Annotated in this window: 58 protein-coding genes (2 of these 58 cut by a window edge); 28 read left to right on the top strand and 30 right to left on the bottom strand. The window is 72.1% G+C overall.

Going from position 1 to position 54,822, the window contains the following annotated elements; genetic code table 11:
- Window positions 1-820, bottom strand: the 5' portion of a protein-coding gene (locus IO40_RS0106035) for a M4 family metallopeptidase (protein ID WP_016468900.1). Its footprint begins 290 nt before the window's first position; the window shows 820 of its 1,110 coding nt (coding positions 1-820); the start codon lies at window positions 818-820; its stop codon lies beyond the left edge, outside the window.
- Between the two features lie 351 nt (window positions 821-1,171).
- Here IO40_RS0106035 and leuA point away from each other — a divergent pair, with 351 nt between their 5' ends.
- The 4 genes from leuA to IO40_RS0106015 all read left to right on the top strand — a co-directional run bounded on the left by leuA (window position 1,172) and on the right by IO40_RS0106015 (window position 6,740).
- Complete coding sequence (gene leuA, locus IO40_RS0106030; RefSeq protein ID WP_016468899.1) at window positions 1,172-2,968, top strand: 2-isopropylmalate synthase; 1,797 nt, start codon at window positions 1,172-1,174, stop codon at window positions 2,966-2,968.
- Window positions 2,969-3,145: 177 nt separating this feature from the next.
- Window positions 3,146-3,814, top strand: a complete 669-nt coding sequence (locus IO40_RS0106025; RefSeq protein WP_016468898.1) for a TerB family tellurite resistance protein — start codon at window positions 3,146-3,148, stop codon at window positions 3,812-3,814.
- 98 nt (window positions 3,815-3,912) lie between these two features.
- Window positions 3,913-5,283: a GH1 family beta-glucosidase gene (locus IO40_RS0106020; protein WP_016468897.1), complete on the top strand. Its 1,371-nt coding sequence runs from the start codon at window positions 3,913-3,915 to the stop codon at window positions 5,281-5,283.
- A gap of 194 nt (window positions 5,284-5,477) precedes the next feature.
- Complete coding sequence (locus tag IO40_RS0106015; protein ID WP_031174989.1) at window positions 5,478-6,740, top strand: MFS transporter; 1,263 nt, start codon at window positions 5,478-5,480, stop codon at window positions 6,738-6,740.
- 20 nt (window positions 6,741-6,760) lie between these two features.
- On the opposite strand, the gene IO40_RS33185 is transcribed toward IO40_RS0106015, so the two are convergent.
- The 6 genes from IO40_RS33185 to IO40_RS0105985 form a co-directional block, all read right to left on the bottom strand.
- Window positions 6,761-7,021 carry a ferredoxin gene (locus IO40_RS33185; protein WP_016468895.1) on the bottom strand — a complete coding sequence of 87 codons (261 nt, stop codon included), beginning with the start codon at window positions 7,019-7,021 and terminating at the stop codon, window positions 6,761-6,763.
- The gene (locus tag IO40_RS0106005) at window positions 7,018-8,265 is read right to left on the bottom strand and encodes a cytochrome P450 (protein ID WP_031174988.1); all 1,248 of its coding nucleotides are present in this window, start codon (window positions 8,263-8,265) and stop codon (window positions 7,018-7,020) included. The genes IO40_RS33185 and IO40_RS0106005 overlap by 4 nt, the downstream gene beginning before the upstream one ends.
- Before the next feature lie 119 nt (window positions 8,266-8,384).
- Window positions 8,385-9,176, bottom strand: a complete 792-nt coding sequence (locus IO40_RS0106000) for an ABC transporter permease (protein ID WP_030406518.1) — start codon at window positions 9,174-9,176, stop codon at window positions 8,385-8,387.
- Window positions 9,173-10,207 carry a daunorubicin resistance protein DrrA family ABC transporter ATP-binding protein gene (locus IO40_RS0105995; protein ID WP_031174987.1) on the bottom strand — a complete coding sequence of 345 codons (1,035 nt, stop codon included), beginning with the start codon at window positions 10,205-10,207 and terminating at the stop codon, window positions 9,173-9,175. Before IO40_RS0105995 ends, IO40_RS0106000 begins: the two co-directional genes overlap by 4 nt.
- Before the next feature lie 48 nt (window positions 10,208-10,255).
- Window positions 10,256-11,146: a DUF4097 family beta strand repeat-containing protein gene (locus IO40_RS0105990; protein ID WP_016468891.1), complete on the bottom strand. Its 891-nt coding sequence runs from the start codon at window positions 11,144-11,146 to the stop codon at window positions 10,256-10,258.
- 98 nt (window positions 11,147-11,244) lie between these two features.
- Window positions 11,245-11,775 (bottom strand): toxin-antitoxin system HicB family antitoxin, encoded by a 531-nt coding sequence (locus IO40_RS0105985; RefSeq protein ID WP_031174986.1) that lies wholly within the window; start codon window positions 11,773-11,775, stop codon window positions 11,245-11,247.
- Between the two features lie 573 nt (window positions 11,776-12,348).
- Between IO40_RS0105985 and recO the strand changes: the two genes are divergently transcribed.
- Both recO and IO40_RS0105975 read left to right on the top strand, forming a co-directional pair.
- Window positions 12,349-13,107 carry a DNA repair protein RecO gene (gene recO, locus IO40_RS0105980; protein WP_016468889.1) on the top strand — a complete coding sequence of 253 codons (759 nt, stop codon included), beginning with the start codon at window positions 12,349-12,351 and terminating at the stop codon, window positions 13,105-13,107.
- 51 nt (window positions 13,108-13,158) lie between these two features.
- Window positions 13,159-13,989 carry an isoprenyl transferase gene (locus IO40_RS0105975; protein ID WP_016468888.1) on the top strand — a complete coding sequence of 277 codons (831 nt, stop codon included), beginning with the start codon at window positions 13,159-13,161 and terminating at the stop codon, window positions 13,987-13,989.
- Here the strand turns inward: IO40_RS0105975 and IO40_RS0105970 are convergent.
- Window positions 13,986-14,315: a hypothetical protein gene (locus IO40_RS0105970; RefSeq protein WP_016468887.1), complete on the bottom strand. Its 330-nt coding sequence runs from the start codon at window positions 14,313-14,315 to the stop codon at window positions 13,986-13,988. The two genes, IO40_RS0105975 and IO40_RS0105970, sit on opposite strands and share 4 nt — an antisense overlap.
- A gap of 19 nt (window positions 14,316-14,334) precedes the next feature.
- Window positions 14,335-14,496, bottom strand: a complete 162-nt coding sequence (locus IO40_RS37920) for a hypothetical protein (protein ID WP_016468886.1) — start codon at window positions 14,494-14,496, stop codon at window positions 14,335-14,337.
- Between the two features lie 163 nt (window positions 14,497-14,659).
- Between IO40_RS37920 and IO40_RS0105960 the strand changes: the two genes are divergently transcribed.
- On the top strand, window positions 14,660-15,310 hold the full coding sequence (locus IO40_RS0105960; protein ID WP_016468885.1) for a TetR family transcriptional regulator: 651 nt from the start codon (window positions 14,660-14,662) through the stop codon (window positions 15,308-15,310).
- Window positions 15,311-15,425: 115 nt separating this feature from the next.
- On the opposite strand, the gene IO40_RS0105955 is transcribed toward IO40_RS0105960, so the two are convergent.
- Entirely contained in the window at window positions 15,426-16,172 is a 747-nt protein-coding gene (locus IO40_RS0105955) for an ABC transporter permease (protein ID WP_016468884.1), read from the bottom strand.
- Complete coding sequence (locus tag IO40_RS0105950; protein ID WP_016468883.1) at window positions 16,165-17,106, bottom strand: daunorubicin resistance protein DrrA family ABC transporter ATP-binding protein; 942 nt, start codon at window positions 17,104-17,106, stop codon at window positions 16,165-16,167. The genes IO40_RS0105955 and IO40_RS0105950 overlap by 8 nt, the downstream gene beginning before the upstream one ends.
- A gap of 130 nt (window positions 17,107-17,236) precedes the next feature.
- On the opposite strand from IO40_RS0105950, the gene IO40_RS0105945 reads away from it, so the two are divergent.
- Window positions 17,237-18,010 (top strand): TetR/AcrR family transcriptional regulator, encoded by a 774-nt coding sequence (locus IO40_RS0105945; RefSeq protein WP_016468882.1) that lies wholly within the window; start codon window positions 17,237-17,239, stop codon window positions 18,008-18,010.
- A gap of 279 nt (window positions 18,011-18,289) precedes the next feature.
- Here the strand turns inward: IO40_RS0105945 and IO40_RS0105940 are convergent, their stop codons facing one another.
- From IO40_RS0105940 to IO40_RS0105925, 4 genes are all read right to left on the bottom strand, one after another.
- Window positions 18,290-18,712, bottom strand: coding sequence for a Fur family transcriptional regulator (locus tag IO40_RS0105940; RefSeq protein ID WP_016468881.1), 423 nt, complete (start codon window positions 18,710-18,712; stop codon window positions 18,290-18,292).
- 106 nt (window positions 18,713-18,818) lie between these two features.
- Entirely contained in the window at window positions 18,819-19,757 is a 939-nt protein-coding gene (locus tag IO40_RS0105935; protein WP_016468880.1) for a metal ABC transporter permease, read from the bottom strand.
- Window positions 19,754-20,557 carry a metal ABC transporter ATP-binding protein gene (locus tag IO40_RS0105930; protein ID WP_016468879.1) on the bottom strand — a complete coding sequence of 268 codons (804 nt, stop codon included), beginning with the start codon at window positions 20,555-20,557 and terminating at the stop codon, window positions 19,754-19,756. Before IO40_RS0105930 ends, IO40_RS0105935 begins: the two co-directional genes overlap by 4 nt.
- Before the next feature lie 11 nt (window positions 20,558-20,568).
- The gene (locus IO40_RS0105925) at window positions 20,569-21,552 is read right to left on the bottom strand and encodes a metal ABC transporter substrate-binding protein (RefSeq protein WP_031174984.1); all 984 of its coding nucleotides are present in this window, start codon (window positions 21,550-21,552) and stop codon (window positions 20,569-20,571) included.
- A gap of 194 nt (window positions 21,553-21,746) precedes the next feature.
- Between IO40_RS0105925 and IO40_RS0105920 the strand changes: the two genes are divergently transcribed.
- On the top strand, window positions 21,747-23,129 hold the full coding sequence (locus IO40_RS0105920) for a glycine--tRNA ligase (protein ID WP_030406526.1): 1,383 nt from the start codon (window positions 21,747-21,749) through the stop codon (window positions 23,127-23,129).
- Window positions 23,130-23,204: 75 nt separating this feature from the next.
- Here IO40_RS0105920 and IO40_RS0105915 read toward each other — a convergent pair whose 3' ends face one another.
- Window positions 23,205-23,942 carry an SAM-dependent methyltransferase gene (locus tag IO40_RS0105915; RefSeq protein WP_031174983.1) on the bottom strand — a complete coding sequence of 246 codons (738 nt, stop codon included), beginning with the start codon at window positions 23,940-23,942 and terminating at the stop codon, window positions 23,205-23,207.
- An 82-nt stretch (window positions 23,943-24,024) separates the two neighbouring features.
- Entirely contained in the window at window positions 24,025-24,366 is a 342-nt protein-coding gene (locus IO40_RS0105910; protein ID WP_030406528.1) for an ArsR/SmtB family transcription factor, read from the bottom strand.
- A gap of 98 nt (window positions 24,367-24,464) precedes the next feature.
- On the opposite strand from IO40_RS0105910, the gene IO40_RS0105905 reads away from it, so the two are divergent.
- From IO40_RS0105905 to IO40_RS0105895, 3 genes are all read left to right on the top strand, one after another.
- Window positions 24,465-25,565 carry an NADH:flavin oxidoreductase/NADH oxidase gene (locus IO40_RS0105905; protein WP_016468874.1) on the top strand — a complete coding sequence of 367 codons (1,101 nt, stop codon included), beginning with the start codon at window positions 24,465-24,467 and terminating at the stop codon, window positions 25,563-25,565.
- Window positions 25,566-25,661: 96 nt separating this feature from the next.
- Window positions 25,662-25,856, top strand: coding sequence for a GNAT family N-acetyltransferase (locus IO40_RS0105900; RefSeq protein ID WP_031174982.1), 195 nt, complete (start codon window positions 25,662-25,664; stop codon window positions 25,854-25,856).
- A 58-nt stretch (window positions 25,857-25,914) separates the two neighbouring features.
- Window positions 25,915-26,607 carry an MOSC domain-containing protein gene (locus IO40_RS0105895; protein WP_033228928.1) on the top strand — a complete coding sequence of 231 codons (693 nt, stop codon included), beginning with the start codon at window positions 25,915-25,917 and terminating at the stop codon, window positions 26,605-26,607.
- A gap of 30 nt (window positions 26,608-26,637) precedes the next feature.
- On the opposite strand, the gene IO40_RS0105890 is transcribed toward IO40_RS0105895, so the two are convergent.
- Complete coding sequence (locus tag IO40_RS0105890; RefSeq protein ID WP_031174980.1) at window positions 26,638-27,585, bottom strand: alpha/beta fold hydrolase; 948 nt, start codon at window positions 27,583-27,585, stop codon at window positions 26,638-26,640.
- A gap of 185 nt (window positions 27,586-27,770) precedes the next feature.
- Here IO40_RS0105890 and IO40_RS0105885 point away from each other — a divergent pair, with 185 nt between their 5' ends.
- Window positions 27,771-28,355, top strand: a complete 585-nt coding sequence (locus IO40_RS0105885; RefSeq protein ID WP_031174979.1) for a TetR/AcrR family transcriptional regulator — start codon at window positions 27,771-27,773, stop codon at window positions 28,353-28,355.
- A 94-nt stretch (window positions 28,356-28,449) separates the two neighbouring features.
- Here the strand turns inward: IO40_RS0105885 and IO40_RS35565 are convergent, their stop codons facing one another.
- Window positions 28,450-28,680, bottom strand: a complete 231-nt coding sequence (locus IO40_RS35565) for a DUF397 domain-containing protein (RefSeq protein WP_078659718.1) — start codon at window positions 28,678-28,680, stop codon at window positions 28,450-28,452.
- On the bottom strand, window positions 28,677-29,546 hold the full coding sequence (locus tag IO40_RS0105880) for a helix-turn-helix domain-containing protein (RefSeq protein WP_031174978.1): 870 nt from the start codon (window positions 29,544-29,546) through the stop codon (window positions 28,677-28,679). The genes IO40_RS35565 and IO40_RS0105880 overlap by 4 nt, the downstream gene beginning before the upstream one ends.
- Window positions 29,547-29,747: 201 nt before the next feature.
- On the opposite strand from IO40_RS0105880, the gene IO40_RS33180 reads away from it, so the two are divergent.
- Window positions 29,748-30,158, top strand: coding sequence for an ATP-binding protein (locus tag IO40_RS33180; RefSeq protein ID WP_031174977.1), 411 nt, complete (start codon window positions 29,748-29,750; stop codon window positions 30,156-30,158).
- A gap of 125 nt (window positions 30,159-30,283) precedes the next feature.
- Window positions 30,284-31,450, top strand: coding sequence for a tRNA dihydrouridine synthase DusB (gene dusB / locus IO40_RS0105870; protein ID WP_016468865.1), 1,167 nt, complete (start codon window positions 30,284-30,286; stop codon window positions 31,448-31,450).
- A gap of 42 nt (window positions 31,451-31,492) precedes the next feature.
- Here the strand turns inward: dusB and IO40_RS0105865 are convergent, their stop codons facing one another.
- Complete coding sequence (locus IO40_RS0105865) at window positions 31,493-31,969, bottom strand: gamma-glutamylcyclotransferase family protein (protein WP_031174976.1); 477 nt, start codon at window positions 31,967-31,969, stop codon at window positions 31,493-31,495.
- A 402-nt stretch (window positions 31,970-32,371) separates the two neighbouring features.
- On the opposite strand from IO40_RS0105865, the gene ppdK reads away from it, so the two are divergent.
- Entirely contained in the window at window positions 32,372-35,113 is a 2,742-nt protein-coding gene (ppdK, locus tag IO40_RS0105860; protein WP_016468863.1) for a pyruvate, phosphate dikinase, read from the top strand.
- Between the two features lie 187 nt (window positions 35,114-35,300).
- Here the strand turns inward: ppdK and trxA are convergent, their stop codons facing one another.
- The 4 genes from trxA to IO40_RS0105840 form a co-directional block, all read right to left on the bottom strand.
- Window positions 35,301-35,651 (bottom strand): thioredoxin, encoded by a 351-nt coding sequence (gene trxA, locus IO40_RS0105855; RefSeq protein ID WP_031174975.1) that lies wholly within the window; start codon window positions 35,649-35,651, stop codon window positions 35,301-35,303.
- Window positions 35,648-36,091, bottom strand: coding sequence for a MerR family transcriptional regulator (locus IO40_RS0105850; protein ID WP_041968628.1), 444 nt, complete (start codon window positions 36,089-36,091; stop codon window positions 35,648-35,650). The genes trxA and IO40_RS0105850 overlap by 4 nt, the downstream gene beginning before the upstream one ends.
- Before the next feature lie 152 nt (window positions 36,092-36,243).
- The gene (locus IO40_RS0105845; protein WP_031174974.1) at window positions 36,244-36,972 is read right to left on the bottom strand and encodes a response regulator; all 729 of its coding nucleotides are present in this window, start codon (window positions 36,970-36,972) and stop codon (window positions 36,244-36,246) included.
- Window positions 36,969-37,889, bottom strand: coding sequence for an oxidoreductase (locus IO40_RS0105840; RefSeq protein WP_016468859.1), 921 nt, complete (start codon window positions 37,887-37,889; stop codon window positions 36,969-36,971). Before IO40_RS0105840 ends, IO40_RS0105845 begins: the two co-directional genes overlap by 4 nt.
- Before the next feature lie 205 nt (window positions 37,890-38,094).
- Here IO40_RS0105840 and aroQ point away from each other — a divergent pair, with 205 nt between their 5' ends.
- Window positions 38,095-38,607, top strand: a complete 513-nt coding sequence (aroQ, locus tag IO40_RS0105835; protein WP_031174973.1) for a type II 3-dehydroquinate dehydratase — start codon at window positions 38,095-38,097, stop codon at window positions 38,605-38,607.
- A gap of 70 nt (window positions 38,608-38,677) precedes the next feature.
- Here the strand turns inward: aroQ and IO40_RS0105830 are convergent, their stop codons facing one another.
- Complete coding sequence (locus IO40_RS0105830; protein WP_030406541.1) at window positions 38,678-39,001, bottom strand: cupin domain-containing protein; 324 nt, start codon at window positions 38,999-39,001, stop codon at window positions 38,678-38,680.
- Window positions 39,002-39,160: 159 nt separating this feature from the next.
- On the opposite strand from IO40_RS0105830, the gene IO40_RS0105825 reads away from it, so the two are divergent.
- Both IO40_RS0105825 and IO40_RS0105820 read left to right on the top strand, forming a co-directional pair.
- Window positions 39,161-40,141, top strand: a complete 981-nt coding sequence (locus tag IO40_RS0105825; protein WP_016468856.1) for an AraC family transcriptional regulator — start codon at window positions 39,161-39,163, stop codon at window positions 40,139-40,141.
- Between the two features lie 83 nt (window positions 40,142-40,224).
- Window positions 40,225-40,950, top strand: a complete 726-nt coding sequence (locus tag IO40_RS0105820; RefSeq protein WP_234336544.1) for an AraC family transcriptional regulator — start codon at window positions 40,225-40,227, stop codon at window positions 40,948-40,950.
- Here IO40_RS0105820 and IO40_RS0105815 read toward each other — a convergent pair.
- A complete protein-coding gene (locus IO40_RS0105815) occupies window positions 40,947-41,339 on the bottom strand; it encodes a VOC family protein (RefSeq protein ID WP_016468854.1) in 393 nt (130 codons plus the stop codon). The two genes, IO40_RS0105820 and IO40_RS0105815, sit on opposite strands and share 4 nt — an antisense overlap.
- 475 nt (window positions 41,340-41,814) lie before the next feature.
- Between IO40_RS0105815 and cutA the strand changes: the two genes are divergently transcribed.
- The 4 genes from cutA to IO40_RS0105795 all read left to right on the top strand — a co-directional run bounded on the left by cutA (window position 41,815) and on the right by IO40_RS0105795 (window position 46,919).
- Window positions 41,815-42,147, top strand: coding sequence for a divalent-cation tolerance protein CutA (gene cutA, locus IO40_RS0105810; RefSeq protein ID WP_016468852.1), 333 nt, complete (start codon window positions 41,815-41,817; stop codon window positions 42,145-42,147).
- Window positions 42,148-42,176: 29 nt separating this feature from the next.
- Window positions 42,177-43,562 (top strand): deoxyguanosinetriphosphate triphosphohydrolase, encoded by a 1,386-nt coding sequence (locus tag IO40_RS0105805; RefSeq protein ID WP_031174970.1) that lies wholly within the window; start codon window positions 42,177-42,179, stop codon window positions 43,560-43,562.
- A 208-nt stretch (window positions 43,563-43,770) separates the two neighbouring features.
- The gene (locus tag IO40_RS0105800) at window positions 43,771-45,090 is read left to right on the top strand and encodes an NAD(P)/FAD-dependent oxidoreductase (RefSeq protein WP_030406545.1); all 1,320 of its coding nucleotides are present in this window, start codon (window positions 43,771-43,773) and stop codon (window positions 45,088-45,090) included.
- Between the two features lie 86 nt (window positions 45,091-45,176).
- Window positions 45,177-46,919 carry a pyruvate dehydrogenase gene (locus tag IO40_RS0105795; RefSeq protein ID WP_016468849.1) on the top strand — a complete coding sequence of 581 codons (1,743 nt, stop codon included), beginning with the start codon at window positions 45,177-45,179 and terminating at the stop codon, window positions 46,917-46,919.
- Window positions 46,920-46,951: 32 nt separating this feature from the next.
- On the opposite strand, the gene IO40_RS0105790 is transcribed toward IO40_RS0105795, so the two are convergent.
- The 3 genes from IO40_RS0105790 to IO40_RS0105780 form a co-directional block, all read right to left on the bottom strand.
- Window positions 46,952-48,064: a radical SAM protein gene (locus IO40_RS0105790; RefSeq protein ID WP_016468848.1), complete on the bottom strand. Its 1,113-nt coding sequence runs from the start codon at window positions 48,062-48,064 to the stop codon at window positions 46,952-46,954.
- A 61-nt stretch (window positions 48,065-48,125) separates the two neighbouring features.
- The gene (locus IO40_RS0105785; RefSeq protein ID WP_016468847.1) at window positions 48,126-48,659 is read right to left on the bottom strand and encodes a class IV adenylate cyclase; all 534 of its coding nucleotides are present in this window, start codon (window positions 48,657-48,659) and stop codon (window positions 48,126-48,128) included.
- Between the two features lie 86 nt (window positions 48,660-48,745).
- Window positions 48,746-49,177 (bottom strand): ATP-binding protein, encoded by a 432-nt coding sequence (locus IO40_RS0105780; RefSeq protein WP_016468846.1) that lies wholly within the window; start codon window positions 49,175-49,177, stop codon window positions 48,746-48,748.
- 207 nt (window positions 49,178-49,384) lie between these two features.
- Between IO40_RS0105780 and IO40_RS0105775 the strand changes: the two genes are divergently transcribed.
- From IO40_RS0105775 to IO40_RS0105755, 5 genes are all read left to right on the top strand, one after another.
- Entirely contained in the window at window positions 49,385-50,644 is a 1,260-nt protein-coding gene (locus tag IO40_RS0105775; RefSeq protein ID WP_031025720.1) for a helix-turn-helix transcriptional regulator, read from the top strand.
- Between the two features lie 14 nt (window positions 50,645-50,658).
- On the top strand, window positions 50,659-51,030 hold the full coding sequence (locus IO40_RS0105770) for a hypothetical protein (protein ID WP_016468844.1): 372 nt from the start codon (window positions 50,659-50,661) through the stop codon (window positions 51,028-51,030).
- A gap of 301 nt (window positions 51,031-51,331) precedes the next feature.
- Window positions 51,332-53,245 (top strand): DNA primase, encoded by a 1,914-nt coding sequence (dnaG, locus tag IO40_RS0105765; RefSeq protein ID WP_016468843.1) that lies wholly within the window; start codon window positions 51,332-51,334, stop codon window positions 53,243-53,245.
- Window positions 53,246-53,401: 156 nt separating this feature from the next.
- Window positions 53,402-54,376, top strand: coding sequence for an alpha/beta fold hydrolase (locus tag IO40_RS0105760; RefSeq protein ID WP_016468842.1), 975 nt, complete (start codon window positions 53,402-53,404; stop codon window positions 54,374-54,376).
- A gap of 186 nt (window positions 54,377-54,562) precedes the next feature.
- A protein-coding gene (locus IO40_RS0105755) for an RNA polymerase sigma factor (RefSeq protein ID WP_031174969.1) crosses the window boundary here: on the top strand, window positions 54,563-54,822 show its start. The gene runs 994 nt beyond the window's last position; 260 of the gene's 1,254 nt are visible here — the first part of the coding sequence; it begins with the start codon at window positions 54,563-54,565; its stop codon lies beyond the right edge, outside the window.

Raw genomic sequence — 54,822 nt, 5'->3', positions numbered from 1 at the left:
TGGTCGCCGGCTGCGGGTCCTTGCCGAGCACGTCGTCGTCGTAGGCGGTGCCGGGCGCCTTCATGGAGCGCAGCGCCTGGCCCTCCACCCGGTCGGTGAACAGCCCCGCGCCGATCAGCCAGTCGGCCTCCTCGGCGCTCTGGCCCAGGCTGTGCTGTTTGATCAGCGAGCCGAAGACGTCGGAGACGGACTCGTTGAGTGCCCCGGACTGGCCGAAGTACTCCAGATTGGCGGTGTACTGGGTGACGCCGTGGGTCAGTTCGTGCCCGATCACCTCCACCGGAAGGGTGAAGTCGCGGAAGATCTCGCCGTCGCCGTCCCCGAAGACCATCCGCTCGCCGTCCCAGAACGCGTTGCCGTAGTCGTCGCCGTAGTGGACGGTGGCGTCCAGCGGCAGACCGGCTCCGTCGATCGAGTAGCGGTCGTAGACGCTCAGGTACAGCTCGAAGGTGGCGCCGAGGCCGGCGTAGGCGCGGTTGACGGAGGCGTCCTGGCCGGGGTCGCTGCCTTCCTCGCGGACCTTCTGTCCGGGCAGCTCCTCCTTGTTGGCCGCGTCGTAGATGGTGCGCTGCGGTTTGCGGTCGGCCGGGTCGATGTCGGGCGCGGCGGGGGCCGCCGCCAGAACGCCGTAACGCACCGTAGTGATCCGGCGCCGGGTGCGCTGGGTCGCGTCCCGCTCCAGGGTGCGCCGGGCCGGCCGCGAGAGAACGTCGTCGCCGTGCCGAGAGACCTGGTCGAGCAGGTGGGGAGGGACGATCGTGCAGAAAACGGATCGGGCCTTGGATGCCGTCGGATGCGACGCTGAGGGATGTACGTTCATATAGAGCAATGTGGCACTGAGTTACCGTCCTGTCACCGGTTGCCGCGATGATTCCCGCAAAACGGTGGTGAACCCTGTGCCGTGATGTCCGGTTTCGCCGGATCGTGAGTGCGGTGCCCGAGGGAGTGGTGGGGCCGGCGGGTGGGTGCGCCGACCCCGCGTCCCGCATGGTGATACGCCCCGTGGCCGCCACGGGGCCTGAGTTACGATGCGGGCATCATGCGTTTCGGGCTGCTTCTTCTTAGCTGCCGCGGCGAGGGTCTGTAGCCACCAGGCCGACCCCCTCCCCGCGGAGTTCGGTGCTGTCGTCGGCCCTTTTGCACAGCCACTCCTCCAGGAGCCCTGAACGCGATGACTTCCCAGCCCTCCCAGCCTTCCTCCGCCGTGCCCGGCCGCGCCGCGATCGGCCGCACCACCCCGCTGACGGCCACCACCGTCAAGCAGCGCCCCTCCGGGATGCCGGTCCACAAGTACGGCCAGTACGAGGCCGTGGACCTGCCCGACCGCACCTGGCCTGCCAACCGCATCACCAAGGCGCCCCGCTGGCTGTCCACCGACCTGCGCGACGGCAACCAGGCGCTGATCGACCCGATGTCGCCGGCCCGCAAGCGCGAGATGTTCGACCTGCTGGTGCGCATGGGCTACAAGGAGATCGAGGTCGGCTTCCCCTCCTCCGGCCAGACCGACTTCGACTTCGTCCGCTCGATCATCGAGGAGGACGCGATCCCCGAGGACGTGACGATCTCCGTCCTCACCCAGGCCCGTGAGGAGCTGATCGAGCGGACCGTCGAGTCGCTCAAGGGCGCCCACCACGCCACCGTCCACCTCTACAACGCGACCGCGCCCGTCTTCCGCGAGGTCGTCTTCCGCGGCACCCGCGAACAGGTCAAGCAGATCGCCGTGGACGGCACCCGGCTGGTGATGGAGTACGCGGAGAAGCTGCTGGACGACCGCACGGTCTTCGGCTACCAGTACAGCCCCGAGATCTTCACCGACACCGAGCTGGACTTCGCGCTGGAGGTCTGCGAGGGCGTCATGGACGTATGGCAGCCCGAGGACGGCCGCGAGATCATCCTCAATCTGCCGGCCACGGTGGAGCGTTCCACGCCCAGCACCCACGCCGACCGGTTCGAGTGGATGGGCCGCCACCTGTCCCGCCGCGAGCACGTCTGCCTGTCCGTCCACCCGCACAACGACCGCGGCACCGCCGTGGCCGCCGCCGAACTGGCCGTGATGGCGGGCGCCGACCGCGTCGAGGGCTGTCTGTTCGGCCAGGGCGAGCGCACCGGCAACGTCGATCTGGTCACCCTGGGGATGAACCTGTTCAGCCAGGGCGTCGACCCGATGATCGACTTCTCGCGGATCGACGAGATCCGCCGCACCTGGGAGTACTGCAACCAGATGGAGGTCCACCCCCGCCACCCGTACGTGGGGGACCTGGTCTACACCGCCTTCTCCGGCTCCCACCAGGACGCCATCAAGAAGGGCTTCGAGGCCATGGAGGTGCGGGCCGCGAAGGCCGGCAAGACGGTGGACGAGATCGAGTGGGCGGTGCCCTACCTGCCGATCGACCCCAAGGACGTCGGCCGGTCCTACGAGGCGGTCATCCGCGTCAACTCGCAGTCCGGCAAGGGCGGTATCGCCTACGTGCTCAAGGGCGAGCACAACCTGGACCTGCCGCGCCGGATGCAGGTGGAGTTCTCCCGGATCATCCAGGAGAAGACCGACGCCGAGGGCGGCGAGGTCACCCCGGCCGACATCTGGGCCGTCTTCCAGGACGAGTACCTGCCCACCCCGGACAAGAGCTGGGGCCGTATCGCGCTGCGCGGCGCACAGACCTCCGCGACCAGCGACGGCGCCGACGCGCTGACGGTCGAGGCCGTTGTGGACGGCGAGCCGGTCACCCTCAGCGGTACCGGTAACGGCCCGCTGGCCGCCTTCTTCGACGCGCTGCACGCCATCGACGTGGACGTGCGGCTGCTCGACTACGTGGAGCACACCATGAGCGAGGGCGTCGGGGCGCAGGCCGCCGCCTACATCGAATGTGCCATCGACGGGCGCGTCCTGTGGGGCGTGGGCATCGACGCCAACATCGTGCGCGCCTCCATCAAGGCGGCCGTCTCGGCGGTGAACCGCGCCTACCGCTGAACCGGAGCGAGGCCGCGGGCCGAGTGACGCCTGTGGCCGGGCCGTCTCACCCGGGCGCCGGGGACAGCCGCCGACCGAGGGGCCGAAAAGGTCTCGGGGGGCTGTCTCCGGCGCCGCGCTGTGGTTAATATCACGTCACCCGGCGACGTTGCCGAATCGTGATGGAGGTGCGAGGCCATGCGCCAACGACCCTTCCGTGTACGTCTCGCAGGGGTCCGCACGAGCTGGCGCACCCTGGACGACGGGGATTTCTTCTGCCCCGGCTGCGGCGGCGACCGCCGCTACCGCAGACGCACGGGCCGGCGCCGCTTCGTCCTGCTGGGAGTCCCGCTGGTCCCCCGCGGCGCGGACGGGCCCGTCGTCGAATGCGTCGCCTGCCGCGCGCACTTCACCGCCGACGTGCTCGACCACCCCACCACCGACCGCCTCGCCGCGATGCTGCGCGAAGCCGTCCACAGCGTCGCCCTCGCCGTGCTGGCGGCCGGGGGCTCCGCCGCCCGCGCGGCCCGCGAGACGGCAGCCGGGACGGTACGGGCCGCCGGCTTCACCGACTGCACGGAGGAGGAGCTGACCGCTCTGCTCGCCGCCGTCACCGCCGAGAGCAGACAGCGCGGACGCACCCATGTGACGGCCGAGATCGAGCTCCACGAGGTCCTCGCCCCGCTGGCCCCGCACCTGGCCGTCCCCGGCCGCGAGAGCCTGCTGCTCCAAGGCGCCCGCATCGCCCTGGCCGACGGGCCCTACTGCGCGGCGGAACGCGAGGTGCTCGCCACCGTCGGGCGGGCCCTGGAGCTGGACGCCGACGACGTGGACCGCCTCCTGGTCCAGGCCCGCACCCCCTCCTGACCGGCCGCCGCCCGCGGCCCGTGGTGGCGGGTGGCGGGCCGACGCCGTTGTTACGCACGGGTATTGACTCCGTGCGGGGCCGCTGATGGGCTCCGGACATGACGAGCGATCAGCCGCTGCCGTCCTTCCCCGACGGCTTTCTGTGGGGGGTCTCCACGTCCGCGTTCCAGATCGAGGGCGCGGTGGACGAGGACGGGCGCGGACCCTCGTCCTGGGACGCCTTCGTACGCCGGCCCGGAGCCGTGAAGGACGGCGGGGACGCCACCGTCGCCACCGGCCACTACCACCGCTGGCGCGAGGACGTGGAGCTGCTGCGCGAACTGGGGGTGGACGCCTACCGCTTCTCCGTCTCCTGGCCCCGCGTCCAGCCCTTGGGCACCGGCCCGGTCAATGCCGCCGGGCTCGACTTCTACGACCGGCTGGTGGACGCCCTGTGCGCGGCCGGCATCCGGCCGGTGCCCACGCTCTTCCACTGGGACACCCCGCTGCCGCTGGAGGAGCGCGGCGGCTGGCTGGAGCGGGACACCGCCCGGCGCTTCGCCGACTACACCGAGCACGTCGCCGCCCGCCTCGGCGACCGCGTACCGCACTGGATCACGCTGAACGAACCCGCCGAACTCACCCTGCTCGGCTACGGCATCGGCGAACACGCGCCCGGCCGCGAGCTGCTGTTCGACGCGCTGCCCGCCGCACACCACCAGCTCCTCGGCCACGGGCTCGCCGTCCGGGCGCTGCGGGCCCACGGTGCGCGCTCGGTGGGGATCGCCAACTCGCACGGGCCCGTCCGGCCGCTGTCCGACGGCGAGGCGGACACCGCGGCGGCCGAACTCTACGACGTCCTCACCAACCGGCTGTTCGCCGACCCGCTGCTGACCGGCCGCTACCCCGACGAGAACCTCGCCGCCGCGCTGCCCGGCCCCGTCGCCGACGACCTGAAGGTGATCAGCGAGCCGCTGGACTGGTACGGCGTCAACTACTACCAGCCCACCCTGGTGGCGGCGCCCGGTCCCGACGCCGGGGAGAGCGAGTTCGCCGGTGTCGGCCTGCCCGCACGACTGCCCTTCTCGCTGCGGGAGATACCCGGCAAGGAGCGCACCGGATTCGGCTGGGCCGTCGTCCCCGAAGGGCTGCCCGAGATCCTGCACACCCTCCGCGCACGCTACGGCGACCGGCTGCCGCCCGTCATGATCACCGAGAACGGCTGCTCCTACCCCGACCCCGTGCACGACGTCCGGCGCATCGCCTTCCACGACGCCCACCTGCGCGCCCTGCACTCCGCCTGCGCCGCGGGAGCGGACGTGCGCGGCTACTTCATCTGGTCGCTGCTGGACAACTTCGAATGGGCCGAGGGCTACAGCCAGCGGTTCGGCCTCGTCCACGTCGACTACGCGACCCTGGAACGCACCCCCAAGGACTCCTTCCACTGGCTGCGGGGCGTGCTGCGCGACCGGGCCGGCCGGCAGCCGTGACCCTGCGGCCCGCACCGGACGCGGACGGGCGGGACCCGGCAGCGGACGGGCGGGACCCGGCAGCGGACGGGCGGGCCGCCCAGGGACCGGCCGCCCGCGATCCGGCGGCTCATGATGCGGTCGTCGATGATTCGGCGGCTCATGGCCCGGCTGTCCGTGGTCCGGTGGCTCATGGCCCGGCTGTCCGTGGTCCGGTGGCTCATGGTCCGGCGGAACATGGCCCGGTCGCCGCCCTCGCCGAGCCCGTCACCCGGGTCGGTGCCCGCTGGACGGCCGCCCTCTCCCTGGCCAACGGCTCGGTCTGGGTGGGCTGGTACGGGCCGCTCCAGGTGCTGCTCGCGGTGCAGGCCGCCCAGGTGGCGCCGGCCGGCTGGAGCAAGGAGTCCGTCCTGGCCTGGGTGACCGGCATCGGTGCCGCCGTCTCCCTGGTCGCCAACCCGCTCTTCGGCGCCGTCTCCGACCGCACCACCTCGCGGTGGGGACGGCGCACCCCATGGGTCGCGGCCGGTGTCGCGGGCGGCGCCGCCGGACTCGTGGTGCTCGCCCTGGTCGACGGCATGACGGGCATGGTGCTGGGCTGGTGCCTGGTGCAACTCGCACTCAACGCGACCTACGCCGCACTGGTGGCCGCCGTCCCCGACCGGGTGCCGACCGCGCAGCGCGGCGCGGTCGGGGGCTGGCTCGGCGTCTCGCAGACCCTCGGAGTCGTCCTCGGCACCGGGCTGGCCATGGCCGCCGGCGGCCTGTTCGCCGGCTACCTCGCCTGCGCCCTCTTCACGGTGCTCGCCGTCATCCCCTACGTGCTGTTCGGGCAGGACACCCCGCTGCCGCGCACCCTGCGGCCCCCCTTCACCTGGCGGGGCTTCGCCGCGGGCTTCTGGATCAGCCCCCGCCGCCACCCCGACTTCGGCTGGGCGTGGCTGACCCGCTTCCTGGTCAACCTCGGCAACGCGCTGGCCTTGCTGTACCTGCTCTACTACCTGCGCGACGTGCTCGATGTGCCCGAGCCCGAGGACGGCGTCCTGGCGCTGACCGCGCTCAACGCGGCCCTGTTGCTGGCGACCGTCGTGGCCGGCGGCATCTGGTCCGACCGCGCCGGGCGCCGCAAACCCTTCGTCCTGTGGGCGGGTGTGCTGATGGCCGCGGCCACCGTGCTGATGGCCTGCTGGCAGACGTGGACCGGGGTGCTGTGCGCCGCCGCCCTGCTCGGCGTCGGCTTCGGCGTCTTCACCTCCGTCGACTTCGCCCTCATGGCGGACGTTCTGCCCACCGCCCGCGACCGCGGCAAGGACCTCGGCGTCATCAACATCGCCAACTCCCTTCCCCAGGTCGCGGCCCCCGCCATCGCCGCGCCGCTGGTGCGGTACGCGGGCGGCTATCCCGCCCTCTATCTGACCGCCGCCGCCATCGGCCTGGCCGGCGCCCTCCTCGTCCTGCGCATCCGCAGCGTCCCCTGATGAGGCCGCACGCCGGCGGGCTACGACGGCCCGCGGTCCCGGGTGTTCCCGGTGGCCGGGGAGTCCGCCGGGTCGAGGGTGATGGCACCGGCGGGGCAGAGGCCGGCGGCCGTGCGGGCGGCGGCCCGGTCTGCGGGGGCCGGTACGGGACGCAGAAGCAGCACCCGGCCTTCCCGTTCGTCCTGGTCGAAGACCTGTGGAGCCGTCAGCGCGCACATGCCGGCTCCGGCGCAGCGTTCACGGTCGACGCGCAGCCGCAGCGGCTCTCGCGAAACGCTCATGGCTGCACCTCGTCCCAGGTGACGGGCAGGCTGAGCACGCCGTAGATGTTGCTGCGCTCCCGCATCCGCACCTCGTGCGCCGGCACCGCCAGACGCAGGGTGGGGAAGCGGGCGAGGAGCGCCGGGAACGCGACGGTCATCTCCACACGGGCGAGCTGCTGGCCCAGGCACTGGTGTGCGCCGTGGCCGAAGGCCAGATGGCCGACGGCCTCGCGGCGGAGGTCGAGTCCGTCGGGACGGGCGAACCTGCGCGGGTCACGGTTGGCGGCCTGCACGGACACGGTGACCGTCTCGCCCGCCCTGATGAGACGGCCCTCGATCTCGATGTCCTCCAGCGCGGCCCGGACCAGCGGATCGGCCACGCTGAGGTAGCGCAACAGCTCCTCCACCGCCTGCCCGGCGAGCGCGGGTTCGGCGCGCAGCGCCGCGAGCTGCCCGGGGTTGCTCAGCAGTGCGAAGGTGCCCAGGGCCAGCATGTTCGCGGTGGTGTCGAGGCCGGCGGCGAGCAGCAGGGAGCCTATGCCGGCCAGTTCCTCGTCGTGGAGGTTCGAGGTGGTCAGCTCGCTGAGCAGGTCGTCGGTGGGCTCGGCGCGCTTGGCGAGGACCAGTTCGTTCAGGTACGCGAACAGCTCCCCGAGTGCTCCCTCCCTCGCTTCCGGCGCGGCCGTCTGGTCGAAGAGGGCCGCCACCTGGCCGCGGAAGCGGTCCCGGTCGGCGTACGGCACGCCGAGCAGTTCGCAGATCACGAGCGCGGGCACGGGCTGCGCGAACGCCGTCACCAGGTCGGCGCCCGGCCCGGCCTGTTCCATCTCGTCCAGGCACCGGGCGGTGAAGTGCTCGATCCGCTCGGTGAGCCGGCGCATCCGGCGGACGGTGAACTTGCCGGTGAGCAGCCGCCGGTAGCGGGTGTGCTCGGGGGCGTCCAGACCGGTCATGTCACCGACCGGCGCGGGCGGCAGCTCCTCGGGCATCCCCGGCATCGGCACGGGCGGGTGCAGGAGTTCGTAGCGTGAGCTGATACGCGGGTCGGCCAGTAGCGCGCGGGCCGCGGCGTGGCCGGTGACCAGCCAGCCCACGTGGCCGTCGGCGTAGCGCATGCGGCGCAGCGGCTCGTCACCGGGCGGGACGAGACCGTCGGGCGGGTCGAAGGGGCAGCCGGTGTGCCGGTCGACGGGCAGGGCCTGCGGTTCCTCGGTCCGGGTGCCGTCTACGGGAGTGCGGGAGGGGGCCGGGTCGTACGACATGGGTGCTCCATCGGTCGTCGGGGCGGAAGGGGCCGGCGGATCGAACGGGGCGGGTGGGGCAGGAGTGGCGGCGAGGCGGCGCGGGGAGCCGGGCGAGGCCGCCCGCGCCGTCGTGCGGCTCACTTCGGGTCGCGGTTGAAGACCGCCTTCGTCCACAGGTAGCCGAGGACGCTCAGCCCCACGCACCAGCCGAGTGCCAGCCAGCCGTTGTTGCCGATCTCGCTGCCGAGCAGCAGGCCGCGCAGGGTCTCGATGGCCGGGGTGAAGGGCTGGTACTCGGCGATCGGCCGGAACCAGCCCGGCATCGCGTCGAGGGGGACGAAGGCGCTGGAGATGAGCGGGAGGACGATCAGCGGCAGCGCGTTGTTGCTGGCCGCCTCGGCGTTCGGGCTGACCATGCCCATCCCGACGGCGATCCAGGTGAGCGCCAGGGCGACCAGGGCGACCAGCCCGAGGGCCGCCAGCCACTCCAGGGCTGTGGCGTCCGTGGACCGGAAGCCGATGGCGACGGCGACGGCACCGACGAGGACCACGCTGGCGACCGACTGCAGGACGCTGCCGACGACATGCCCGATGATCACTGAACCGCGGTGGATGGCCATCGTGCGGAAGCGGGCGACGATGCCCTCGGCCATGTCGGTGGAGACGGACACCGCGGCCCCGACGACGGTGCCGCCTATGGTCATCATCAGGATGCCCGGGACCAGATAGGCGAGGTACGCGGAGCGGTCAGCGTGGCCGCCGCCCATGCCCGCGCTCATCACGTCACCGAAGATGTAGACGAAGAGCAGCAGCAGGACGATCGGCGTGAGCAGCAGGTTCAGGGTGAGGGAGGGGTAGCGCCGGGCGTGCAGCAGATTCCGGCGCAGCATCGTGTTCGCGTCGCGCACGGCGAGGGAGAGGGAACTCATCGGGTGGCCTCCTCGGCCTGGTGGGGAACGGCGCCGCCGCCGGTCAGGGCGAAGAACACGTCGTCGAGGTCGGGGGTGTGCACGGTCAGTTCGTCCGCCTCGATGCCGGCCGAGTCCAGCCAGTCGAGGAGGGAACGCAGTTCGCGCTGGCTGCCGTCGCTGGGGATCTGCAACGCCAGCGCCTCGTCGTCGAGCGAGCCGCCCGCCCGGGCGGGATGTGCGGTCCGCGGGAAGGTCGCCTCGCGCAGGGCGACGGCGGCGGACCGGTAGGCGGACGGGTCGGTGAAGCGGAGCCGGATGTGCCCGCCGGGGACGAGCCGCTTCAGCTCGTCGGCGCTGCCCTCGGCGGCGATCCTCCCGTCGCTCAGCACCGCGATGCGGTCGGCGAGCTGGTCGGCCTCCTCCAGGTACTGGGTGGTGAGGAAGACGGTGACGCCGCCGGAGACCAGTTCGCGGATGATGCCCCACATGGTGTGCCGGCTGCGCGGGTCGAGGCCGGTGGTGGGCTCGTCGAGGAAGATGATCCGCGGCCCGCCGACCAGGGTCATGGCGATGTCGAGGCGGCGCTTCATACCGCCCGAGTAGGTGGCGGCGGGCTTCTTCGCGGCGTCCTTCAGATCGAAGCGGTCCAGCAGTTCGGCGGTGATCCGCCGCCCCTCGCGCCGGGACAGATGGTGCAGGTCCGCCATCAGGAGCATGTTCTCCTCGCCGGTGATCAGCCCGTCGACGGCGGAGAACTGTCCGGTCACGCCGATCGCCGCCCGCACGGCCTGCGGATCGGCCGCCAGGTCGTGCCCGGCGACGCGGACGGTGCCCGCGTCGGCGGACACGAGGCTGGAGAGGATCTTGACGACGGTGGTCTTGCCGGCGCCGTTGGGGCCGAGCAGGGAGAAGACGGTGCCCTGCGGCACCGACAGGTCGATGCCGTCGAGCACGAGCTTGTCGCCGTAGGACTTGCGCAGTCCGGTGGCGGCGATCACCGGCGCCGTCGTCCTCGTGGTGCTCGGCGCCGTTGTCCGGGTGGCGGTCATGCCGCTGTCCTTCCGGGGGCGGGGTCAGGGTTGGGGAGGGGGCGCCGGTCAGGCGCGGCGGGTGATGATGTCGCCGACCGAGGTCCGGGCGTGCACCTCGACCGTCTCTTCGCTGTCCGCCGGTCCGGCCGAGGGGCCGAGCGCGTTGCGGACGGTGCCGAACTTGGTGTGCAGGTCGAGCCAGGCGGCGGTGCCGTCGTGGATGCCCACTTCGACGTCGCCGACGGAGGCGCGCAAGGCGACCCGGCCGCGCAGGACGTCGCCGACCCGGATCCGGCCGGTGGAGGTCATCGCCTCGACCCCCGCGCGGGCGACGCCGATCTCGATGCGGCCGTTGGCGGACTTGGCCTCCACCCCGCTGTGCGCGGTGCCCACCGAGATGTCGCCGTTGGCGGCACTGGTCCTCAGACCGCCGGCGACCTCGCCGACCACGGTCGGGCCGTTGCCGTTCTTGACGGTCGCCGCGCCGGTGACCTCGCCCACCTCGACCCGGCCGGAGCCGACGACCTCTGCATCGCCGGTGGCGCGGGCCAGCCGGATGTCGCCGTGGTCCGTGCGCAGCTCGGCCCGGGCGGCCTCGTCCACCTGGAGGTCGCCGAGCGAGGTCTTGAGCACCACGTCGCCGAGGCGGCCGGTGCAGAAGAAGGCGCCCAGGGCCGCGGTGCCCCGCACGTCCGAGCCGGCGGGCAGCTCGACGGTCACCTCCACGGCGCCCGGCTTGGCGAACGGGGAGCGCTTCTTGGGCGTCCGGACGGTCAGCCGGCCGCCCGCGCAGGTGACCTGCGTCTGCTGTGCGGCGCGTACGTCGTTGTCGTCGGCGCCGCTGCGCGGCAGTACCTCCACGACCGTGTCGGTGCGCTTGCCGGCGGTGAGGTGGACGGAGCCCACCTCCAGCTCGAAGGTGGCGGAGAGCGGTTCGGGAGTGTCGAAAGCAGGCATGGCTGTGGCGTCCTCGTGACTCGTGGGTGTTCCCGCCGGTGCGGCGGGTGTCGGATGAAGTCGGATGAAGTGGGGGCCGGCGGCGGGGCCGGCCGGGGCTAGCGGGCCCAGCCGGTGAAGCCCCGGCTGCCGGAGTCCTTGCCGCGGCCCGGCCGGCCGGTGCGCTCCTCGCCGGTGAGGGCGGTGGAGACGGCCCGTACCAGCCAGGCGTTGACCGACAGGCCCTCCGCAGCGGCGGCGGCCTCGGCGCGGGCCTTGAGCGGGGCGGGGAGACGGAAGTTGATCCGCGCCATGGCGCCGTCGTCACCCTCCGCGGGCGGCGGTGGCGCCATGGCCGCGGCGGGGGCAGCGGCGGGCTCGTGCGCTTCCTGGAAGGGCTCGGCGGTGGGCGGCGCCGTCACCACGAACTCCGGGTCGAGCCCGCGCAGCCGCACGTCGACCGAGCCAGGTGCCAGCTCCCGCGTGACCTCGCTCATGGCGGCGGACAGCGCGTTGAGGAGGGTCAGCCGGGCGGCGGTCTCCAGGGGCGAGGCGAGGCGCTCGGCGAGGGCGCGGGCGTCGTCACCGCTGGCGTCCGCGGCGACGGCCAGCTCCTGGCGGAGGTTGTCGACGTAGGGCGTGAGGTCCATGGCGCCATAGTGGCACACTCGTGGCGCCATGGCGAGCCGATTCGGGTGACCAGTCTCGCGGCGCGGCGTTGATTTGCGGAGACTTCCGTAAATTGGTGCGCGGTGGTGGCGCAGCGAGGAGGGGGCGACTCGAAATGGCGCCGGTTCGGCGCCAGCGTGGCGCCAGCGCTTCAGTGTCAGGCCCCACCTGGGTGCTCGCCGGGTGGGCCCCGCCGGGAACGGCATACGGCGACGCGTGCCGGAACTCCGTGGTGGGGGCTCCCTGGCAGCCGCCGAGGGGGAGGGCGCCTGCCCGGGGGCGGCCCGGGTTCATCGGGCGTCCGCTGTGTCGTCCCAGGGGCGCTGGGCGGCAGGTCCACGCGAACGGCACCGGGCTGCCGTCCGGCGAGGCGGAGGCCGGACTCCGTCCGGGGAGCGCGCACCAGGAACCCGGAGGGGCCGCCGGGACCTTCGGCAGCGGTCGGCCGCCTCCGGGGGCGGGACGCGCCCCCGCGGGCCCCGGTCCGGGCCTCCGGGGCCTGGATGCGCCCCCGCGGTCCCCGGTCCGCCCCCGGCGTACGGGACAATGCCCTCATGTCCCTCTTCCGTGACGACGGCATCGTCCTGCGCACCCAGAAGCTCGGAGAGGCGGACCGCATCATCACGCTGCTCACGCGCGGGCACGGACGGGTGCGGGCGGTCGCCCGGGGAGTGCGCCGGACCAAGTCGAAGTTCGGGGCGCGGCTGGAGCCGTTCAGCCACGTGGACGTGCAGTTCTTCGCCCGGGGCAGCGAACTGGTGGGACGCGGGCTGCCGCTGTGCACCCAGACGGAGACGATCGCCCCCTACGGGCAGGGCATCGTGACCGACTACGACCGCTACACGGCCGGCACGGCCATGCTGGAGACCGCCGAGCGGTTCACCGACCACGAGGGCGAGCCCAATGTGCAGCAGTACCTGCTGCTGGTCGGCGGACTGCGCACCCTCGCCTCGGGCGCGCACAGCGCCGGTCTGGTGCTGGACGCCTTCCTGCTGCGCTCGCTGGCGATGGGCGGCTACGCACCGAGCTTCGCCGACTGCGCCAAGTGCGGACTGCCGGGGCCCAACCGCTTCTTCTCCGTCGCCTCGGGCGGGGTGGTGTGCGGCGACTGCCGGGTGCCGGGCAGCGTGGTGCCCTCGCCGGAGGCGCTGCGGCTGCTGGGTGCGCTGCTGACGGGGGACTGGGAGACGGCGGACGCCGCCGAGCCGCGGCACTGCCGGGAGGGCTCCGGCCTGGTCTCCGCCTATCTGCACTGGCACCTGGAGCGGGGGCTGCGCTCCCTGCGGTACGTGCGGCAGGCTTCGAACGGTTAGGCTCGACCGGGTCAGCTGTCCCCCGTTCCGCCCGCTGGAGATGAGAACCGCATGGCACGCCGCGGAATGCTGTCCTGGTCGCAGCAGCGCCAGTACGCGACGCCCGAACCGCACCCCTCGGGGGCCCGGCCGCCCAAGATCCCGGGCGAGCTGATCCCGAACCACGTGGCGGTCGTCATGGACGGCAACGGCCGCTGGGCCAAGCAGCGCGGGCTGCCGCGCACGGAGGGCCACAAGGTGGGCGAGGGCGTCGTGATGGACGTCCTCAAGGGCTGTCTGGAGCTGGGCGTCAAGAACCTGTCGCTGTACGCCTTCTCCACGGAGAACTGGAAGCGGTCGCCCGAGGAGGTGCGCTTCCTGATGAACTTCAACCGCGATGTGATCCGCCGCCGCCGCGACGAGATGGACGAGCTGGGCATCCGCATCCGCTGGGTGGGCCGGATGCCGAAGCTGTGGAAGTCGGTGGTCCAGGAACTCCAGGTCGCCCAGGAGCAGACGAAGGACAACGACGCGATGACGCTGTACTTCTGCGTCAACTACGGCGGCCGGGCGGAGATCGCGGACGCGGCGCGGGCCATCGCCGAGGACGTCGCGGCGGGCCGGCTGGATCCCGCGAAGGTCGGCGAGAAGACGTTCGCGAAGTACCTCTACTACCGGGACATGCCGGATGTGGACCTCTTCCTGCGGCCCTCCGGCGAGCAGCGCACGTCCAACTACCTGATCTGGCAGAGCGCCTACGCGGAGATGGTCTACCAGGACGTGCTGTGGCCGGACTTCGACCGGCGTGACCTGTGGGCGGCCTGTCTGGAGTACGCCCAGCGGGACCGCCGGTTCGGCGGTGCCCTGCCCAACGAGGCGCAGGAGAGCGCCGCGCGGGCCTAGCCCTGGGCGAAGCTCCAGGAGACGGTGCCGTTGGCGGTCATCAAGGTGGCCAGTACCAGCAGGTCGGCGGCGCCCAGTCCCAGTCCGAGCAGGGCCCGGCCGCGCCGGGTCGTGCCGCGGGTCAGTGCCAGGCCGCCCAGCACCAGGGCGCAGGGGCCCAGGACGATGTTGAAGACCAGCAGTCCGACCAGGCCCATCACGAACGAGGCCACGGCCATGTCGTCGGCGTCGCCCACGCGGGTGCGGCCCTTGCGCAGGACGCGGGGGCCGGTGCCGGTCCCCGTATCGGTACGGGTGGGGCGGGTGGGGGTGTCTGTGGTGCTCATGGTCGTCTCCTCGGCCTCCTCAGCCCTGCCGGCGGTGGCGGCGGTTGCGCTCGCGGACGGCGAAGACGAGCAGCCAGGCGGCGATGGCCGCGGCTGCGGTGAGGGTGACGGCGGGCGGCAGCTGGGCGGGCGGGCCCACCAGCACGCCCAGCAGCAGGAATGCGGCGACGAGGAAAAGCATGGTTCCCCCTCTCCCGACTCGTGCGCGGGTCGGCGTTCGGTGTGCTGCGCGCTGTCCGTGCGGTCCGTGTTGCACGTCGTTGGGTGAACAACTGTCGTGACAACTGTTCACTGAATTGAGGGTACCCATTGCGGCGCTCAGCACACAACTGTTTACTGAGCCCATGAGCGCCACCCTCTCGCAACGCGACCAGCAGAAGGCCCGCACCCGCCGCGCCCTGCTGGACGCGGGCCTGGCACTGCTGGAGGAACAGAGCCTGAGCAGCATCGGGCTGCGGGAGATCACCCGCGCCGTCGGCATCTCTCCCGCCGCCTTCTACCGGCACTTCCGCGACGTGGCCGACCTGGGCGTCGCCCTCGTCGAGGAGTCACTGGGCAGCCTGCACGAGGCGATACGGGCCGGACTGTCGGCGCACAGCGAGGACGGCGCCCGCATCGACCACCTCGTGGACGTCATCGCCGCGCACGTGCGCCGGCACCCCGAGCACATCCGCTTCGTCGCCCGGGAGCGGCACGGCGGTGTGGCCGCCGTCCGCACCGCCATCGGCGCCGAACTCGACCGCTTCGCCGAGGAGGTCACCCGCCTGCTGGCCGAGGACGAGATCTCCCGCGGCTGGAGCGCGGAGGACCTGCGGATGCTGGGGGAGACCTACGTCGACCACATGGTGATGACGGCCTTCGCCTTTCTCGACGCCGCCCTGGGCGAGGGCCCGCCCGCGGCGACCGTCGCCCGCACGGCCCGCCGCCAGCTGCGGCTGATCAGCCTGGGCCGCCGGTACTGGACGGCCTCGGACGGGGCGGCCACCACCGGATGACCGCGAACACCCGAGCCCGCCGGGCGGATCGGCTCCGCCCGACGGGCCCGGGTGCTGTACCGGGTGGGTGTGCTGTGCCGGGCCCGTACCCCTGTGGGGCGCGGGCCCGGCCCGCTCAGGCCGTACGCCGGCGGAAGAGCGCCGCGCACACCGGGAGGGTGACCGCGAGCAGCCCCAGGCACCAGACGAGGGCCAGCCAGGGGCTGTTGCCGGTCGGCTGGTCCAGCAGCAGGCCGCGCAGCGACTCGATGACGGGCGTGACCGGCTGGTGGTCGGCGAAGCCGTGCAGCCAGTCGGGCATCGTCTCCACCGGGACGAAGGCGCTGCTGGGGTAGGGCAGGAAGAGCATCACGAAGGTGAACCCGCCCGCGGCCTCGGGGCTCTTGGCCAGCAGGCCCGCCGCCGCGCCCAGCCAGGAGAGCGTGGTGATGTACAGCAGCAGGATGCCGCAGGCCGCCAGCCAGCCGGTCAGCTGCGCCTGGGGCCGGAACCCGATGGCGAAGGCGACGCCCAGCACCGCCGCCGTCGCCGCCGTGTTGCGGGCCACGCTCGCGGCCACATGGCCGGTCAGCACGGCGGTGCCGCTGGTGTCCATGGCGCGGAAACGGTCGATGATGCCGTTCGTCATGTCGACCGAGACGGTGGTCGCCGTCATCGAGGCGCCGTACCCCGCGCAGAGGATGAGCACGCCCGGCGCCACATACGTCACGTATTTCGTGGTGCCGGTCTCGATGGCGCCGCCGAAGAAGTAGACGAACACCAGCATCAGCAGCACCGGCAGCACCAGCGAGGTGATCACCGCGTCGGGGTTGCGCCGGGTCAGCCGGACGGACCGGCCCGCGAGAACCGCGTACTCAGCCATGGGTCAGCTCCAGGAAGACGTCGTCGAGGGTCGGGCTGTGCACGGCGAAGCGCGCCACGTCGGTGCGCTGCGGGTCCACCTCGTCCAGCAGCGCCCGCACGTGGGCGGCGCTGCCGTCGGTCGCCACGCCCAGCACAAGTCCCTCCGGGGTGCGGTGCAGCAGGCGTCCGGCCAGCCGGGCGGCGGCGGCCTCGTAGGCGTCGGGCCCGGCCATCGTCAGGTCCAGCCGCTGGGCCGCGACGGTCTTCTTCAGCTCCTGCGGCGTGCCCTCGGCGATCACCCGGCCGCCGTCCAGCACGGCCACCCGGTCGGCGAGCTGGTCGGCCTCCTCCAGGTACTGCGTGGTGAGGAAGACGGTCACCCCGGCCCGGGCCAGGGTGCCGACCGCCTCCCACATGGTGCGGCGGCTGCGCGGGTCCAGCCCGGTGGTCGGCTCGTCCAGGAACATCACCTGCGGGTCGGTCACCAGCCCGGCGGCGATGTCGAGCCTGCGGCGCATCCCTCCCGAGTAGGTGCCGACGCGGCGGTCGGCCGCCTCGGTGAGGGAGAAACGGTCCAGCAGTTCCGCCGCGCGGCTGCGCGCCGAGGCGCGGGAGTGGCCGCGCAGCCGGGCCATCATCCGCAGGTTCTCCGCGCCCGTCTGCGCCTCGTCGAGGGCCGCGTACTGGCCGGTGAGGCTGATGGCGCGGCGCACCTGTGAGCGCTCCCGGCGCACGTCGCGGCCCGCCACCGTGGCCCGTCCCGCATCGGGGAGGGTCAGTGTGGCCAGGATGCGCACGGTGGTCGTCTTGCCGGCGCCGTTCGGCCCGAGCAGGGCGAAGACGCTGCCGCTCGCCACGCGCAGGTCCACTCCGGACAGCACGGTCACCGAGCCGTACGCCTTGCTCAGTCCTTGGGTCTCTATCGCCCAACCGGCTTGTGCCGCTGGGTACATGGCACGTCCCCCTCTTCCGCACAGCTCTTCTGCGTATGCGATACGCGAAACTGTGTATGCCGTAAACGTTACTGCGTATGCTATACACGAGCCGAGCGGTGCACGGCAAGCCGGAAGGTGGAACGCCCCGATGGCGAAGAAGGACCAGGAGTCACCCGGCGGACTGCCGGAGGGTGTGGCCATCGCCTGGGGGCTGCGGGAACGCCCCGGCCGGGGTCCGGCCCGCGGGCTGGACGTACGGCGCATCGTCACGGCCGCCATCGCCGTCGCGGACGCCGAGGGACTCGGCGCGGTCTCCATGAGCCGCGTCGCCACTCAGATCGGCGTCTCCACGATGGCCCTCTACCGCTACGTCTCCGGCAAGGACGACCTGCTGACCCTCATGGAGGACGAGGCCGTCGGCCTCCCCGTCCCCGGCCCGGACCCGGCCGAGGGCTGGCGGGCCGGCATGGAGCACTGGGCCCGCTCCTACGCCGATGTGATGGCCCGCCACCGCTGGATGGTGCGCATCCCCATCAGCACCCCGCCGCTGAGCCCCCACAGCGTCATGTGGATGGAGCAGGCCCTCGGATATCTGCGGCACACCGGGCTGGACGGTGAGGAGAAGCTGGGGGTGCTGATCACCCTCAACGGATACGTACGCAGCCACAGCTCACTGGTCGCGGACATCGCGGAGGCGGGCTGGGACAGCGAAGCCGAGCCCGAGAAGGCCGAACTGCGCTACTGGCAACTGCTGTCGGAGCTGACCCGCACCGGGGACTTCCCCGCCATCCGGGAACTGCTGGGCTCCGGCGAGGTGCAGGACACGAACGACGAGACGGGCACGGCGGAGTTCGACTTCGGTCTGGCCGTGATCCTCGACGGCGTCGCCGCCCTCGTCGCCCGCCGCCAGAACCGGAGCTGACCGTCCCCGGACCGGGGAGCCGGCCCACACCGGGGGCGGAGCCGGCCGCCCCGGAACCGGAGCCGGCCGTCCCGGTCCGCCGTGACCGGGGAGCCGGCCGTTCCCCACGCCGGAGCCGGCCGTGCCGGGCCCCCGGCGGACACGCCACGGCCCCCCGGCGGACACGCCACGGCCCCCCGGCGGACACGCCACGGCCCCCCGCGGACACGCCACGGCCCCCCTCGGAGCGCGTGTGCGCGAAGGGGGGCCGGGCGGGGTGGAGCCGGGGCGGGGCCGGTCTCAGGAGTCCTGGGCGCGCTTGGCGCACTCCCCGCAGGTGCCGAAGATCTCGACCGTGTGACCCACGTCCACGAAGCCGTGCTCGGCGGCCACGGAGGCCGCCCACTTCTCGACGACGGGCCCCTCCACCTCCACCGCCTTGCCGCAGTTGCGGCAGACCAGATGGTGGTGGTGGTCGTCGCTGCGGCACCGCCGGTAGACGGCCTCGCCCTCGTCCGTGCGCAGCACGTCCACCTCGCCGGCGTCGGCGAGGGACTGGAGGGTGCGGTAGACCGTGGTCAGCCCCACCGAGTCGCCCCGGTGCTTGAGCATGTCGTGCAGTTCCTGGGCGCTGCGGAACTCCTCGACCTCGGCGAGTGCGGCGGAGACGGCGGCGCGCTGCCGGGTCGACCGGCCGCGTACGGGGGGACCTGCGGTGGTCACGCTCTGGCTCCTTACGTTCGTCGGCTCCGGGGAGTCGCCGGGCGATCTGGGTCGGCGCGGGCGTTCGCGACGACCCATTGTGCCAGGCGCACCCGGACCGCGGGTATTACACCCTGGTGGGGCGATGGGACGCCTCCGGCCCGTCGGCCGCCGTCCCGCCGCCTGCCACCAGGGTGCCCCCTCGGCCCCCGCCGGGGACAGCCCCGTCCCGCCCGTCGGACCCGTTCCGGTACCGGCGCCGGGCCAGTGGCGCGGCCAGGGCCGTGATGATGCCGAACAGGACGATGGCCAGGACGACGATGCTGGCGCCGGGCGGCACGTCCGCGTAGTACGAGGTGACCGTCCCCGAGAGGGTCACCACCACGCCGAAGCCCACCGAGAGCCCCAGGGTCGCGGCGAAGCCGCGGGTGGCCTGCTGCGCCGCCGCCACCGGAATCACCATCAGAGCGCTGACCAGCAGCAGCCCGACCACCCGCATGGCCACCGTGACGGTCACCGCCGCCGTCACCGCGAGCAGCAGGTTCAGCAGCCGTACCGGCAGCCCCGTCACGCGGGCGAACTCCTCGTCCTGGCAGACGGCGAACAGCTGCCGTCGCAGACCGAGGGAGACGAGCAGCACGAAGACGGACAGCCCGACGATGGCGACGATGTCCTCGGCCGAGACGGTGGTGATCGAGCCGAACAGGTACGTGGTGAGGTTGGCGTTCGAGCCGTTCGGCGACAGATTGATGATCATGACGCCGCCCGCCATGCCGCCGTAGAAGAGCATGGCCAGCGCGATGTCACCGCGCGCCTTGCCGTACCAGCGGATCAGCTCCATGCCGATGGCACCCAGTGAGGAGACGAGCACCGCCATCCACACCGGGTTGGTGCTCAGCAGGAAGCCCAGCGCCACACCGGTCAGCGCGACGTGACCGATGCCGTCGCCCATGATCGCCTGCCGGCGCTGCACCAGATAGATGCCGACGGCGGGAGCGGCGATGCCCACGAGCAGCGCGGCGAGCAGCGCACGCTGCATGAAGGGGAAGTCCAGCATCTCGATCATGTGAGGGACCCCGTCTCGATCTTGGGTGCCGGTGCCGCCTCGGCCGGTTCGCTGCCGTGCGGGTGGCAGGCCAGGTCGTGCAGCCGGTCCGGGTTGTCCACCCGCTCCACCTGTCCGTCCCGCAGCACCACGGCGCGGTCGATCAGCGGGGCGAGCGGGCCCAGCTCGTGCAGGACGAGCAGTACGGAGGTGCCCTGGTCGACCTGCTCGCGCAAGGTGGCGGCCAGCGCCTCCTGGTTGCCGACGTCCACGCCGGCCAGCGGCTCGTCCATGATCAGCAGCTCCGGTTCGGCGGCCAGCGCCCGGGCGATCAGCACCCGCTGGTGCTGGCCGCCGGAGAGCGCGTCGACCGGGTCCTTGGCGCGGTCGTCCATGCCGACCTGCTCCAGGGCGTGCCGTACGGCCGCCTTGTCGGCGCGGCCCAGCGGGCGGAACTTGCGCCGGGCCAGCCGTCCGGCCGCCACCACCTCGCGGACCGTCGCCGGTACCCCGGCCGCCGCGGTGGAGCGCTGCGGTACGTAGCCGAGCCGCTGCCAGTCGCGGAAGCGGGCCAGCGGGGTGCCGAAGAGTTCCAGTTCACCGCCGGTGAGCGGCACCTGGCCGAGCACCGCGCGGATGGTGGTGGACTTCCCCGAGCCGTTGGCCCCCAGCAGCGCGACCGTCTCGCCGGGCGCCACCGTCAGGTCCACGCCGCGCAGCACGGGCCGTCCGCCCAGCGAGGCGGTGGCCCCGCGCAGCGCGACGGCGGGCGGGCCCTCGGCGGTGGCCGGGCCGCCCGGTGCCGCTGTCTTTCTCGTCATGCCTCACGTCCTCACTGCGCGCCGAGCGCGGTCTTGAGCGCGGTCAGGTTCTGGTGCATCACGGAGAAGTAGTCCTGCTTGCCGGGGTGCTCGACGCTCTCCAGCGGGCTGAGCACGCCCGTCTTGAGCCGCAGGTCCTTCGCCAGGGTGCGGGCCGTCTTGTCGCTGGCGTTGTTCTCGAAGAAGACGGTGTCCACGTCGTCCTTCTTCGCGACCTTGTGCAGCTCCTTCATCCGGGCGGCGCTGGGCTCGGACTCCGGGTCGATGCCGGAGACCGCCTCCTCGTGCAGGCCGTACCGCTCGGCGAGGTAGCCGAAGGCGGCGTGCGTGGTGATGAAGGTGTCGGTCTTCTTGCCCTTGAGGCCGTCCCGGAACTCCTTGTCGAGGGTGTTCAGACGGGAGACGAGGGCCTTGGTGTTCTTGGCGTAGGTGCTCTTGTGGTCCGGGTCCGCCTTCTGAAGCTGCTTGCCGACGCCCTCGGCGACCTCGGCGTAGCGGACGGGGTCGAGCCAGATGTGCGGGTCGCCGTCGGCCCCGCCGTGGTCGTGGTCGTGACCCTCGTGGCCGTGTTCCTCGTGGCCGTGGTCGTGGCCCTCCTCGCCGTGCACGTCCGTGCCGTGCTTCTCCAGCGTGGTGAAGGAGGTCGCCTCCGCGATGTGCTTGACGCCCGACTGCTTGACGGCCTCGTCCACGGCGGGCTGGAGGCCCTTGAGGTAGACGACCATGTCGGCCTCGCTGAGCTGACCGGTCTGCTTGGGGCTCAGCTCCAGGTCGTGCGGCTCGGTGCCGGGCTTGGTGAGGTTCTGCACCTCGACGTGGTCCCCGCCGATCTGCTGCGCGAGATAGGCCATCGGGTAGAAGGAGGCGGCGACGTGCACCTTGCCGTCGTCCCCGGTGTCGCTTCCGCAGGCGGCGAGGGCCAGGGAGCCGACGCCGAGGGCGGTGAGGGCGGCGCTGGTACGTATGAGGCGACGGGGGCGGGGACTGATGTTCATGACACTCATTTTCACGAGAAATGGAAACGATTGTCAACTAAAGCATTGCGCTACGTGATCGTCACGGAATGCGACATTGCCCCCCGGGCAAGGGTGGAGATCGCTTCCGCGGGTACCCGGGACCGATTTGCTGACCACCCCTCGACGCCCAGTAATCTGGGGTATTCCGTCTCGTCGTCAACGAAGAGAGCACCGTGGCCGCCGACAAGATCGACACAATTGTCAGCCTCAGCAAGCGCCGTGGCTTCGTCTACCCCTGCAGTGAGATCTACGGCGGTCAGCGCGCCGCCTGGGACTACGGACCGCTGGGTGTGGAGCTGAAGGAGAACATCAAGCGCCAGTGGTGGCGCTCCATGGTCACCTCGCGCGACGACGTGGTGGGCATCGACTCGTCGGTGATCCTCGCGCCCGAGGTCTGGGAGGCGTCGGGCCATGTCTCCACCTTCACCGATCCGCTCACCGAGTGCACCTCGTGCCACAAGCGCTTCCGGGCCGACCACCTGATCGAGGCGTACGAGGCGAAGCACGGCCGTGAGCCCGAGAACGGCCTGGCCGACATCAACTGCCCGCACTGCGGCACCAAGGGCGGATTCACCGAGCCGAAGCAGTTCTCCGGGCTGCTCTCCACCCATCTGGGCCCGACCCAGGACACCGGCTCGATGACCTATCTGCGCCCCGAGACGGCGCAGGGCATCTTCACCAACTTCGCGGCCGTCCAGCAGACCTCGCGCAAGAAGCCGCCGTTCGGCATCGCCCAGATGGGCAAGTCGTTCCGCAACGAGATCACGCCGGGCAACTTCATCTTCCGTACCCGCGAGTTCGAGCAGATGGAGATGGAGTTCTTCGTCAAGCCGGGCGAGGACGAGAAGTGGCACGAGTACTGGATGGAGCAGCGCTGGGCCTGGTACCGGGACCTGGGCATCCGTGAGGAGAACATCCGCTGGTACGAGCACCCGAAGGAGAAGCTCTCCCACTACTCGAAGCGCACCGCCGACATCGAGTACCGCTTCAACTTCGGCGGCACCGAGTTCTCCGAGCTGGAGGGCGTGGCCAACCGCACCGACTTCGACCTGACCTCCCACTCCAAGGCGTCGGGCCACGACCTGTCGTACTTCGACCAGGAGGCCGGCGAGCGCTGGACGCCGTACGTCATCGAGCCGGCGGCCGGTGTCAACCGCGCCATGCTCGCCTTCATGCTGGACGCCTACGTCGAGGACGAGGCGCCCAACGCCAAGGGCAAGATGGAGAAGCGCACGGTCATGCGCCTCGATGCGCGGCTGGCCCCGGTCAAGGCCGCCGTGCTGCCGCTGTCCCGCAACGAGCAGCTGTCGCCGAAGGCGCGCGGCCTGTCGGAGACGCTGCGCAAGCACTGGAACATCGACTTCGACGACGCGGGCGCCATCGGCCGCCGCTACCGCCGCCAGGACGAGATCGGCACCCCGTTCTGCGTGACCGTCGACTTCGACACACTGGACGACAACGCCGTCACCGTGCGTGAGCGCGACACGATGAAGCAGGAGCGTGTCTCCCTCGACCAGATCGAGGGCTACCTGGCAGCCCGCCTCATCGGCTGCTGAGCGCGACCGGACGGAAACGACAGGGCCCGGCCCCCCGCGGGGGGCCGGGCCCTTCGTCGTGCGGGCCGCCGCGTCTCACTCCACGGTGCGGCGCAGCAGCAGGCAGACGAAGCCGAAGCTGTCCCGGTAGCCGCGCAGCCACTCCTCGCGGTGCCGGTCCGCCGCCCGCAGTGCCTCCGCGCTGTCGGGGTGGTGGGGGTTGTCCAGCGCCCAGCGGGAGAGGGAGCCGGTCCAGTTCCACTCGTAGTCGTCCAGCTCGTGCCGGGTGGACTGGTGGGCGTAGACGGGCGTCCAGCCGTCGGCGGTCACCTTGTCGACCGTGCCCGCCAGGTCCTCGTACTCGCCCAGCAACTCCCGTGCCCGCCCGCTGGGTTCCCGCTCCCAGTAGGCGTCCCCGGCCAGCACCACCCCGCCGGGTGCCAGATGGCGGCGGGCGGCGTCCAGGGTGGGCAGCAGTCCGCCGAAGGCGTGGGCGGCGCCCACGCTGAGCACCACGTCGAAGGGGCGGGCCGCCGCGAAGGAGGCGGCCTCGGTGCGGTGCAGCGTCAGCCGTTCCTCGACGCGGGCCTCCTTCGCGTTCCGGCGGGCCCGCTCCAGCGCCTCCTCGGAGACGTCCACGCCCTCCGCCGTCACCCCGGGGCGGTGGTGGAGGGCCCGCAGCAGCCAGGCGCCTTCCCCGCAGCCGAGGTCGAGCACCCGTTCGTCGCCGCGGGGCAGGGCCCGCCGCAGCAGGCGGTCGACGGAGGAGTCGTCGAGCGGGGCCTCGACGGGATGGTCGGTGTGCGCGATCAGGGAGCGTGTCTGTCGGTCCATGTGCGCACCCTGGCAGACGACGGCCCGCGGCGGCCGGGATTTTCCGTGGTGGAACCGGTCACATGTTTCCGTGTGGAACCGGTCACATGTGCGCGGCGGCGTTCAGCACCGCGTCCAGCAGGCCGGGGAAGCGGGCGTCGAGGTCGGCCCGGCGCAGGCAGTTGATCTTCGCGGTGCCCCGGTAGCACTGGTTGATGACGCCCGCCTCGCGCAGGACCCGGAAGTGGTGGGTGGCCGTCGAGGCGGAGACGGGCAGCTCGACCTGGGAGCAGGTGGCGCCGCCGCCGTCGCCTTCGCCGTAGCCGCCGAGGGCGTTGACGATGCGCAGCCGCACCGGGTCGGCGAGCGCGTGGAGCACGTGCTCCAGGCGGATCTCGGACCGCTCGGGGTGCGGGAGTTCGCGTACGGCGGATGTCGTCGGCACGGGCTCATAGTACGGCACTCATCGAAATTTGACAGTCGTCGTAGTACGGCGTTTATCGTAGGACGCCGAGTGGACCCCCGCACCGATTGGAGAGCGCCGTGAGCGCACTGTTCGAGCCCCTCACCCTGCGGTCGGTGACCGTGCCCAACCGCGTCTGGATGGCGCCGATGTGCCAGTACAGCGCGGCGCCCGAGGGACCGGAGCAGGGCGTTCCCACCGACTGGCACCTCGTCCACCTCGGCTCCCGTGCCGCCGGCGGACTGGGCCTCGCCCTCGTCGAGGCGACCGCCGTGACCCCCGACGGCCGGATCTCCCCCTACGACCTCGGGCTGTGGAACGACCGCCAGCAGGAAGCCTTCACCCGCATCACCCGCTTCCTGTCCGAGCAGGGCACCGTCCCCGGCATCCAGCTCGCACACGCCGGACGCAAGGCGTCCACGGAGCGCACCTGGGTGCAGCGCGGTGCGCCCCTCGCCCCAGGCCAGGACCACGGCTGGCAGCCGGTCGGCCCCAGCCCGCTGGCCTTCGACGAGCGGAGCACCACGCCCGCCGAGCTGAGCCGCGAGCAGATCGGCGAACTCGTCGAGCACTTCGCCGACAGCGCCCGCCGGGCCCTCGCCGCCGGCTTCAAGGTGGTGGAGATCCACGGCGCCCACGGCTACCTGATCAACGAGTTCCTCTCGCCGTACACCAACCGCCGCACCGACGAGTACGGCGGCTCCTTCGAGGGCCGCACCCGCTTCGCGCTGGAGGTCGTCGACGCGGTGCGCGCCGTGTGGCCCGAGGAACTGCCGCTCTTCTTCCGGATCTCCGCCACCGACTGGCTGACCGAGAACGCCGACGACGAGCGCGAGGGCTGGACCGGGGACGACACCGTCCGCCTCGCCAAGGAACTCCTCGCCCGGGGTGTGGACCTGCTCGACACCTCCACCGGAGGCAACGCGCCCGACGCCCGCATCGAGGCCGTCCCCGGCTACCAGGTGCCGTTCGCCGAGCGGGTCAAGAAGGAGACCGACCTGCCGGTCGGCGCCGTCGGCCTCATCACCGAGCCGCGGCAGGCCGAGGAGATCATCGCCTCCGGGCAGGCCGACGCCGTCCTGCTGGGCCGCGAACTGCTGCGCCGGCCCTACTGGGCCAACGAGGCCGCCGCGGAACTGGGCGCCGAGCAGCGCCGCCCCATCCAGTACCACCGCTCCTGACCACAGCGCGGGCCCCGTCGCCGGGCCCGCGACCTGCTCCCCAGCACCGGGGAAGAGCCCCGCACGAAGGCCGCCCGCACCGACCGGGCGGCCTTCGTGCTGTCTCCGCTTCTGTGCTCCCGGCAGGGCCCGGCCACTCGTGCGCGCTGGGCCCGCGCGCAGCACATCCCGGGCCTCTACCTCCAGGTGTCCCGCACCAACCATGCCGCCCGCGCCCCCTACGCCCGCGCCGGATTCACCCACGCCTACAGCTACCACTACCGGCTGCGTGGACCGGCCGGTGAGCGGTGACGTTCCGCATGGCGAAACCCTCATCGGGGCGTCCGACCTGCGGGTTACCGTCCCGGACATGCACCTGCTCAGCGTGAACACCGGCCCGCCGCGGCGCGTGGACTACACGGACGCGCCCTCCGGTACCACCGGCATCGGCAAACACCCCGTCCACACCCCCGTGCGGGTCACCGCCCCCGGCGCTCCCGGCGTCGGGGCGAGCGGCGTCGGCGACGACGCGGTCTGCGATCTGCGGTACCACGGCGGCGACGACCGCGCGGTGTACGCGTTCGCCCGGGAAGACCTCGACGCATGGGAGCGCGATCTGGGGTGCGCGCTCCCGCACGGGGCGTTCGGCGAGAACCTCACCACCGCCGGGATCGACCTGCGGGAGGTTCTCGTCGGCGAGCGGTGGCGGATCGGCGACGAGGTGGTGCTGGAGGCGACCGGGGGCCGCATCCCCTGCCGGACCTTCGCCGGCTGGGTCGCCGAACAGGGCTGGGCCCCCGCGAAGGGCTGGCTGCGCCGGTTCACGCTCTCCGGATCGCCCGGCGTCATGTTCCGCGTTCTCACTCCGGGCACCCTGCGGGCGGGCGACGAGGTGCGCGTCCTGCACCGTCCCGCCCACCCCGTCACGGTCGCCTCCCTCTTCCGCGCCGTGACGACCGAACGCAAGCGGCTCCCCGAGGTCCTGGTCGCCGCCGAGTGGATGGAGCGGGAGCAACGGGAGATCGCGGAGAAGTACACCGCGAAGTACGGCACTGCCACGTGAGGGAGAACTCGCGCGGCGGGTGCGCCGGGGTCAGTCGTCCTCGGTGAGGAAGTCCGTGAGCGCGGCAGCGACGGCCTCGGGCTGCTCGTCGGGGATGAAGTGCCCGGCGTCCGGCACGACGATCCCGGTGGTGTCGTCGGCCCATGGGCTGATGGAGGCGGCCATGTCCGGAATGGAGCCGTGGCTGCTGGAGACCCCGAGGACGGGCAGGGTCAGGTGCCGCGCCGCGAGCGCCTCGCGGTTCCTGCGCGCCGACTCCCCGGCGTCCCGGTAGTACGCGAGGGAGGCGTGCAGGCCGCCGTCGGCGGCGAGGGCCGCCGCGTAGTGGTCGGTCTCGGCGTCGTCGAACGTGTCGGGGGAGAGGGTCTTCGCCTTCAGGAACCAGTCGACGTATTCGCGTTCCCGGCCGGCCAGCAGCGTCTCGGGCAGGTCGGGCACCATGTGGAACGCGAAGTGCCAGGTCTTCCACGCCCGGTCCGGGTCGGTGGGGATCGCCTCCGGCAGGGTGATACCGGGAATCCCGGCGTCGAGCAGGGCGACCCGGCGCAGGTGGCTCTCGAAGCGGAGGGCGAGGGAGAAGGCGACCCAGGCGCCGATGTCGTGGGCGACCAGAGAGTAGGACGGCACTCCGAGCGCCTGCACGGCCGCGTGGACGTGCCCGGCGGCCGTGTGCGTGTCGTAGCCGCGCTCCGGGCGCTCGGAGTGGCCCTGCCCCGGCAGGTCGATCGCGAGGACGCGGAACCGGTGGGTCAGGCCGGGCAGCACCTTCCGCCACGCCCACCAGGTCTGCGGGAATCCGGCGAGGAGGACGACGGCCGGGCCGCTGGGCTGTCCGCCCTCGACGACATGGAGGCGGATGCCGCCCGCGTCGATCCAGCGATGCGTGAACCCGGCCAGAGGCGGGAGAGGCAGGTCGGGGACGGGGTTGCTTTCGGAGACATAAGAGACATAAGGAGTGTCGGTTTCCGGGCCGGTCACGGGGTTCCTCCGTCGGTGTCGGGGTGTGTGGTCGGGACGGTGCAGCCGACGGCGATGGCGCGAGTGCGCGGTGTGCCTGGCCATGACCACGTTTGAACGCTAACACATCTTGAACCGAGCGGTTCAAGATAGAATGGTGTGCGACACGGACCGCATCATCGACACCTCGGCAAGGAAGTGCCCGCGTGGCAGGCAAGAAGCAGTTCGACATGGACAAGGCGCTCGACGCCGCGATGATCCAGTTCTGGCGCGAGGGCTACGCCGACACCTCACTGGACGATCTGTCCCGGGCCACCGGCCTGAACCGCAGTTCCCTCTACTCCTCCTTCGGCGACAAGGACCGGCTCTTCCTGCGCTGCCTTGATCTCTACGCCACGCGCTACGGCGAGAAGTACGAGGCCGCACTGGCATCCGCGGCCTCCGATCCCGTCGCCGCCGTCCGCGCGTTCTTCGACGTCACCCTTGAGCGCATCGCCGACCCCGAACTGCCCGACGGGTGCCTGATCGCCCAGTCGGCCATGTCGATCCCCGTGCTGAGCCCGGGTGTCGCGGCGCACGCCGAGCAGGCACTCGACCTCCAGTACTCGCGCCTGCGCACCGCGCTGAAGGCCGGGCGACTGTCCGACCACGACGCCGAGACCTTCGCCGTGCACGCGGCGGCGGTGAACCAGTCGCTCGCCGTCATGAGCAGGGCCGGGGCGAGCCCGGCGCAGCTCCGGTCGATCGTCGGCGTGACGATCGACGCGCTGTCGCAGGCGTTGCGCGGGTAAGGAGCCGGATACGGCACGGCTCTTCCGCCTCTGCGGCTCGCGCGGCGGATGAGCGGGCGGTGGGGCCCGCGCCCCAGCCGTGCCGGCGGCCACCTCAACTGCGCGGGGGCGCCCCTTCGCGCGGTGCTCGCGCCGTCCGGATGTGGGAGAGGAGCGCCTGCCAGGCGTGGGGCCCGAAGTATGCGGTCCCGCGTGCGGGGTCCTTGCTGTCGCGGACCGCCCGCCCGCCGTCGGCTGTGATGGCGACTTCGACGCATTCGCTGTGATCGGGCCCGGAGTACGAGGACCTGCGGAAAGGGGACGTGACGGTGGGCGGGGGCTTCACTGCTGAGTCGGCTCCTCACTGAGACGTTCAAGGAGGTCCCGGATGTACTCCTCGCTCTTGCCGGGTGTCAGAGCTGTGGCCTGACACGCTTCGAAGGCTGTGGCGTAGCGCGCGATCTGTTCACTGCCCTCGGCAATGACGATGTTGTCCTGGATGTCCTGGCTCACCACTGCGGGAGACCACTCGCCGTCGAAGGAGAGCATCACGAACCCCGGTGCGCAGCGCGTGATGTGCCATTCGGCGGCTGGGAGTACCTGCACCGTCACGTGCGGGCGTTGTGCGCTCTCCAACAAGTCGGCAAGCTGTCCGAGGTGGACGGCTCTCGACGGTATCGGTGACGCGAGCGCGGCCTCTCCGATGACAGCGGTGAAACGAGTACCCGAGTCGAAGACGCGCTGGCGTCGTTCCTGCCTCACCTTGACCACCTGCTCGGCGAGCGCCGGGTCTGTGACGTTCGGGTTCCCTTCCACGAGCGTGCGGGTGTACTCGGGAGATTGCGGCAATCCGGGGATCAGTAGTGGCTGCCAACTGCGAATGCAGGTGGCGTCCTCTTCCAGGGCCACGTAGTCGCCGAACCCGTCCGGAACGACATAGTTGAGCCACCATCCCCGCTTGTTGGAGTCCCGGGCCAACTGCTCAAGGTGTCGGGAGACATCGGGGTCCTGGACCCCGTACAGCTCCAGCAGCAGCCGGACGTCGCCGGGCCGGGCGGCCACCTGGCCCGCCTCGACGCGGCTGATCTTGGCCTTGGAGCCGCCGATGTACTCGGCCGCCTGCTGCTGGTCCAGCCGTGCCGCCTCGCGGAGGCGGCGGAGAGCTGAGCCGAGGCGACGGCTTCGCATCGTAGGGCGTCCACCTGCGGGCATGTCTTCTCCTTGCCGTGCGTGCACTCCGCACGGCAACGAACCGTACACGGAGGGCAGTTGGGCTCGCAGCTTCGTGCGTGTTCTCTGAATGCAAAGTTGCACAACGTTGAGCGGCCCCTCTAACGTGAGCGCCATCACGCACCGCACTCACGGGAATGCGGAGCGTGATTCCATCCGCTCTGCCGCCCCCGGGGAGGCCCCATGTCCGGGCGAACAGCCGTTGCCAGGTTCCGTGTCGATGTGCGCTCCGTGTCCAGAGCGCGGAACCACACCGCAAGGGTGCTCAGAGAGTGGCGGCTGGGGCGGGTGAGCCCTCAGGCGGTGCTCGTCACCAGTGAGTTGGCGACCAATGTGGTGCTGCACGCCCGGGGAATCGGCGACTACTTCGAACTGGTGCTGCGCCGCCGCGAAGGTGTCCTGGTCGTCGAGGTGTCCGACTCATACCAGTGGGAGATGCCGGAGCTGCGCAAGCCGGCGGAGGACGAGACGTCGGGCCGGGGCTTACTGCTGGTGGACGCGCTCGCCCAGGCGTGGGGCGTGCGCCCCCGCGTCGGCGCGGGCAAGACCGTCTGGGTGCACCTGGCGCTGAGGGGGGACGCCGAGGCCGGGTGACCCGGCGCCGGTGGGTCCGCGCACACCGCGGGGGTGCCCGGTGCACCCCCGCGGGGCGTGGGCGCGTATGGGGGACAATGGGGAGTCGCCCTGTCCGTCGCCGACCCCAGAAGGACCGCCGCCCCATGACCGAGCCCGCCCCCTCGCCGCAGATCGGCCGGCCGTTGCAGATCGGACCGCACACGGTCGAGCCGCCCGTGGTGCTGGCGCCGATGGCCGGGATCACCAACGCTCCGTTCCGGACCCTGTGCAGGGAGTTCTCGGGCGGCCGGGGGCTGTTCGTCAGCGAGATGATCACGACGCGGGCGCTGGTCGAGCGCAACGAGAAGACGATGCAGCTCGTGCACTTCGACGCGAGCGAGAAGCCGCGTTCGATCCAGCTGTACGGCGTGGACCCGGTGACCGTCGGCAAGGCGGTGCGGATGATCGCCGACGAGGACCTGGCCGACCACATCGACCTCAACTTCGGCTGCCCCGTACCCAAGGTGACCCGGAAGGGCGGCGGGTCGGCGCTGCCGTACAAGCGTCCGCTGCTGCGCGCCATCCTGCACGAGGCCGTCGGGAACGCGGGCGGGCTGCCGGTGACGATGAAGATGCGCAAGGGCATCGACGACGATCACCTGACGTATCTGGACGCCGGGCGGATCGCCGTGGAGGAGGGCATCACCGCCATCGCGCTGCACGGCCGCACCGCCGCCCAGCACTACGGCGGTACCGCCGACTGGGAGGCCATCGCGCGGCTCAAGGAGGCCGTGCCGGAGATCCCGGTGCTGGGCAACGGGGACATCTGGTCGGCGGACGACGCGGTGCGCATGATGCGGCGGACCGGCTGCGACGGTGTCGTGGTGGGCCGGGGCTGTCTGGGTCGGCCGTGGCTGTTCGCGGATCTGGTGGCCGCACTCTCGGGCGAGGGTTCGCAGGGGTACGCGCGGCCCACCCTGCGCGAGGTCGCCGAGGTGATGGTGCGGCACGCGCGGCTGCTGGGGGAGTGGCTCGGCGACGAGGAGCGCGGCGTCATCGACTTCCGCAAGCACGTGGCCTGGTACACCAAGGGGTTCTCCGTGGGCTCGGAGATGCGCCGGCGGCTGGCGGTGGCCGGTTCGCTGGCGGAGCTGCGCGGCCTGCTGGACGAGTTGGACCTGTCGCAGGAGTGGCCGCAGGGCGCGGACGGCCCGCGTGGGCGTACCCACTCGCGCAACAAGGTGGTGCTGCCCGACGGCTGGCTGGCTGACCCGTACGAGTGCGGTACGGCGCTCGGCGCGGACGCCGAGGCGGACACCTCGGGCGGCTGAGGCCCGCTTCTTCCGTGTTTTCCGGCGCGGCCGGCGGTGGGGTCACCGCCGGCCGCGCCGTATGCGTGCGGCCGTCTCCAGGCGGGTGGCGTACGCGTCGAGCAGTTCACCGGCGAAGACGTCGGCCTCCCAGTCGCCGGGGCACACCTGCGCCGGGTCGTCCCACAGGTACGCCCATGTCCGGCCGCGGTGGGCGGGTGCGGGTTCGACGGTGAGGGGCCGCAGGACGTACGCGTCGTCCTCGAAGGCGTCCAGGATCTGCCAGGTGCGCGGCCCGAGTCCGGTCAGCACCAGCCCGTGTGCGGTGGCGCCCGGGGCGGCGACCAGGCCGGGGTAGGGCCTGCCGCGCAGGGCGGCGGTGCGCCAGCCGTCGGCGGTGGCGGGGGTGCCGGGCGGGACATGGCCGAGAAGTGCCGTCAGGATGCGGCGGAAGCGCAGGGTGCCGTAGACGAAGAGGGCGTCGACGGCGGTGTCGACGGGGGCGAGGCGGTCGGCGGGGGTGCTGTGGGGCGCGGTCACGCGGGGCAATGTACTGCCGCCCCGACCGCTGTCCGCATCGTGAGACGTTCACTCGAATGGCCGCGTGATTCGCGCCACCTTGATAAGGGGTGCGCTCATGTGAGCGCTCAAATGAGAGTTGCAGTTCTCCAAGGAGCGCCCTCCGGTTTTACCGAGCCTTGGTTCCCGTCTTGTACGCATGCATCGCCGTACGTGAACAAGTAGCCGCGCGGCGTGGCTGTGCGTCATCCTCCGTTCGGTCTCTGAATGGCACCCCCAATCAGCCGTAAGCGCGGTTCACTTTCGATCTCTCGGCAGATGGGTGGTTACGGCCGCGTGACGTGCTGATGGACGTACTCGCAAGCCTTCGATCTGGGTACGCTCCCCGCCGTCAGGGCAGCCGACCACGAGGAGCCGAGTCCGGTGCCGGTTCACGCGAAGAACACAAAGTCATCAGTAGACCCGCAGCAGCGGAAATTCGTCTACGACTTCAGCGAGGGCAACAAGGACCTCAAGGACCTCCTCGGCGGGAAGGGCGCCAACCTCGCCGAGATGACCAACCTCGGCCTGCCCGTCCCTCCGGGCTTCACCATCACCACCGAGGCGTGCAAGGCGTACCTGGCCTCCGGTCAGGTCCCCGCCGCGCTCCGCGACGAGGTGAGCGCCCATCTGGCCGCCCTGGAGGAGCGGATGGGCAAGAAACTCGGCCAGGCCGACGACCCGCTGCTGGTCTCGGTGCGGTCCGGCGCCAAGTTCTCCATGCCCGGCATGATGGACACCGTCCTCAACATCGGCCTTTCCGACGAGTCCGTGCACGGGCTGGCCGCCCAGTCCGGCGACGAGCGCTTCGCCTGGGACTCCTACCGGCGCCTCATCCAGATGTTCGGCGACACCGTCCTCGGCATCCACGGCGAGCGCTTCTCCGAGACGCTGGAGGAGGCCAAGACCGCGCGCGGCGCCGCCACCGACGTGGACCTGACGGCAGACGACCTGAAGGAACTCGTCCACAAGTTCAAGAACATCGTCTCCGAGGAGACCGGCCGGGACTTCCCGCAGGACCCGCGCGAACAGATGGACCTGGCCATCCGCGCGGTCTTCGACTCGTGGAACGGCAGCCGCGCCCGCCTCTACCGGCGCCAGGAACGCATCCCGCACGACCTGGGCACCGCCGTCAACATCTGCTCGATGGTCTTCGGCAACCTCGGCCCCGACTCTGGCACCGGCGTCGCCTTCACCCGCGACCCCGCCAGCGGCCAGCAGGGCGTCTACGGCGACTACCTCCAGAACGCGCAGGGCGAGGACGTCGTGGCCGGCATCCGCAACACCGTGCCGCTCGCCGACCTCGAACAGCTCGACAAGGCGTCCTACGACCAGCTCATGCAGATCATGGAGACGCTGGAGAACCACTACCGGGACCTGTGCGACATCGAGTTCACGATCGAGCGCGGCAAACTGTGGATGCTCCAGACCCGGGTCGGCAAGCGCACCGCAGCCGCCGCGTTCCGCATCGCCACCCAGCTCGTGGACCAGGGCCTGATCGACGAGGCCGAGGCACTGCGCCGCGTCAACGGCAACCAGCTCGCCCAGCTGATGTTCCCCCGCTTCGACTCCAACGGAGGCGTCAAGGGCGCCGACCAGATCGGCTGGGGCATCGCCGCCTCGCCCGGTGCCGCCGTCGGCAAGGCCGTCTTCGACTCCTACACCGCCATCAAGTGGTCCCGCTCGGGTGAGAAGGTCATCCTCGTCCGCCGCGAGACCAACCCCGACGACCTCGACGGGATGCTGGCCGCCGAAGGCATCCTCACCTCCCGCGGCGGCAAGACCTCGCACGCCGCCGTCGTCGCCCGCGGCATGGGCAAGACCTGCGTGTGCGGCGCCGAGGAACTGGAGGTGGACACCAAACGCCGCTGCCTCAAGACCGCCGACGGGCGCGTCGTCGAGGAGGGCGACGTCCTGTCCATCGACGGCTCCACCGGCAAGGTCTACGCCGGTGAGGTACCGGTCGTGCCCTCCCCGGTCGTGGAGTACTTCGAGGGCCGGATGCACGCCGGGGCCGACGACGCCGACGAACTCGTCAAGGCCGTCCACCGGATCATGGCCTACGCCGACCGCGTCCGCCGGCTCCGGGTGCGCGCCAACGCCGACAACGCCGAGGACGCGGCCCGCGCCCGCCGCTTCGGCGCCCAGGGCATCGGCCTGTGCCGCACCGAGCACATGTTCCTCGGCGAGCGGCGCGAACTGGTCGAGCGGCTCATCCTCGCCGACACCGACGACGAACGCGACCAGGCCCTCGGCGCGCTGCTGCCGCTCCAGAAGGGCGACTTCGTCGAGCTGTTCGAGTCCATGGACGGGCTGCCGGTCACCGTGCGGCTCCTGGACCCGCCGCTGCACGAGTTCCTGCCCGACATCACCGAGCTGTCGGTGCGCGTCGCACTCGCCGAGTCCCGCAAGGACGCCAACGAGAACGACCTGCGCCTCCTCCAGGCCGTCCACCGGCTGCACGAGCAGAACCCCATGCTCGGGCTGCGCGGCGTCCGCCTCGGGCTGGTCATCCCCGGCCTGTTCACCATGCAGATCCGCGCCATCGCCGAGGCCGCCGCCGAACGCCGGGCCAACGGCGGCGACCCCCGCGCGGAGATCATGATTCCGCTGGTGGGCACCGTCCAGGAGCTGGAGATCGTCCGCGAGGAGGCCGAGCAGGTCATCGCCGAGGTCGAACGCGAACGCGGCGTCGAACTCGGGCTCAGCCTCGGCACGATGATCGAGCTGCCGCGCGCCGCGCTGACGGCCGGCCAGATCGCCGAGTGCGCCGACTTCTTCTCCTTCGGCACCAACGACCTGACCCAGACCGTCTGGGCGTTCAGCCGCGACGACGTCGAGGCCAGCTTCTTCACGGCCTACCTGGAGAAAGGAATCTTCGGCGTCTCCCCGTTCGAGACCATCGACAAGGACGGCGTCGGCTCGCTGGTGCGCAGCGCCGCCGAGGCCGGCCGGGCCACCCGGCCCGACCTCAAGCTCGGCGTCTGCGGCGAACACGGCGGCGACCCGGAGTCCGTGCACTTCTTCCACGAGGTCGGCCTCGACTACGTCTCCTGCTCCCCCTTCCGCATCCCCGTGGCCCGCCTGGAGGCAGGCCGCGCGGCGGCGCAGCAGAGCGCGGAGTAACCCACCGGCCCTCACCACCCCGCCGGGCACCGTCCGCCCTTCCACCCTCACCCGCGGACGGCGCCCGGCCACCAGGAGGCGGCACCCGTGCGGGGGTGCCGCCTCCACCCTTTCGGAGCCCGCGCGGGGAAGCCTCGGTGCCCGCGCGGTCAGTGGTGCCCGCAGCGGTCCGCGGTGCCCGTACGGGTCAGCGTGGTTGGTCCAGGCCCAGCTCCTCCTCCAGACGGCGCTTGGGGCGGGCGCCCACCACCACCCGGGCCGGCTCCCCGGCCCGGAAGAGCATCAGCGTCGGCATCGACAGCACCGCGTAGGCGGCCTGCGTGGCGGGGTTGCGGTCCACGTCCAGCGAGACCACCTTGAGCGCGCCCCGACGCTCCTCGGCGATCCGGGCCAGCACCGGGGCGACCATCCGGCACGGCGGGCACCAGGCGGCGGTGAAGTCCACCAGCACCGGCACCGGCGAACGCAGCACCTCCTCGGCGAACGTCGCATCGGTCACCTCGGGCAGCGGGGCGGTGGACTGTGCGGTCATCGTCATGCGGGTGTCTCCTCTTCGGTCGCGTGCGGCGGTACGGCCGCCGGCCACGTCAGCGCACAGCGGGGCTCCGCCCCCCGGCCCGCGCCGGCCTCGGCCTCCGCGCGGGCCAGCCGTGCGCCGACCTCGTCCCGTACGGAGCGCAGATCCGCGATGCAGGCGTCCAGTTCGGCGAGTTTGCGGCGGTAGACCTCCAGCGAGTCGGGGCACGCGTCGCCCGCCGGATGGCCCGCCCGCAGACACTCCACGAACGGGCGGGTCTCCTCCAGGTCGAACCCGTGCTCCCGCAGCGTCCTGATCTGCCGCAGCACCCGCAGGTCGTCCTCGGTGAAGACCCGGTGCCCCTGTGCGTCCCGCGCCGCCGTCAGCAGGCCCCGCGCCTCGTAGTAGCGCAAGGTCCGCGTGGTCGTACCCGCCCGCTCGGCCAGCTCACCGATCCGCACCAGGCCCACCCCTTCCCGAACGTCCAGCACCGCGGCTCCCTCCGGTCACTGTGCCACCGGAGTGCCCCGACGGTGCGTCGCACGCTAGGGCCTGACGTGGACGTCAAGGCAACGGTGTTCCGGGCACCATGCGCCGCATGCCCGGTGCCGGATCACAGCGGGTGGTAGCGGCGCTCCGGCCGGCCCGTCGTGCCGTACCGCAACGTCACCCGCGCCGTGCCCGTGGCCACGAAATGCTCCAGATAGCGGCGGGCACTCACCCGGGACAGGCCGCTGCGTCCGGCGCACTCGGAGGCGGACAGCCCCAGCTCCGGCGGGACGGCGTCGAGCGTGGCCCGCACCAGGGCGGCCGTCTGCTCGGTCAGCCCCTTGGGCAGCGGCCGGGACCGGGTGGTGACAGGACCGTCCGGTGCCGCCCCTCCGCCCTGCGGGGTGCCCGTGCCGCCGCCCGAGAAGACTCGGTCCAGCTCCTCCTGGCCGGGCGCCGTCAGCGCCTCGAACTCGCGCCGCTCCTGCGCGTACCGCTCCAGCCGTTCGGTCAGCAGCCGTCCCTTGAACGGTTTGACGACGTACTGCACCGCGCCGCCGTGCCGCGCCGCCCTGACGCTCGCCGCGTCCCGCGCCGCCGTGACCACCAGCACGTCCGGGCCGCCGCCCGGCACACCGTCGCCCCGCAGCCGGCGCAGCACCTCCAGCCCGCTCACGTCCGGCAGGTACAGATCCAGCAGCACCAGATCGGGCGCCAGTGCGCGGACCAGCGACAGCGCCTCGGCGCCGCTGTGCGCGACCCCCGCCACCTCGAAACCGGGCACCCGGCCCACCAGCGTGCTGTGCAGCCTGGCCACCATGAAGTCGTCGTCGACGACCAGGACCCGGATCACGCCGGAATCCCGTACGCGACCCCCGTCAGCCGCTCGGAAGCCGCCCACAGCCGTGCCGACGCCCTGTCGTCGAGCGTCCAGGGAGCCCGCCAGGACGGTGCGGGGGCACCCCGCCAGCCCAGGAACCGCGGCCCCGTGAACGAGTCCGCCGCCACCCTCGGCGCGGTCGCCGCGTACAGCGTCGGCAGCGCACCCGCCTCGGCGGACTGGGCCACGAGCCGGGAGCCCAGCCGCATGACGCGCTCCACGCCCCGCCTCCCCTCCATCCGGGCCCCCGCCGTCAGCAGGTTGGTGGACGCGTAGCCGGGGTGCGCGGCGGCGGCCACCAGCGGAGTGTCGGCCAGTCTGCGCGCCAGCTCGTGCGTGAAGAGCAGATTCGCCGTCTTGGAACGGCCGTAGGCCAGCCAGCGGCGGTAGGACCGTTCGCTGTTGAGGTCGTTCATGTCGATGTTGGCCAGCGCGTGCAGACCGCTGGAGACGGTCACCACCCGGGGCGCGGGGGCGGCCAGCAGCCGGTCCAGCAGCAGCCCGGTGAGGGCGAAGTGCCCCAGATGGTTGATGCCGAACTGCGTCTCGAAACCGTCCGCGGTCCGGCCGTACGGCAGCGCCATCACCCCGGCGTTGTTGACCAGCACATCCACCCGCTCGTCGGGCAGCTCCCCGGCGAACGCGCGCACCGACGACAGATCGCCCAGGTCCAGCAGCCGCAGCTCGCACCGCGGCCCGGCCTCGGGAAGCTGCCGCACCAGCCGGTCCCGCGCCGCACGCCCCCGCTCCTTGTCGCGGCAGGCCAGCACGACACGGGCACCCCGCCGGGCCAGCTCCAGGGCCGTCACGAAGCCGATGCCGCTGTTGGCGCCGGTCACCACCGCCGTGCGGCCGGCCTGGTCGGGGATGTTCCGCGCTGTCCAGCCCATCGCTCGCCCTGCTCCTCGCCTCGTCGGGCCGCCACCGGCGGCAGCTCGCACACCGCGGACCCGGCGGCACCTCGTCCACGGGCCGCTGCCTCTCGTGCGGAGGCTAGCGGCCCCCGCCCGACCGGTCGAGAGCCGCGCCCACCCGCCGGCGACCGGGAGCCGTGGTCGTCGGAAGCCGGGCCCGGCGGGGCCCTAGGCTGCCCCCATGAACACGAATTCCCCCTCGGCGGCCGGTCCGGCCGCCGCGCCGCCGCGCGTGCTGCTGCTGCACGGGCCCAACCTCAATCTGCTGGGCGAGCGCGACCGCGACACCTACGGCAGCACCACCCTCAAGGACGTGGAGGAGCGCACCGCCGCCCTCGGCCGGGAACTCGGCGCCGAGGTGCACTGCGCCCAGAGCAACAGCGAGGGCGCGCTCATCGACCTGATCCACGCCACCCGCGGCAGCGACGACGGCATCGTCTTCAACCCGGGCGCCTACGCGCACTACAGCTACGCGCTGCGCGACGCCCTGGAGGCCGTCACCGGGCTGGGCATCCCGTGCGTGGAGGTGCACATCTCCAACGTGCACGCCCGGGAGGCCTTCCGGCACACCTCGGTGACGGCGCCGGTGTGCCAGGGCATGGTCTCCGGACACGGCATCTTCGGCTACGAACTGGCGCTGCGCTCGGTGCTGCACCGGATCGCCGAGTGGCGCGAGGCGCGCGCGGCACGGTGACGGACGGCCGGCGGGCGCGCCCACCCGGAGGCGCCCGCCGGCCGTCGTGGTGCGGTCGGTGTCCGTGCCGTCAGTCGGTGCCCGTCACCGCCGTGAGGATGAAAACGGCGTCCTCCAGCGCGAGGACCCCGTGCCGCAGCGGCGGGACGCGCTGGACGCATCCGGCCGGGATGTCCTGGTCGGCGGTGCCCTCGGTGAGCCGGACACTGCCCTGGAGGACGTGGATGCTCGCCGCCGGAGGCGTGTTGTGCTCCTCCAGGGACGACCCCTGCGTCAGCGCGATGACGGACTGCCTCAGCGGTCCGTCGTGCAGGAAGAGATACGCGCTGCGGCCGTGCGGGTCTTTCCTCGCGAGGGCCAGGTGCTCGGCTGCCAGTGCGGTCACATCATCCATGCGTCCCATCGTGCCTCGCACGGCGCCGCACGAAACCGGGCGACCCGCGCGCGGGAGCGCGGATTCACCCCGCGCGGGCCGGCCGGGCGGGCACCCGGCGCAACCGGCCCCTGCTGCGTCCGCGGCCTGTGCCCATGTCCGCGCGTCTAGGCTGCCGTTGTGACGACTGCCGAGGCGGAAACGGGTGACACGCTGACCGAGGCCCTCACCGAGGTGCTGAGCGGGGCGCGGGCCAGGGGCGGGCTCTTCCACCGGGCGGTGCTCGCCCCGCCCTGGGCGGTACGGGTGCAGGACGGCGCACCCCTGTCGCTGGCGTGCATGCTGCGCGGCGACGGCTGGGTGCTCCACCCCGCCGCACCGCAGCCGGTGCGGATCGCACCCGGGGACGTGGTGGTGCTGTGCGGACCCACCCCCTACGTGCTCGCCGACGACCCGGCGACCGAGCCCGGACTGCTGATCCAGCCGGGGGACTGCTGCACCACCCCGGACGGCACGGACATGTGCGAGAAGCTCGCCCTGGGGGTGCGCACCTGGGGCCGCGACGCGGACGACCCCACCGTGCTGCTGAGCGGCAACTACCAGCTTTACGGTGACCTGAGCACACGGCTGCTGGACACGCTGCCGCCCGTACTGGTGCTGCGGGAGGGCGAGTGGGACGCCGCCGTGCTGCCCCTGGTGGCCACCGAGGTCGTCAAGGACGCGCCCGGCCAGCAGTTGGTGCTCGACCGGCTGCTCGACCTGCTGCTGGTCTCGGTGCTGCGCGCCTGGTTCGCCCGCCCGCAGGCACAGCCGCCCGCGTGGTACCGGGCGCAGAGCGACCCTGTGGTGGGCGTCGCGCTGCGGCTGCTGCACGAGCATCCCGGCCACGGCTGGACGGTGGCCTCGCTCGCCGCCGAGGCGGGGGTCTCCCGCGCGGGCCTGGCCCGCCGGTTCACCGGACTGGTCGGCGAGCCGCCCATGACCTACCTCGCCCGCCGGCGCATCGACCTGGCCGCCCGTCTGCTGCGCGAGCCGGACGCGACGTTGGCGTCCGTCGCCCGGCGCGTCGGCTATGCGGACGGTTTCGCGCTGAGCACCGCGTTCAAACGGCTGCGCGGTATGAGCCCCGCCGCCTACCGGGCAGAGCACGGCGCCCGCTGACCGCCCGGCGAGTCCGATGACCGGCCGGCGTCCGATGACCGGCCGGCGTCCGGTTGTCGGTGCCCCGGTGCATGCTGGGGCCCATGTACGAGGAACGGGCCTCGCGGGTGCGCGGCGCCGTGGCATGGACCCGTGCCGCCGCGCCGCCGGGCACCACCGGGCGGGTGCTGCCCGACGGCTGCATGGACCTGCTGCTGTGGAACGGCGAACTGGTCGTCGCGGGGCCCGACACCCGCGCCCATCTGGCCGTCGAGCGGCGGGGGCTGCCGGTGTACGGGCTGCGGCTGCCGCCCGGTGCGGGCCCCGAGGTCTTCGGCGTCCCGGCATGGCAGCTGCGCGACCAGCGGGTGCCGCTGGACGCCCTGTGGCCGGCGGCGGCCGTCCGCACCCTGGGCGAGCGGATGGGCGAGCGGATCGACCGGGCCGCGGACCCGCTCGCGGAGCTGGAGAGTGCCGCCGCGGTCCGGCTGGCCGGCCGGTACGGAACGGCCGGCGGCCGGCGGGACGCTGCGCTGCTGGAGACGGTCGTGGCCCGGTTGCGGGGCGGCGCGGGCGTCGCCCCGACGGCCCGGTACGTCAATCTGAGTGAACGGCAGCTGTACCGCCGCTGCCGTGACGCGTTCGGCTACGGCCCCAAGACGCTGGCGCGCGTGCTGCGGATGCAGCGGGCTCTGCGGATGGCCGCCTCCGGGGTGCCGCTGGCCGAGACGGCGCTGCGCACCGGTTACGCGGACCAGGCACATCTGTCCCGCGAGGTCCGTGCCCTGGCGGGGGTACCACCGGCCGAACTGGTGCGAGGGTGGGGTTAGTTCGCGGCGAACAGATCCACCGTGTTGCCGTCCGGGTCGTGGACGACGGCGTAGCGCTGGCCCCAGGGCGCGTCCCACGGTGCGCGGCGGCCCGGGTACCCGGCGTCCGTCAGCTCGCCGTAGAGCTTGTCCACTTCCGCCGGGGAGTCGCACAGGAACGCCAGTGCGACCCGTCCGGTGCCGTGCGTCGGGGCGGTCCAGTCCGCGTCGAACGACCGGATCGTCTCCTCGGTGTCCCACGCGAGACGCACACCCTGGGGCCCGGCGAACTCCACGTGCGGTTCGCCGTCCGCGGTGGCGGGGATGTCCAGCCCCAGCCGCCGGTAGAAGGCCAGCGAGGCCGCCATGTCCGCCGTGACGATGCCGATGAGGTCGAGTCGAGGTGTCATGCCGAGCACGCTAGAAGTCGCGGCCCGGCCCGGTCTTGAACGTTTCGGCCACGCGGCGCACCGCCGGCCTTCGCCGCGTCGGCGGCGATCGCTTACCGCCCGGCGGGCCCGCGCACTGTGGAGGTGCGATCACGCACAGCGTCGGGCGCCACCGCTCAGCGCACTGCCCGGCCCCGCGTACCGCATCGCCCGGCTCTCGCATACCGCGTCGGCCGCGATCACGCCCTGCACCGCCCGGCCCGCGTACCGCGTCGGCCGCGCGCCGCATCGCCCGGTCCCGTGCGCGGTGCCGGGTGCGATCACGTACCCCACCGGGCGGGATGTGCCCGCTCAGCGGACGCCCGGGACCCGCGTACCGCACCGCTCGGCTCTCGCGTACCGCGTTGGCCGCGATCACGAACTGCACCGCCGCGGACCGCGCGCGGCGGGCGGCCCGCGCCTCCCGTGCCCGCCCGGCCGCCGCTACGGTGGGCGGATGGCCGAGATCCTCACCGTGTTGACGACCACCGGTTCCCAGGAAGAAGCCCAGACGCTCGCCGCCGGGGCGATCGAGCGGCGCGTCGCGGCGTGTGCGCAGATCAGCGGGCCCGTCACCTCCGTGTACCGCTGGGAGGGCACCGTGCAGACGGACGCCGAGTGGCAGGTGCTGTTCAAGACGAGCGGGCAGCGCTACGAGGCGCTGGAGACCTACCTGCGCGAGGCCCACTCCTATGACGTGCCGGAGATCGTCGCGACCGAGGTGGTGCGCGGCAGCGCCGACTATCTGCGCTGGGTGGCCGAGGAGACGCGGCCCGCCCAGCCGTCGTGACCACAGGGCGGTTGGTTACCGTCGGGCGTATGCACGCCACCAACGGCACCGACATCCCACAGGGCGGAGCCCCGCACGGCGGAGACCCGCACGGGCCGGGCTGCCCGGACGGCTCGGACGGCCCGCAGGGACCGCCCTACGCGCCGTCCGACATCGAGCGCTGGGTGCCGGAGCCGGACAAGCGGCCGGGCCGTACCGCCTTCCAGCGGGACCGGGCCCGCGTCCTGCACTCGGCGGCGCTGCGCAGGCTCGCGGGCAAGACCCAGCTCGTCGCCCCGGACACCGAGGCCCCGGGGTGGGACGCGACGCCGCGCACCCGGCTGACGCACTCCCTGGAGTGCGCACAGGTCGGCCGGGAGCTGGGGGCCGCGCTGGGCTGCGACCCGGATCTGGTCGAGACCGCGTGTCTCGCGCACGACCTGGGGCATCCGCCGTTCGGGCACAACGGTGAGGCCGTCCTGGACGAGATCGCCGCACCGGCGGGCGGTTTCGAGGGCAACGCGCAGTCGCTGCGGCTGCTGACCCGGCTGGAGCCCAAACGGTTCTCCGACGAGCCCGGCGGCCAGGCCCACGTCGGCCTCAACCTCACCCGGGCCGCGCTGGACGCGGCCACCAAGTACCCGTGGCGGCGCGGCGCGCACCCGGACGGCCCCGCCTCGCGGAAGTTCGGCGTCTACGAGGACGACCTGCCGGTCTTCCACTGGCTGCGCCGGGGCGCACCCGAGGGCCGCGCCTGCTTCGAGGCGCAGGTCATGGACTGGTCGGACGACGTGGCCTACTCGGTGCACGACCTGGAGGACGGCATCAGGGCAGGCCACCTGGACCCCCGGCTGCTGCTGTCCGAACCGGAGCGCCGGGAGGTCTTCGCGTGTGCCGCCGCCCGTTACGCGCCGGGCGCCGACGAGGGCGAGCTGGCCGCCGCGCTGGACCGGCTGCTGGCGCAGGAGTGGTGGCCGCACGGCCACGACGGCAGCGCGCTGGCCCAGGCCCGGCTCAAGGACGCCACCAGCCAGCTCATCGGGCGCTTCTGCCTGACCGCCGAGGCGGCGACCCGGGCCGCCTACGGTGCGGGCCCGCTGACCCGCTACGCCGCCGAACTCATCGTGCCCCGCCCCGCCCGGCTGGAGTGCGCCGTCCTCAAGGCCGTCGTGGACCGCTACGTGATGCAGCGCCCCGACCTGGAGCGGCTCCGCGGCGAGCAGCGGGTGGTCGTACGGGAGCTGGCCGAGGCACTGCTGCGGCGCGCCCCCGAGGGGCTGGATCCGCAGTACGCCGACCTGTACGCGCAGGCGTCGGGGGACGCGGCACGGCTGCGGGTGGTGGTGGACCGGATCTCCACCCTCACCGACGCCGCGGCCCGCTCCCTCCACCGCCGGCTGACTCGCACCGGCCGGCCGGAGGAGCATCCGCAATGACCCGGGTGCGGCCGGCGGCGGGGGCGGCGGGCCCCGCGGCGCGGCACCGCGCGACGGAACCCGTCGTGGCGCACACACGTCACCCGGGCGTCCCCCGCGGCCCTGTGCCTCTTCCGGCGCATGGTGGGATGCGGGACGCTCACGGGTGCACGACGGGGGACGAGAGCTGGGCCCGCAGGGGGCAGCGTCTTCTAGGAGGAGGCATCAAGTGGTCGACGCACACCGTACGTTCGTCATCGTCGGCGGGGGACTGGCGGGGGCGAAAGCCGCCGAGACCCTGCGCGCGGAAGGGTTCACCGGCCGCGTCATCCTGATCGGCGACGAGCGCGACCATCCCTACGAGCGTCCTCCGCTCTCCAAGGGCTACCTCGCCGGCAAGGACGACCGCGGCAGCGTCTTCGTGCACGAGCCGGCCTGGTACGCGGGAGCCGACATCGAACTGCACCTGGGGCAGCCCGCCGTCCACCTCGACCGCGCGGACCGGTCGGTGCGGCTGGGGGACGGCACCCGGGTGCACTACGACAAGCTGCTGCTGGCCACCGGCGCCGAACCGCGCCGGCTGGAGATCCCCGGCACCGACCTGGCGGGCGTCCATCACCTGCGCCGGCTGGCGCACGCCGAGCGGCTGCGCGGGGTGCTCACGGCGCTCGGCCAGGAGAACGGGCACCTGGTGATCGCCGGCGCGGGCTGGATCGGGCTGGAGGTGGCCGCCGCCGCGCGCACCTACGGCGCGGAGGTCACCGTGATCGAGCCGGAGCCGACGCCGCTGCACACCGTGCTGGGCCCCGAACTGGGCGAGCTCTTCGCCGACCTGCACCGCGAGAAGGGCGTCCGCTTCCACTTCGGCGCCCGGCTGACGGAGATCACCGGCACCGACGGCATGGTGCAGAGCGTGCGCACCGACGACGGCGACGAGCATCCGGCGCACGACGTGGTCGCCGCCATCGGCGCCGCGCCGCGGACCGCGCTGGCCGAGGCGGCCGGCCTGGAGCTGGCCCAGGGACCCGTCGGCGGCATCGCGGTGGACGCCTCGCTGCGCACCAGCGACCCGGACATCTTCGTGGCCGGGGACGCCGCCGCCGTGGACCACCCCCTGCTGGGCACCCGGCTGCGGGTCGAGCACTGGGCCAACGCCCTCAACGGCGGCCCGGCCGCCGCCCGCGCCATGCTGGGCCAGGACGTCTCCTTCGACCGGGTGCCGTACTTCTTCTCCGACCAGTACGACCTGGGCATGGAGTACTCGGGTTACGCCCCGCCCGGTTCGTACGACCAGGTGGTGTGCAGGGGTGATGTGGGCAAGCGCGAGTTCATCGCGTTCTGGCTGCGCGGGGGCCGGGTGCTGGCGGGGATGAACGTCAACGTGTGGGACGTCACCGGGCCGGTGCAGGACCTGATCCGCTCCGGTGAGCCGGTGGATCCGCAGGCGCTGGCCGATCCGGGTGTGCCGCTGGAGTCCCTGGGCACCCGCAGCGGGGCGGGAGCGGCCGGCGCGACGGGTGCGACCCCGGGGGCGGCCGGTCCCGTGTGATGTTACGGCGGCGTTCGGGGCATATGTGGGCGAGTAGCCCTGCCCCCGACGCCGCCCGCGCGCGGCGAGCGAAGGACGAGTGAGCGATGGCGAAGCAGACGGTGGCCGAGCAGTTCGTCGACACCCTGGTGCGTTCGGGTGTCGAGCGCCTGTACGGAGTGGTGGGGGACAGCCTCAACCCGATCGTGGACGCCGTACGGCGCACCGAGGGCATCGACTGGATCCAGGTCCGCCACGAGGAGGCGGCGGCCTTCGCCGCCGGAGCCGAGGCACAGCTCACCGGGAAGCTCGCCGCGTGCGCCGGCTCCTGCGGGCCGGGCAACCTGCACCTGATCAACGGGCTCTTCGACGCACACCGCTCGATGGCGCCCGTGCTCGCGCTGGCCTCGCACATCCCCAGCAGCGAGATCGGCACCAGCTTCTTCCAGGAGACCCACCCCGAGCGGCTGTTCGTGGAGTGCAGCCACTACAGCGAGCTGATCTCCAGCGAGCAGCAGATGCCCCGGGTGCTCCAGACGGCCATCCAGCACGCCGTCGGCCAGCAGGGCGTCAGCGTCGTCGCCCTCCCGGGCGATCTGGCGTCGGAGCCCGCACCCGAGACCCCGGTCGAGCACGCACTGGTCACCTCACGGCCCACGGTCCGTCCGGGTGACGCGGAGATCGACGCACTGGTGCGCATGATCGACGACGCCGAGAAGATCACCCTCTTCTGCGGAGCGGGCACGGCCGGCGCCCACGCGGAGGTCATGGAGTTCGCCGAGCGGATCAAGTCACCGGTCGGGCACGCGCTGCGCGGCAAGGAGTGGATCCAGTACGACAACCCCTACGACGTGGGCATGAGCGGACTGCTCGGCTACGGCGCCGCCTACGAGGCCACCCACGAGTGCGACCTGCTGATCCTGCTGGGCACCGACTTCCCCTACAACGCGTTCCTGCCCAAGAACTGCAAGATCGTCCAGGTGGACGTGCGCCCCGAACACCTGGGCCGCCGCACCCAGCTCGACCTGGCCGTGTGGGGCGACGTACGCGAGACGCTGCGCTGCCTGACGCCCAGGGTGCGGGCCAAGACCAGCCGCCGCTTCCTCGACCGGATGCTCAAGAAGCACGCCGACGCGCTGGAGGGCGTGGTCAGCGCCTACACCCGCAAGGTCGACAAGCACGTGCCCATCCACCCCGAGTACGTGGCCTCGATCCTGGACGAGGAGGCCGCCGACGACGCGGTCTTCACCGTGGACACGGGCATGTGCAACGTGTGGGCGGCCCGCTATCTGACCCCCAACGGGCGCCGCCGGGTGATCGGCTCGTTCAGCCACGGCTCGATGGCCAACGCGCTGCCGCAGGCCATCGGCGCCCAGTTCCTCGACCGGAGCCGGCAGGTCGTCTCCCTGTCCGGCGACGGCGGCTTCGCCATGCTGATGGGCGACTTCCTCACCCTCGTCCAGTACGACCTGCCGGTGAAGGTCGTCCTGTTCAACAACTCCTCGCTCGGCATGGTCGAACTGGAGATGATGGTGGACGGCATGCCGGCGCACGGCACGCACAACCGCAACCCCGACTTCGCGGCCCTCGCCGAGGCGGCCGGCGCCCACGCCGTCCGCGTCGAGAAGCCCAAGCACCTGCGGGGCGCCCTGCGGGACGTGCTCAAGCACAAGGGACCCGCACTGATCGACGTGGTGACCGACCCGCACGCCCTCTCCCTCCCCCCGAAGATCACCCGCGAGCAGGTGAGCGGCTTCGCCCTCTCGGCGGGCAAGACGGTCCTGGACGGCGGCGTCGGCCGCATGGTCCAGATGGCCCGCTCCAACCTCCGCAACATCCCCCGGCCGTAGGCAACACCCGCCGCAGCAGCGTCCGCCACCGCTCACCTCCGCCCCGGCTCCCGGCCGGGGGCACGGTGGAGGGCGGTGAGGCGTGCGGCTTCGTCGTCGCGGAAGTTCCGGACTTCGTTGCAGCGCTGGCTCATGACGAACTCGCCCAGGGGCAGGCACAGATCCATGCGCTGGATGCAGACGCCGATCATGAAGGGGCCGTCCTTGGCGCGGTACATGCGCACTCCGTAGTAGCCCTCCTGGCAGTCGCGGTCGTTGTTGAAGCGGCAGCCGGTGCAGGTGTGGGGGAGGCGGACGGGCCGGATGCTCTTGGCGTAGAGGGTGCGTCCGTCCGGGAGGCGGTAGCGGGTGCGCTGGTCGGAGGCTCCGGCAGTGATGATGCGCAGCTCGGGTACGGCACCCAGGCGGGCGAGGACCTCGTGCATGGCTGCGAGGGAGGCGCCGTCGTCCTCCAGGTTCACCAGTATCCGGACGACGACGTCGTGGCCGTACTCCTCGACGATTCGCAGCACCCGCTCGACGTGTCCGTGGTCGGGGACGACGATGTTGGCCGATACCTTCACTCCGTGCCGGCAGGCGGTCTCGATGGTGCGTGCGAGGGCGTCGAGCTTGCGGGCGGCCAGGCGGGGTGAGGCGAGGCGGGGTGCTTGGACGGCGGCGAGTTCTTCGGGGGTGGTGCCGAAGACGGACAGGTTGATGCGGTCCAGCCCGGCCTCGGCACACGCGGGGAGTACGGAGGCCCCGTTCTCGCCGTTGGAGGTGAGCCCGACGGCCAGGTCGAGTCGGCGGGCGATTCGGACCAGGCCGGGCAGGTCGGGGTGGAGGGTGGGTTCACCGCCGGTGAAGTGGACCTCGTTGATCGGGAGGCTGCCGCGGACAGCGGCCAGGGCGAGGGCGAAGTCCGCATCGGCGGGGATGCGCTGGGACAGGAAGCCGGCCCTGTTGGTGGCCAGGTAGATCGAGACCCTGCCGGAGCGGCCGGGCGTGCCGGTGAAGGCATCGGATGGGCGGTCCGCGTTGTCGGCGGTGACGGGGGTGCCTTCGTTGTGGCAGAAGGTACAGGCCATCCCGCACGCGTCGATGATCTTTACTCGCAGGGTCCGGTCGGGAACGACCGTGACGGGCACCTCGTGGGGGTCGTGCATCGTTCCGCCTTCCGTGTCCGGCCGGGACGGAGGGGGTCCCGGCCGGCGGTGTGGGATCTGGTCAGAAGCGCAGCTCGGCGATCGTGTCGAGGTCGATGCCGTGGCGGGCGTAGATCTTCTGGGTGTTCTCGCTGGTCAGCTCGGACTCGGGGATGCCGAGACGTTCGGCGGTGTGCCGGACCTGTGCCTCGTCGTCGCCCTCGATCTCCAGATAGGGAGGGATGCGCGGCCAGGTGTCGATCTCCAGGCGTACGCCGTCCAGGGACCAGGAGCTTCGGCGGTTCTCCTGGTAGGAGCGGTGTGTGAGTCCCATGAGGCCGAGGAGGGCATGGGTGTCCTCGAAGGAGCCGACGGTCGTCTCGGTCTCCTGGGTGCCGTCGATCGCGTCCGAGCTGATCGTCTTGACGCACAGCGTCACCGCACCGCCCGAGTCCCGCAGCCTGACCCAGCGGCCTTTCCTCGGAGGGACCGGGTCGTAGACGTAGCGGCGCATCAGCCGCTCGCCGAGGAAGACGCCGCCCGTGGACGTGATGCGTTCGGCCATCGCCTCCGGGTCGATCCCCAGGACCTTGGCCTCGTATTCGACGACGTGCATAGGTGCTGACTTCCTTTCTGACGGGCGCGAATGGGAAGCCTCGCAGGTGTGCGGGACTGAGCAGCCATTCGCTCAAAGGGGTTTTCTCAGGGACGGTTCATGTCTCCGGTCCCGGCCAGGTCCGCCCACACGGTCTTGCCGCGCGTGTGTACATCGATGCCCCAGACAACCGCGAAGGCGGACACCAGGCGCAGCCCCCTGCCCCTCGTCTCCTCGTCGTTCGGGCACCGCAGCACAGGCCGGACGCGGGACTGATCCGTCACGTGGACACGCACGCGGAACCGCGAGGACCGCTCGACGCCGAAGACGAGGAAGCGGCCCGAGCCATGCTGCACAGCGTTCGCGACCAGTTCGGATGCGACCAGCGTGGTGTCGTGCAACAGAGGTTCCAGGCGCCATGCGCGCAAAGCCGTGACGGCCAGGTCTCGGGCGAGACCGGCGGACTCCGGAACGCGCGGAAACGTCCGGCTGTGCTCCGGCAGGCCGATCGACATCGTGTCAGCGGCAGTGATGGTCATGGGGTCTTCCCTCCGGGACAGACGCTCGCCGGAGCGGCCTCTTCCCAGCGTTCGGGGGCGGTCGCAGGAGCCGGTCATGCTTGAGAACTCCAGCCAACCGCCACAGATCGCTGCGGACCACGGCATCCATGCGGCAGCCTTGAGGCACCTTCGACGCATGAGGCGGCACAGCGGGTAAGGCCCCGGTCACGGGGGAAGGAGAGCGCCATGCGGTTGTCCGAACGGCGAAAGGCCATGGGCTACAGTCAGGAGAAATTCGCCCATGCGCTCGGTGTCGACCGCACAACGGTCAGCCGTTGGGAACGCGGTGAGACAACGCCCGAATGTGTTCACCGGCCGAAGATGGCCGAACTCCTGCGCTTGGACATCACCGAACTCGGCACGATGCTGGCCCGACGGCCGGCGCACGACGCACAGCCGACGAAGCCCCCGTCCCGTCCCGTTCACGGTTCAGGTGAATCCGACGACATGATCCGACGCAAGTTCCTGCGCCTGCTCACGGTGTCCGGAGCCCTGACCGCGCTGGGAACCGAGGCGGCCGACGACCTCGCGGAAGCAGTCGAGCGTGGTTCGGCCGACGACTACCGGCGTATGAACGCACACCTTTGGCAGGTCTACCAACTGGCCCGCTCCAAGCGTTCCGTCCATGAAGTGGTCCAAGGCCAGCTCGACGCGCTCGCCGACGCCCTGAAGTCCCGCTCGGCCGGCCGGCACGCCGGTGAGATGTGTGAAGCAGCCGGAGACCTCTTCCAGCTCTCCGGCGAGCTGGCCTTCGACAGCAACCGGTACACGGACGCCGCCGCGGCCTACACCGTGGCCGCGTCCGCCAGCGACAGCGCGGACGCCTTCGACCTGTGGGCCTGCGCGCTCGTACGGCACGCGTACGTGGACATGTCCGAGCAGCACTTCGCGGAAGCCGCCGAGACCCTGGACGTCGCCCGCACCATCGCCTCGCGCGGCGATCCCGGCCTCTCCACCCGCTACTGGGTCGCCTCCGTCCAGGCCGAGGCCCACGCGAGTTTGGGCGATCTCGACGCGTGCCGACGCGCCCTTGATGAAGCCGAGAAGGTCGCCGATCTGTCCGGGCCTGTCCACAACGGCGGGTGGCTCCGCTTCGACGGCTCCCGCCTCGCCGAGGAACGGGGAGCACGCTTCGTCCAGCTCGGACGGTTCGATCTCGCGGAGGAGGTGCTGAGAAGCGCGCTCGGTTCCACGGCTCTGGCCGAAGGATCTTCCTACCGTCGCCGGGGCTCCGTCCTGGTCGACCTCGCGCTGATCGGTGCCGAACGGCACGACGCGGAGCAAGTGGTGATCCACGGCCGCGAGGCGCTCCGGCTCGCACGGCAGTCGGGCTCGGGCTACGTCGCCCGTAGACTCCGGACGCTGCGGGACGGTCTCGGGGCATACGGTCACGATCGCCGGGTGTCCGAGCTGGCCGCCGACATCGGCAACCTTCAGGCGACGTGAGGAGAGGGGCAGGCATGACGGACACCGAGGGCGCCCGGCTGTTCCGGGAGACCTGGATCGCGGGAGTCGGCAAGCACTACCCGGGGGAGCCGAAGGCAAGCTACGTCACCCCTTGGGAGGACACCCCCGACTGGGAACGCCAAGCGGCCGGAGCGGTCTACGAGCAGGTGCGCCACTTCATCGGCCTGAGCGCCGGCCACGCCAGGCGCCTCACCCGCGAGCAGAAGGGCCGTTTCGTCGCCACCTGCTGGACCGCCCAGATGTACAAGCACTTCGGCGACCCCAAGCCCGGCTATGTCGCCGACTGGGCCGACCTGCCGGACTGGCAGAAGGAGACCGACTCCGACATCTTCGAGGCCATCGAAGCCGTCATCCCGGCAGGCTGAGCCACGGCGCCTGCCCATCGGGGGCAGGCGATGCCCTTCCGTCTCGGACGCGACGCGCAGGGCCTGGAGACCGAACCTCGACGCCCCATCCGCCACCCGACACCGCACCGGGGGCCGTGCATGGCGCGGCTCACCTCGGTGCGGGTCGGAGATTTGGCGGGGCCGGCTGTCATGGCCCGGCGGGTGTCCGGGACGCACTCGGTTCCGCGCCCTCACGTCGTGGCCGGTGCCCGTGCCCGCACCGGGGGCCGGCCCCACCTCCCCGTCCGGCGTTGTCGTCGTGGCGCCGTAGACTTTCCGCGTGGCTGGGAGGATCAACGACGAGGACGTGAAGGCGGTCAGGGACGCGGTCCCGATCGACTCCGTCGTCTCGGAGTACCTGCAGCTGCGCAACGCGGGCGGCGGCAACCTCAAGGGGCTGTGCCCGTTCCATGACGAGAAGTCCCCGTCCTTCCACGTCAGCCCCAGCAAGGGGCTCTATCACTGCTTCGGCTGCCAGGAGGGCGGGGACACCCTCGACTTCGTGATGAAGGTCGACCACCTGTCCTTCTCCGAGGCCGTCGAGCGGCTCGCCGCCCGTGCCGGTATCACGCTCCGTTACGAGCAGGGCGGGTACGGTCGCACCTCGCAGCAGGGTGAGCGCACCCGGCTGGTGGAAGCCCACAAGATCGCCGCCAGGTTCTACGCCGAGCAGCTCGATGGGCCAGAGGCGGAGGTCGGCCGTCGGTTCCTGGCCGAGCGCGGCTTCGACCAGGAGGCTGCCCGCCATTTCGGCATCGGCTACTCCCCGGCGGGCTGGGACCACCTGGTGCGCTATCTGCGCGGTCAGGGGTTCACCGACAAGGAGCTGATCAGCTCGGGGCTCGCCCAGGAGGCCCGCAACGGGCGGCCCATCGACCGGTTCCGCGGCCGGCTGATGTGGCCGATCCGCGACATCACCGGCGATGTCGTCGGTTTCGGCGCCCGCAAGCTGCGCGAGGACGACCAGGGTCCCAAGTACCTCAACACCCCCGAGACGCCGATCTACCGCAAGTCCCAGGTGCTGTACGGCATCGACCTGGCCAAGCGGGAGATCGCCAAGGCCAACCGGGCGGTGGTCGTCGAGGGCTACACCGACGTGATGGCCTGCCATCTGGCCGGGGTCACCACGGCCATCGCCACGTGCGGTACCGCCTTCGGCGGGGAGCATGTCAAGATCCTCCGCCGGGTGCTGATGGACAACTCGCAGTCGGAGGTCGTCTTCACCTTCGACGGTGACGCGGCCGGTCAGAAGGCCGCGCTGCGCGCCTTCGAGGACGACCAGAAGTTCGCGGCCCGCACCTGGATCGCGATCACTCCCGGCGGGATGGATCCGTGCGACCTGCGGCTGGCCGAGGGTGACGAGGCGGTCGCCAAGGTCGTGGAGGGCCGCACCCCGCTGTTCGACTTCGCGATGCGTTCCATCGTGGACCGGCACAATCTGGACACTGCTGAGGGGCGCTCCGCGGCGCTGGAGGAGGCCGCGCCGATCGTCGTCCAGATCAAGGACCCCTCCATCCGGCGCGGCTACGCGGTGCGGCTGGCGGGGCTGCTGGGCATCGTGGACGAGGAGTTCGTCGTCCGCCGTGTCGCCCAGCTCGCCCGGTGGGCGCGTGAGCGCGGGCCGGCGCCGCAGCGCACCGTCCGCCGGCCCGGTGCCGAGGAGGGGCCGGCGGTGCGGGCGCCGTTCGTGCCGCGCGGGCCGGACCTCAATCTGCGCAGTCCGGCCCACCGCGTCGAGCGGGAGCTGCTGAAGCTGGCGCTCCAGCGCCCGGAGCTGGTCTCGCCGGCGTTCGACGCGTACGGCGCCGACGAGTTCACCGCGCCGCCGTACGCCGTGGTGCGGCAGGCGCTGGAGGCGGCCGGCGGGGCGGAGGCCGGGATCGGTGACAGCGGTTATCTGGGCCGGGTGCGGGACGCCGCGCCCGACGACACCGTACGGTCGCTGATCACCGAGCTGGCCGTCGAGCCGCTGCGCAGCGCACGGAACCGCGAGGTGGACGAGGCGTACGCGGGGGAGCAGCTGGTGGCGGTGCGGCGTGCCGCCGTACTGGCGCGCATCGCCGAACTGGAGGGCGCCGCACGCCGGATGGAGGCCCGCCAGGAGTACGAGCGGTCGGCGGCCGTGCGTCAGCAGATCTGGACCCTCCAGCAGTACGGCACCGCGCTGCGCGAACGGGGCGCGGCGGCCCTCTGAGCTGGGCGGACCCTCTTTTTGCGAGAACGGCAAAAAGAGTCGGGCAGGCTTGCGGGCGCCGCCCAGGATGATTCGTGTGCGGCGCCGGCGGCGGGCCGTGACGGGCTCCGCCGCGCCGGGCCGCACGCCCTGCCCCTGCCCTCCCCGGGAGGAAGAATGTCGCAGCACACCCACGGCACCCACCGCCTGGTCCCCTCGCCCGCCGGCCGGATCCATCTGGTCGAGCAGGGCAGCGGGCCGCTCGTCCTGCTGGTGCACGGGTTCCCCGAGTCCTGGTACTCCTGGCGGCACCAGCTGCCGGCCCTGGCGAGCGCCGGGTACCGGGCGGTCGCCCTCGATGTCCGGGGCTACGGGCGGTCCTCGAAGCCGGCCGATCCGGCCGCGTACCGGATGCTCGATCTGGTCGAGGACAACGTCGCGGTGGTGCGGGCCCTCGGCGAGGAGAGCGCGGTGATCGTCGGCCACGACTGGGGTGCGACCATCGCCGCGGACTCCGGGCTGGTCAGGCCGGACGTCTTCCGTGCCGTGGGCATGCTGAGCGTGCCCTACGCCCCGCACGGCGGACCGCGGCCGGGCGAGATGTTCGCGAAGATGGGCGGCGAGGAGGAGTTCTACGTCTCCTACTTCCAGCAGCCCGGCCGGGCGGAGGTCGAGATCGAGCCGGACGTCCGCGGCTGGCTGGCCGGTTTCTACGCCGCGCTGTCCGCGGACACCATGCCCGGGGCGGACGAGCCCGACCCGCACTTCGTGACCCGGGGCGGCACTCTGCGGGAGCGGTTCCCCGCAGGCCGGCCCGCGTGGCTTGCGGAGGCGGATCTCGACGTGTACGCGGGGGAGTTCGAGCGGACGGGGCTGACCGGGGCGCTCAACCGTTACCGCAACATGGACCGGGACTGGGAAGACCTCGCCCGTTTCGCGGGGGAGCCGCTCACCGTGCCGTCCTTCTTCGCCGGCGGCACCCGGGACGCCTCCACCACCTGGCTGTCCGACGCGATCGACGCGTACCCCACCACGCTGCCCGCTCTGCACGGCTCGCATCTGCTGGAGGGCTGCGGCCACTGGATCCAGCAGGAGCGCCCCGAGGAGATCAACCGGCTGCTGACCGAGTGGCTCGGCGCGCTGAAGGACTGAGCCGCGACCCGGAGGGGAGCCGGGGAGGAGCCGCACGGTGAGGGGCGAGCCGCGTCACAGGGGACGCGTCCGCCCCAGGGATCTCGCGGGTGCGTAGCGGATCGTGCGCTGAGGGTCACATTCAGCTGAAAAACTGCTCGCACGCCTCTCGTGGCGGGCGTGTGTCCTGCCCCACACTGGTGGACGGTGCCTGAGTCCTCGGAGCGGGGCGGTGGTGATCAGGACGGATCACAGTCCCCCGCGGATCCGCACACTTCGTACGGGATGGAAAGCGGTGAGGCCGCAGCCGTCCCCGTCTCGCACGCCGCCCCCGAACCGGCAGCGATCACCCTGGAGGTCGCCCCCGTGCAGACCCGGACCCTGAAAGCGGCGCCCCTCGCCGCCCCCGTGCCGCTGGTCGTTCCGCCCTCGCCGGTGCCCGAGCCGCCACCGGCCGAGGTGGTCCC

This window comes from Streptomyces albus subsp. albus (assembly GCF_000725885.1).
Taxonomy (GTDB): Bacteria; Actinomycetota; Actinomycetes; order Streptomycetales; family Streptomycetaceae; genus Streptomyces; species Streptomyces albus.
This window is presented reverse-complemented; position numbering and strand designations above follow the sequence as displayed.

Bases quoted from the DNA above. Each gene is read 5' to 3' on its own strand.
- trxA (WP_031174975.1), bottom strand. From the start codon at position 35,651: ATGACGATGACCGCACAGTCCACCGCCCCGCTGCCCGAGGTGACCGAT.
- IO40_RS0105760 (WP_016468842.1), top strand. From the start codon at position 53,402: ATGTCGCAGCACACCCACGGCACCCACCGCCTGGTCCCCTCGCCCGCC.
- IO40_RS0105840 (WP_016468859.1), bottom strand. From the start codon at position 37,889: ATGGGCTGGACAGCGCGGAACATCCCCGACCAGGCCGGCCGCACGGCG.
- IO40_RS0105975 (WP_016468888.1), top strand. From the start codon at position 13,159: ATGGCACGCCGCGGAATGCTGTCCTGGTCGCAGCAGCGCCAGTACGCG.
- IO40_RS0105880 (WP_031174978.1), bottom strand. From the start codon at position 29,546: ATGCCCGCAGGTGGACGCCCTACGATGCGAAGCCGTCGCCTCGGCTCA.
- IO40_RS0105915 (WP_031174983.1), bottom strand. From the start codon at position 23,942: ATGGACCGACAGACACGCTCCCTGATCGCGCACACCGACCATCCCGTC.
- cutA (WP_016468852.1), top strand. From the start codon at position 41,815: ATGGCCGAGATCCTCACCGTGTTGACGACCACCGGTTCCCAGGAAGAA.
- IO40_RS0105935 (WP_016468880.1), bottom strand. From the start codon at position 19,757: ATGATCGAGATGCTGGACTTCCCCTTCATGCAGCGTGCGCTGCTCGCC.
- IO40_RS0105960 (WP_016468885.1), top strand. From the start codon at position 14,660: ATGAGCGCCACCCTCTCGCAACGCGACCAGCAGAAGGCCCGCACCCGC.
- IO40_RS0105895 (WP_033228928.1), top strand. From the start codon at position 25,915: ATGCACCTGCTCAGCGTGAACACCGGCCCGCCGCGGCGCGTGGACTAC.
- IO40_RS37920 (WP_016468886.1), bottom strand. From the start codon at position 14,496: ATGCTTTTCCTCGTCGCCGCATTCCTGCTGCTGGGCGTGCTGGTGGGC.
- IO40_RS0105930 (WP_016468879.1), bottom strand. From the start codon at position 20,557: ATGACGAGAAAGACAGCGGCACCGGGCGGCCCGGCCACCGCCGAGGGC.
- IO40_RS0105790 (WP_016468848.1), bottom strand. From the start codon at position 48,064: ATGCACGACCCCCACGAGGTGCCCGTCACGGTCGTTCCCGACCGGACC.
- IO40_RS0105925 (WP_031174984.1), bottom strand. From the start codon at position 21,552: ATGAACATCAGTCCCCGCCCCCGTCGCCTCATACGTACCAGCGCCGCC.
- IO40_RS0106005 (WP_031174988.1), bottom strand. From the start codon at position 8,265: ATGTCGTACGACCCGGCCCCCTCCCGCACTCCCGTAGACGGCACCCGG.
- IO40_RS0105970 (WP_016468887.1), bottom strand. From the start codon at position 14,315: ATGAGCACCACAGACACCCCCACCCGCCCCACCCGTACCGATACGGGG.
- IO40_RS0105995 (WP_031174987.1), bottom strand. From the start codon at position 10,207: ATGACCGCCACCCGGACAACGGCGCCGAGCACCACGAGGACGACGGCG.
- IO40_RS0105945 (WP_016468882.1), top strand. From the start codon at position 17,237: ATGGCGAAGAAGGACCAGGAGTCACCCGGCGGACTGCCGGAGGGTGTG.
- IO40_RS33185 (WP_016468895.1), bottom strand. From the start codon at position 7,021: ATGAGCGTTTCGCGAGAGCCGCTGCGGCTGCGCGTCGACCGTGAACGC.
- IO40_RS0106000 (WP_030406518.1), bottom strand. From the start codon at position 9,176: ATGAGTTCCCTCTCCCTCGCCGTGCGCGACGCGAACACGATGCTGCGC.
- IO40_RS0105990 (WP_016468891.1), bottom strand. From the start codon at position 11,146: ATGCCTGCTTTCGACACTCCCGAACCGCTCTCCGCCACCTTCGAGCTG.
- leuA (WP_016468899.1), top strand. From the start codon at position 1,172: ATGACTTCCCAGCCCTCCCAGCCTTCCTCCGCCGTGCCCGGCCGCGCC.
- IO40_RS0105820 (WP_234336544.1), top strand. From the start codon at position 40,225: ATGTACGAGGAACGGGCCTCGCGGGTGCGCGGCGCCGTGGCATGGACC.
- IO40_RS33180 (WP_031174977.1), top strand. From the start codon at position 29,748: ATGTCCGGGCGAACAGCCGTTGCCAGGTTCCGTGTCGATGTGCGCTCC.
- IO40_RS0106025 (WP_016468898.1), top strand. From the start codon at position 3,146: ATGCGCCAACGACCCTTCCGTGTACGTCTCGCAGGGGTCCGCACGAGC.
- IO40_RS0105805 (WP_031174970.1), top strand. From the start codon at position 42,177: ATGCACGCCACCAACGGCACCGACATCCCACAGGGCGGAGCCCCGCAC.
- dusB (WP_016468865.1), top strand. From the start codon at position 30,284: ATGACCGAGCCCGCCCCCTCGCCGCAGATCGGCCGGCCGTTGCAGATC.
- IO40_RS0105785 (WP_016468847.1), bottom strand. From the start codon at position 48,659: ATGCACGTCGTCGAATACGAGGCCAAGGTCCTGGGGATCGACCCGGAG.
- IO40_RS0105950 (WP_016468883.1), bottom strand. From the start codon at position 17,106: ATGTACCCAGCGGCACAAGCCGGTTGGGCGATAGAGACCCAAGGACTG.
- recO (WP_016468889.1), top strand. From the start codon at position 12,349: ATGTCCCTCTTCCGTGACGACGGCATCGTCCTGCGCACCCAGAAGCTC.
- IO40_RS0105830 (WP_030406541.1), bottom strand. From the start codon at position 39,001: ATGGATGATGTGACCGCACTGGCAGCCGAGCACCTGGCCCTCGCGAGG.
- IO40_RS0106020 (WP_016468897.1), top strand. From the start codon at position 3,913: ATGACGAGCGATCAGCCGCTGCCGTCCTTCCCCGACGGCTTTCTGTGG.
- IO40_RS0105955 (WP_016468884.1), bottom strand. From the start codon at position 16,172: ATGGCTGAGTACGCGGTTCTCGCGGGCCGGTCCGTCCGGCTGACCCGG.
- IO40_RS0105775 (WP_031025720.1), top strand. From the start codon at position 49,385: ATGCGGTTGTCCGAACGGCGAAAGGCCATGGGCTACAGTCAGGAGAAA.
- aroQ (WP_031174973.1), top strand. From the start codon at position 38,095: ATGAACACGAATTCCCCCTCGGCGGCCGGTCCGGCCGCCGCGCCGCCG.
- IO40_RS0105770 (WP_016468844.1), top strand. From the start codon at position 50,659: ATGACGGACACCGAGGGCGCCCGGCTGTTCCGGGAGACCTGGATCGCG.
- IO40_RS0105815 (WP_016468854.1), bottom strand. From the start codon at position 41,339: ATGACACCTCGACTCGACCTCATCGGCATCGTCACGGCGGACATGGCG.
- IO40_RS0105780 (WP_016468846.1), bottom strand. From the start codon at position 49,177: ATGACCATCACTGCCGCTGACACGATGTCGATCGGCCTGCCGGAGCAC.
- IO40_RS0105985 (WP_031174986.1), bottom strand. From the start codon at position 11,775: ATGGACCTCACGCCCTACGTCGACAACCTCCGCCAGGAGCTGGCCGTC.
- IO40_RS0105795 (WP_016468849.1), top strand. From the start codon at position 45,177: ATGGCGAAGCAGACGGTGGCCGAGCAGTTCGTCGACACCCTGGTGCGT.